Here is a 57671-nt window from a genome sequence, read left to right as displayed (position 1 = left end):
GTCCAGCGCACGGCTGTAGATGATATCGTAGATGTAAGTGATCAGCAGGTGATCGGCGAGATCGCCGGGTTCGCGGATCGGTGTCGACCGGGCCAGATAGTCCTCCGACGCGTAGACGCTCAGTGTGTAGTCGGTGAGCTTGGTGCAGATCAATTTCCCTTCGTCGGGACGCTCCAGCGTCACCACGATATCCGCTTCGCGCTTGGACAGTGAGAATGTGCGCGGCAAAGCCACGAGCTGGACGATCAGATCCGGATTGGCTGCGGCAAAGCCGCCAAGCCTGTCAGCCAGAAAATAATTGCCGAGCCCGTCCGGAGCGCCGATCCGCACCGTGCCCGCCACCTTGTCCGCGGCCGAGGTAAGCTGCGATCCGACCCGGAGCAATTCGGATTCCGCGCGCTCTGCCGCTGCAAGAAGAGCAACCCCTGATGGCGTCAGCGATGACCCGGTCGTCTGCCGGTTCAGGAGCTTTGTCTTGAGGTCTTTTTCCAGCGCAGTGAGTTGGCGCGCGACCGTTGCGTGGTTGAGCTTCAGCCGCTTGGCGGCGCCCAGAATCTGGCCGGTACGGGCGACTTCCAGGAAAATTCGAACTTTGTCCCAATCCATCGCCGGACTCTATTTGCTGCACATCGAAGCCGCAATACTGCGCGTTGTTCGGGGCAAGGAAGCGGCGCAAAGACCGTCGGGCATCAAAGGAGAGTTCGATGGCTTCGGAAATCAAACACTATATCGGCGGGCAACAGGTGGCGGGTCGCAGCGGCCGGACCTCGCCCGTTTTCAATCCAGCCACGGGTGAGCAGACCGCTCAGGTGGGTCTCGCCAGCACGTCCGAAGTCGGCGCCGCGATTGCTGCCGCAAGCGCGGCTGCCGAAAGCTGGGCCGATACGCCGTCACTGCGCCGCGCCCGCATTCTCAATAAATTCCTGCGTATCTGCGAAGATCGCATCGACGATCTGGCGGCGGTCATCACCTCCGAGCACGGCAAGACGCTGTCGGACGCCAAGGGCGAAATCCAGCGCGGCCTCGAAGTGGTCGAATTCGCCGTCGGCGCTCCGCAATTGCTGAAGGGCGAAGTCAGCGAGAATGTCGGCACGCGTGTCGACAGTTACGGCGTCCGTCAGGCGCTGGGCGTGGTCGCGGGCATCACGCCGTTCAACTTCCCGGTCATGGTGCCGATGTGGATGTTCCCGGTGGCGCTGGCCTGCGGCAACACCTTCGTGCTGAAGCCCTCCGAGCGCGATCCGTCGGCGTCGCTTCTGATTGCCGAATGGCTCGCCGAAGCTGGCCTGCCGGCCGGCGTGTTCAATGTCGTGCATGGCGACAAGGAAGCGGTTGACGCATTGCTGCATCATCCCGATGTCGCAGCTATCAGCTTCGTGGGCTCGACGCCGATCGCGCGCTACATCTATTCGACCGCGACCAGCACCGGCAAGCGTTGCCAGGCCCTTGGCGGAGCCAAGAACCACATGGTGGTGATGCCGGACGCCGACATCGACCAGGCGGTCGATGCGCTGATGGGCGCGGCCTATGGTTCAGCCGGCGAACGTTGCATGGCAATTTCGGTTGCCGTGCCGGTCGGTGAAAAGACCGCAGAAGCCCTGATCGCGAAGCTGGAGCCAAAGATCCGCGCGCTGAAGGTCGGCTCGGGCTTCAATGCCGAGTCCGAGATGGGTCCGCTGGTGACCCAGCAGCATCTCGACAAGGTGCGTGGCTATGTGGATTCCGGCGTCGAGCAGGGCGCCAAGCTGATCGTCGATGGCCGGGAATTCCGTTCCAACGAGGGCGGCTACTTCATTGGCGGCTCACTGTTCGACCACGTGACGCCGGACATGAAGATTTACAAAGAAGAAATCTTCGGACCCGTGCTCGCCGTCGTGCGTTCGCCGGATTATGCGTCTGCCGCGCGCATGATCAATGACAATGAATACGGTAACGGCACCGCCATCTTTACCCAGAACGGTGACGTCGCGCGTGAATTCGCCCATCGTATCCGCGTCGGAATGGTCGGCATCAACGTGCCGATCCCGGTGCCGGTGGCATTCCATTCTTTCGGTGGATGGAAGGCCTCGCTGTTCGGCGATCATTCGATGCACGGACCCGAAGGCGTCCGCTTCTATACCCGCCTCAAGACCGTCACCAGCCGCTGGCCAACCAGTATTGCGCAGGGGCCGGAATTCGTGATGCCAACAATGAAGTAGGTCGGAGCGTGGAGCGCGCGACTAACGCGTGCTCCACGAGCCCACCGGACTATTCCGCGCCCTTAGGCCGCGGCCGTCACACGCCAGATGACATCGCCCACATCGTCGGCCACCAGCAACGCGCCGTCCGGGGTGAGGGTGACGCCGACAGGGCGTCCATAGGACACTTTCTCGTCGGGCGCGAGGAAGCCCGACAGGATATCCCGCGGCGGTCCGGACGGCTTGCCGTTCACGAACGGGATGAAGACGACCTTGTAGCCGCTGAGCGTGCTGCGATTCCACGAGCCGTGCTGGCCGATGACCATGCCGTCCGGAAATCCCGGCAGCGTGCCCGCGGGTAGCCAGCACAATCCGAGCGATGCGGTATGGCCGCCCAGTGCGTAATCGGGCGTGATCGCGGTGGCGACCAGCGCCGGATCCTGCGGCACGCGGTCGTCGACTGTCTTGCCCCAGTAGCAATAGGGCCAGCCATAAAAGCCGCCATCGCGCACCGAGGTCAGATAATCCGGCGGCGTCTCGTCGCCGAGGCCGTCGCGCTCATTGACCACGGTCCACAGCGTGCCGGTCGTCGGTTCCCATGCGAGGCCGACGGGGTTGCGCAAGCCGGCGCCGAAGATGCGGCTCTTGCCACTGGCGATATCGAGCTCATAGACAGCCGCGCGGCCTTCTTCGACCTCCATGCCGCCTTCGGCGATATTGCTCAGCGAGCCGACGCCGATATAGAGCTTGCTGCCATCCGGGCTCGGCAGGATGCTCCGCGTCCAGTGACCGCCCGACTTGAAGTTGGTGAGTTTCTTGCCCGGCGCGGTGATGCTGTCTGCGCCCGCCACATAGGGGAAGGCCACGACGCCATCGACATTGCCGACATAGAATGTGTCGCCCAGCAGCGCCATGCCGAACGGCTGGTTCAGCCCCTCCATGAAGGTCTGACTCGTCTCGGCGACGCCGTCGCCGTCCCGGTCGCGGAGCAGCGTGATGCGGTTGGCGCTGGTGCCAAGCGCGGCGGCCCGTCGCATTGTGGCCTGCATCGCATAGCCGAACATGTTGCGTACCGGGCCTGCAACCTGCGTCGCCTCGGCGATGAGGACGTCGCCATTGGGCAGCACATTGATCCAGCGCGGATGTTTCAGGCCGCTCGCAAAGGCGTTGACCTTGAGCCCCGGCGCGACCACGGGCTTCTGCCCCGCGGCCCAGCCTTGGGCGGTCGGCATCTTCAATGTGGGGATGGCACCTTGCGGCTTTGCTTCCGGCACCATCGGCGCGCTGCCCCAGGCGGGCGCGTGCGGAGTACCCTGCAGGCGGCGCCACTGCAGCGCCGCGCCACCGATCACCGCGACGACGCGTGCAAATATTCCGGATAAGCTCATGTCATTCCCCCCATGCAAGTGCGCGCACACTATCCGACACCCACGCGGGTTAAAACCGCTGCGTGACGGCGTGCAGGGCATGCGTGCCCATCATCCATGGGGGATCGGCGCAGTTAGGAGAGACCGGTGTATGGACGCCTACGACGTCGCGATAGCCCGGTTGATGCAGTCGGCAAGTTCGTCAACTTCAAACGGCTTGTTGAGGACGCAGGGTTCGTCGCCCAGCCGCTGACGCACTTTCTGCTCGGAATTGGCAGTGATGAAAATGACCGGCGTCTCGTTCTTGTCCGAACGCATTTTTTCATAGAGGTCGATGCCGGTCAGGCCGGGCATTTCGACGTCGGTCACTACGCAGGACGTATCGAGGGCCAACGGCGACGTCAGAAACGCTTCGGCGGATTCGAAGCTGAGGACAGCGAAGCCCAGCGATCGCAGCAGGCTTTCAAGCGCGCGGCGAACCGACGAGGAATCGTCGATGATGGCAATGGCATGTTCAGAGTTCAACGTAATCTCCACACGGCGGCTTTGACAGCGACCCCAGTGTTGAGCCGTTTCGCTCGGAACACTGTCAAATAACGCGGTGCAGCGAAATTATACTGAGGTTTATCGGGAGGTACCGGGAGCTGGTTTCATACCGATGGCCTCGGCCATGCGCACCAGAGAGGCGAAGGATTTCGCATCCATCTTCTTCATCATCTTGCCGCGATGAATCTTAACCGTAATTTCGCTGAGGTTCAGCTTCGCCGCGATCTGCTTGTTCAGCAAGCCCGCGGTGGCCAGTTCCATGACCTCGCGTTCGCGTGAACTCAATGTGCCGAAACGCTCCTTGATATCGGCCAGTCCGTCGCGCTCCTGCCGCGCCTTACGATCGCGCTCCACGGCGCCGGCGACGGCATCGAGCATTTCCTGATCGCGAAACGGCTTGGCGAGAAAATCGACGGCTCCGGCCTTCATGGCGCGTACCGTCATAGGCACATCGGCATGCCCGGTCATGAAGACGATAGGCGTATTGCCGCCAAGGTCCGCTAGACGCTTCTGAAAATCGAGGCCGCTGACGATCGGCAGCCGGATATCGAGGACGAGGCAACTGGCCTTGGTGAGAATGTCGCTCTCAAGAAGCTCGACCGCCGAGGAGGCGAAGCTGACTTCATATCCAACCGAGCGCAGCAGACTGCCGACCGCGGTGCGGATGGCGGCTTCGTCGTCCACGACGACGACCAAAGGTGCTTCTGCGTCGTTAGGCAAGGTTGCCGGGTCCTTCTGCGGTGGCTGTCGGTATCATGAAATGAAAGGTGGTTCCACCACTCTCGTTTCGTTCCGCCCAGATGCGCCCGTGATGCGACTCGATGATGGATCGGGAGATCGAGAGGCCGATGCCCATCCCCTCGGCCTTTGTCGTGAAGAACGGCGCGAACAGGCGTTGCATATGGTCATCCGGGATGCCTGATCCCGAATCGCGCACTGAGACGAGAATTCCTCGTGCCGCGTCCGATGCCGACCACACTTTCAGCTCTTTCGTCGTACTCGCCTTCATGGCGTGGACGGCGTTATTGACGAGATTCATCAGTACCTGCTGAAGCTGTACTTCGTCGCCGGCGATGGTGGGCAGATCGGGTGTCAGGTCGAGGACTGCTGAAATCTGGTGCTGTGCCAGATCGCGCTGAACCATCGCCAGCACCTGCGTGACGATGGCATTGACGTCGACCCGGCCGCGCGCCAACTCGCCCTTCACGGCGAGCGACCTCAGCCGGTGAATGATGTCGCCGGCCCTGCGCCCCTCCTGCACGACTTCCTTGAGGCAGGCCGTGGTTTCGCCGATATCAGGCCGTTCCCGCGACAGCCAGCGCAAGGCCGCCTCTGCATTGGTCACCACGGCGGCAAGTGGCTGGTTGACCTCATGGCCGATCGATGCCGTCAGGGCACCCAAGGTCGCGATGCGCGACACGCGGGTGAGCTCTGCGATGCTCTGCTGGAGCGCTTGCTCGGCGGCTATCTTGGCGGTGACATCAAGCGAATTGATCAGGACGGAACGGGATCGATCGGTGGGGAAGGTTGCCGTGACGATGGTGGTGCGCAACTCGCCGTTGACGGCGCGGATGGCCGCTTCAGTCGTGAAAGAACTCTCTCCCGCAAGGAATGCGAGCAGGATTTCGCGAAAGGCAGCCAAAGTCTCCGGCTCAAGGGCCGCATCCCAGGACTGCTGAACGTTCCTCTGGTTGAGATCGCCGATCAATTGCTTCGCCGCGTCATTCGCGTCGATGGTCCGCACCAGAAACAGGCAATGCTTGAGGAAGCCCTCATTGGCGATGAGATAGTCGCGCAATCGGGGAATGCCTTGTTGCAGGATCGGCGCGCAGGCATTGGCCGCTTCCGTAAAGTCCTGCTCCCAGACGGCGACATTCGTGCTCTGAAAGATGTTGCGATAGCGCTCTTCGCTCTGCCGGAGCTTTGTGTCCGACATCCTGATCTGGACGCAGAGCACGGCCGCGATGGCAATGGCGAGCGCGCTGACGGCGCCGCGCAGCATGGCTCCCTCATTGGGGTCGTTCGCGTGGCCGATCAGATAGCCGAGGATTGTCAGGCCGATGCAACCGAGGGCGATCAGGATGATGCCCGTGACATTGGTGAAACGGAGCGCCATCAGCAGCACGACGATATAAAGCGCCGCGACGGCGATCTCAAATGTGCTGAAGGCGTCGAACGCGAAAATGCCTCCGGCGAGGATAGCTGTCGCAATGGCCATGGGCAGCTGTGAGGGGCGTTGCACCCGATCAGAATTGGTCATTTGAGCCGCAAAATAGGAAGCAGGGTATGCGTCCTGCAGGGAATGGTGAAGCCGTCCGAACTAGGTGGTGTCTCGCCCAGGATAAACCTTGGTATAGGGCGGGATTACCTTTGTTTCTTGAATCTTTATCCTCGTAGAATGGTTACCGCGGCCGGAATCTCTCATCCTTGGATCGTCGAAGTCATCGCGATGTCGATGGCATTCACCACCCAAAGGAGACCGATATGCTGCTCGATTCACAGTCCCAGAATTCTGACTCGTTTGCCGGTGTATTGTCTGACGCAAGCTCTACGACGGTCACCCAGCTCCTGCTAGATGCACGGCAGGCGATTGGATCGGATGTCGGTGCGGCTCTTCGCTGCATCAGGCAGGCCGCATCGCTGCTCGAGGCCCCCTCCCGACTGTCGCCTATCAGCCCCGCGAGGGGCGGCCTCGCACGCTGGCAGGCGGAGCGGATCAAGTGCCACATTGACTCAAATCTGGATGAAGCCATCCAAGTATCGGATCTCGCGAGTCTAGCTCGCCTGAGTTGCGGTTATTTCTCCAATGCGTTCAAGACCACGTTCGGACAGTCTCCCCATGCCTATATCGTCTCCCGCCGTCTGACGCGTGCGATGGAGCTGATGACATCCAGCAGCAAGTCGCTTTGCGAGATCGCCATCGATTGTGGTTTTTCCGATCAGGCCCACATGTGTCGCCAGTTTCGCCGCGCGACCGGGGCCAGTCCCAACGTCTGGCGCCGCGACAACATGATGATGTCCGCACTCGCAACACAGCAGTGATGCTCGCTCTGGAGTATTCGAAAACGGGCCACGGACGCCTGCATGATCGTCCTCGCCTTTGACGAATAGTCCGCATCGACGCTCCATCCGAAGATATCTCGCTACCTCAACCACGATGAAAGGATCGCTCAAATGTCTGCGCGCAAGACGATGATGAAATCGGCCCGGCGGTGGCTCCTGGTGCCCGCGTCCGTGGCTTTCGTGATGTTGACCTCCATGGTGGAGAGCTCGGCATCCGACAAGGCCTATCGCTGGATCGGAGATCCACGATTGGCGACCGATATCAGCGCAGCCCGCCGCGTGCAGCGACATGTCCATGCTCCCGCTCGCGTGACTATTCCTTCCGTTGCTCTGCCGGTGCGGTCGATGGATTCCTATGCGAGTGCGCCGACCAGCTATGGCTACGGCATCGGCGACAACTCCCGCAATCAGACGTGGTGAAGCGAAGCGCCCAGCCAGACCCGGTCGATCCTCGAAGCATGGTGGTCCGTGCACCCCGGGTTGCAGAAATGCCCTGTGGTCCCGCGGCCCCGAATGGATAGGTTCTCCCCCGAACATGGTTCAGTGACGTTTTCGAGCCTTCCGATCGGCCGGAGATGTTGCTGCATCGATGCAAGAGGAAGAATGACGATGTCGTCACTGGTTAAAGTCGCTGCGGTCCACGCTGCGCCGGTATTTCTCGATCGCGCGGCCACCACGGCGAAGGCGATTTCGATCATTCGCGAGGCTGCTGCCGCGGGCGCGCAGCTGATTGCCTTTCCTGAGACCTATATCCCGGCATTCCCGGTCTGGGCCGCCCTGTGGGCGCCGATCGAGAACCACGATCTTTTCGTGTTGATGGCCGAGCAGTCGGTCTCGATTGCGGGTCCGGAAATGACGGCGCTGCGCAACGAGGCACGGGCGCTCGGCGTGACTGTTTCGATGGGGATCAGCGAAAGCTCGCCGGTCAGCGTCGGCCTGATCTGGAACAGCAATATCCTGATTGGGCCGGATGGCAGCATTCTCAATCATCACCGCAAGCTGGTGCCGACCTTCTATGAGAAGCTGATCTGGGCTGCAGGCGATGGTGCGGGCCTCCGTGTCGCCGATACGCCCGTGGGCCGTGTCGGCAATCTCATCTGCGGCGAGAATACCAATCCGCTGGCCCGCTATGCGCTGATGGCGCAGGCCGAGCAGATTCACATTTCAAGCTGGCCGCCGATGTGGCCGACGCGTAAGCCGAGCAGTGGCGGCAATTTCAACAATGTTGCAGCCAATCGCATTCGTGCCAGCGCGCATTCGTTCGAGGCCAAGGCCTTCGGCATCGTCACCGCCGGTTATATGGACAAGGCAATGCGCGACTTCCTGATCGCGCGGGATCCCGACGTGGTCGATGTGATCGATCGCACGCAACGCGCCGCCAGCTTCTTCGTCGATCCCACCGGCGAAGTACTCGGCGATACGCTGCAGGATGAGGAAGGCATCGCCTATGCCGAGTTCGACCTGCGCCGCTGCATCGAGCCAAAGCAGTTTCACGACGTGGTCGGTTACTACAATCGTTTCGACGTGTTCGACCTGACGATCAACCGCAAACGTCTCGTGCCTGCGACTTTCGTCGAGCAGCTTGATGACGAGAACACCACTCCGGAGCCGGTCGAACGCGTGATCTAGCGCTTCGACTGGTTCAGTACCGCATGCGGCATCATTACGTGGATGCCCTTCTCAAGGTTGACGAGCTGGGTAACGCGGACATCTGCCGACAGGCTACAGAGGAAGTACGCCTCCTCCTTCGTGAGCGTTGTGCGCGCCACGATCATGGCGATCATCCGGCGCAGCGCCACGCGCGCAGCTTCGTCGAGATCAGAATCGAAGGCCATCGTGATCAGGTGATCTTTGGTTTCGGCATAGGGCGCCTCGAGCTGCGCATTCTTGACGAGGTCGATCTTGAAGGTGCCGGTGAGGCCGGTCTCGACTGCGGTGACGCAGACTTCGCCGTCGCCCTGCACGGCATGGCCGTCGCCGCATGAGAACAGTCCGCCCTCGTTCCAGACCGGCAGATACAGCACGCTGCCGGCGCCGAGTTCCTTGTTGTCCATGTTACCGCCGAAGTGAGACGGCATCGTTGAACTGGCGCGCCCCGCCGACGGCTTCGGTGCGACACCCATCACACCGAAGAACGGTTGTGCCTGCAATGTCGTTCCCCATGGGGTCTTCACTGCGCCGCTGGCACGGTCGAGGCCGATATGGATGCGGCGGAACGAATCAAAGTCGTCGGGCAGCGTTCCCATGCCAGGCTTGAACAGCATGTAGCCCCAGTCGTCCGCCAGCTGGACGTCGCGAATCTCGACACGCAGCGCGTCGCCCGGCATGGCGCCGCGGATGGCGACGGGCCCGGTGAGAATATGCGGTCCCAAGTCGCGCTTGACCTCCTCGCCAATGGCGAGCAGTTCGGGGCGGATCGTCATGCGATCGTCGGTTGGCAAATGCTCGGTGGCACCGCTCACGCTGGTGATCGTGACCGTCTCGCCGGGCTCAATGGTAGCGATTGGCTTCAGCGTGGCGTCGAAATAACCCCAATGAACGGTCGTCGGGCTCGGAAGCAATGTCTGCGTCATGGAATGTCCTGTGTTCAGCCGCCGGAGGCGAAACTGTCGCTGCGCACGGCCCAGCCGGTGACGCGCGCCTCGATCAGCGAGAACACAATATACAAACCGACGCCCAATGCAGCCAGAATGAACAGGCCGGCGAACACCAGCGGCACATCGAAGCTGGACGAGGCAATCATCATCAGGTTGCCGATGCCGCGATTCGACGCGACCGTCTCGGAGATTACCGTGCCTACGAATGCGAGTGTTGCGGCTACTTTCAACGAGGCGAAGAAATACGGCATCGTCCGCGGCAGGCCGACATTCCAAAGAATCTCCAGCTTGGTCGCGCGCAGCGTCTTCATGACGTCCTGCAATTCGGGCTCCGTCGCCGCAAGGCCGGTGGCGACGTTCACGACGATCGGAAAGATGCACATGATCATCGCGGTGAGGATTGCCGGCACGGTGCCCGCGCCGAACCACAGTACGAAGATCGGCACCACCGCGACTTTCGGGATTGACGAGAATCCCACCAGCATCGGATAGGCGACGTCATAGGCCAGCTTCGACGAGCCGATCAGCATGCCCAGCAGAATGCCGATCGCGATGCCGAAGCCGAACCCAACCATGGTTGTGTACAGCGTCTGCAGCGCATGCGGCCAGATCGCTGGGAAGCGCGTCCACAGCGTCGCAAGCACCTGGCTCGGCCGCGGCAGCACGATGTCCGAGACATGGAACATCAGGCACAGCACTTCCCACAACACGAAGAAGCCGATGATGCAGGCGGTGGACATGACCTGGCGGCGGACGCGTTCGCTCATGACACGATCTCCTGAACGGCGCGAGCCGCGACGATGCGCTGGCGCAGGCGCTGGGTCAGCGTGACGAAATCCGGTTCGAACGACACTTCGATGGTGCGCGGCCGCGCGAACGGCACCGCGCTATCATCGACGATGCGACCGGGCCGCGCCTGCATCACGCAGATGCGCGAGGCGAGATAGGCGGCTTCCTTGAGGTCGTGAGTGACCAGCAGCACCGTCGGACGCTTCTCGATCCACAGGTTCTGCATGATCTCCCACAATTCTTCGCGGGTGAACTGATCGAGCGCGCCGAACGGCTCGTCCAGCAGCAGCAGCGTGGGATCGTGGATCAGTGCGCGGCACAGCGAGGCACGCTGCTGCATGCCGCCGGATAGCTGCCAGGGAAACTTGTCGCCGAAGCCGCCGAGGCCGACCTGCGTCAGAGAGGCCTCGACGCGGTCGCGATATTCGGTCTTGCGCTTTGCGCTGAAGCTTTCCTTGAACGGTGGCACGATCTTGAGCGGCAACATTACGTTGTCGCGTATGTTCAGCCACGGCAGCAGCGTGGGGTTCTGGAACGCCATGCCGATCCGCGCCGCGCCCGCACCGATTTCGCGGCCGGCGACGAACACGTTACCCTGGGTCGCATCGAGCGTGCCCGCGACCAGTTTTAGGATTGTCGACTTGCCGCAGCCGGATGGGCCGACCAGTGCAACGAATTCGCCTTTGTCTATGCGTAGCGACGTCTCGGCCAGCGCGGTCACTGCGTTCTTCGCCGTGCCGAAGGTGACGCGCACCTTTTCGAGCTCGATCACATTGTCCGCAGCGCGGGGCTTTGGGTGGGCGAGCGGTGCGTTCATCGGGTCAGGCCTTCTGCACGGAGGTGATCGCGGCCGTTGTCGAGTCGGTGTTCACCGGCACCGCCGGCGGCATCTGCTGGATCGCATGCACCGATTGGCCGGTGCCGCGCGTATCCTCTTGCAAGATCCGGTCCCTCATCACGAAACGTCCACGCACGATAGTATGGACAGGCAATGCCGAGGCCTTCCGGCCATGCCATGGCGAGATTTTTGCTGTTGACTGGATCATGGCGTCGTCCACGGTCCATTCGCGCTTGAGATCGACGATGGCGATATCGGCGTCTGACCCCACCGTCAGCGTGCCCTTGCGTGGATACAGGCCCCAGATTTTAGCGGGGCTCTCGGCGCTCCAGCGCACGTAGTCGTTGATGGTGGCGCGGCCCTTGTTAATCTCGGTCAGCATCAGCGGCATCTGGGTCTCGACGCCGGGAAAGCCGCAGTCGACCGTCCAGATGTCCGGCCGGGTCTTCTCGTCCGGTGCATGTGGCGCATGGTCGGTGGCGATCATGTCGATCGTGCCATCCATCAGCGCGTTCCACAGCGGCTGCTGGTTGGGCTTCTCGCGCACCGGCGGATTGACGCGCACGACGCCGCCGAATTTTTCGTAATCTATCTCCGACAGCAGCAGATATTGCGGGCAGGTCTCGCCGGTAATATCGACGCCCCGCGCTTTGGCTTCGGCCAGCGGACGCAATTCGGCAGCCGATGAGATGTGCAGCACATGAATGCGCGCACCGGTCCATTCGGCGAGCGTCGCCGCCCGCTCGACGGCTTCGATCGCGACCACGGCGGGGCGAGCGGCGAGATGCGCGATCGGTTCGATGCGTCCGCTGGCACGCAGCCGTGCTTCGCGGCGCTCCATGATGGAATTGGTCTCGGCATGCAGCGAAATGCGCTTGCCGGTTGGGGCCACCACTTCGAAGGCTTCGAGCATCGCGCCGGTGGTCGGCGAGGGGATGCGGCCGAAAGTATTGCCCATATAGAGCTTGAAGCCTATCACACCGCCATCGATCAGCGCGTCGACATGTTCGATGCTGTCTTCGCCCAGCACCGCATAGAGCCCGTAGTCGACATAGGCCTTGGCAGAAGCGATCTTGTGTTTGTCGGCCAGTGCTTCCGCATTGTTGATGGTCGGCAGCGTGTTGGGCATGTCGAACACGGTGGTGACGCCGCCAAAGGCCGCCGCGGCAGTGCCGGTGGCAAAGTCTTCCTTCTGCGGATAGCCGGGATCGCGGAAATGCACGTGCACGTCGATGGCGCCGGGCAGAACATGAAGGCCCGTGGCGTCGAGTATCTGCGTCGCCGGTGGCATCGCCTCCGGCGCGCCAATAGCGTGGATCACGCCGTCCTTGATGGCGATGCTGGCTTTGTAGCTTGCATCGGGCGATACGATGGTGCCGCCATTGATGACCAGATCGACCTTGTCGCCCATGTTAGCCCCCTCGCTCACAGCATTGCCCAACCGCCATCGACCGGCAGGTCGACGCCGGTAATCTGGCGCGAGACGTCGCTGGCCAGAAACAAACAGGCATTGGCGACGTCGGCATCGACGGTGACGCGGCGCAGCGCGTAGTCCATGGCGTGGCGCTCGGCGGCTTCCTGTTCGGTGATGCCAAGCTTCAGCGCCATGTCGCGGCAGACCTTGTCGCGAAAGCGCGGGCCATCGACCATGCCAGGCGCCACGCAATTGACGTTGACGTTATGCGGGCCGACCTCGAGCGCGAAGCTCTTGGTGATGCCGCGCAGACCCCATTTCGAGGCCGAGTAGGCCATCCGGCCGGCGCGGCCGCGCATGCCGAAGGTGCCGCCAACGTTGACGATCTTGCCGTAGCGCTGATCGATCATGGTCGGCAACGCCGCGCGCATGGAATGGAAGCAACCGTTCATATTGAGCGTGACGATCTCGTCGAATTCCTCCGGCGTGGTCTGCACCCCCGTTTTGCCGATCGGGCCGGAGCCGCCGGCGACATTGACAAGAATGTCGATGCGCCCGCCGAACGCCGCCTTGGTCTTCTCCGCCGCGGCCTCGCATTGCTCGGACTTCGTGAGATCGCAGGGGATGACGATCACCTCGCCGCCCTTGGCTTTCACCTCGGCGGCAACCGGCTCGATCGCCGAGGTATCGCGGCCCAGCAGCGCCAGCTTGCAGCCTTGTTCGGCAAAGGCGTGGGTGATGGAGGCGCCCATACCCTTGGCGGGGCCTGTGATCATGACGACGCGATTTTCGAGGGAGAGTTTCATGATGTTATCTTTCTTGGGTCGTTTGCTTTGGCCCCTCCACGTCATTGCGAGCGAAGCGACGCGGCAATCCAGAAACCACGAGCGGAGGAAGACCGGATTGTTTAGCCTCGCTCGCAATGATGGATCAGAGGCGATGATGCTGAGGGGCCGGTTCGTCGTTACATCGCGGCCTTGATGGCCGTTGGGCGATCGGCCAGCGGCGGCATGAAGCGGCGGTCGAATACGTCGCCGACCTTCGGCGTGCGCGGCAGTTCCTTGGCGCTGACGAGGATATCGATCGCCTTGCTCATACGTTCGTCGCTGATGTCGCCATGGCCGATCCTTGAAATTTCCGGCGAAGTCATTTCGTCGGACAGCGTGGCTTCCAGGCGCGCGCGCTCAATCTCCGGCTTGATCAGTGGTTCGCGCTTCTGCACGGCCTCGATGGCGGCCTTCGGATCGGCCATCGCATCCTTGACCCCGCGGTTGAGCGCCTTAAGGAAGCTCTTCACGGCGTCGGGGTTTTCCTTGGCAAACTTGCGAGAGACAATGATGGCATTGGAATACAGATCCATGCCGTAGTCACCGAACTTGATGAAGCGAATCTCCTTTTCAGGATCGATGCCGATCAGCCTGGCGCTGAATCGGATGGTGGTGATGTAGCCGAACACGCCATCAACCTGATCCTTCATCAGCATCTGTTCGCGCAGGTTCGGCTGCATGTTGGTAACCTCGACCTTGGTGCAGTCGATCTTGGTCGCCGCGCAGAGCGCCGGGAATAGCTTCAGCGCGCCGTCATTGGCCGCGCCGCCGAGCTTTCGGCCAACGAAATCGGCCGGGGTCTTGATCGGGCTGTCCGCTTTCACCGCCACCGTGAAGGGCGGGCGGTTGTACATCTGGTAGACGCCGATCGGCGCTTCGTCTGGCTTCCTGGCGGCAAGTTCGATCAGCGCATTGATATCGCCGAACCCCATGTCATAGGCGCCGTTGGCGACCTGCGGCACCGCCGCGCCGGAGCCGTTACCTTGGTCGAAGGTGACGTCGAGGCCTTCCGCTTTGAAGTAGCCGCGATCCTGCGCCAGAAAGAACATGCCCTGCGGACCTTCATACTTCCAGTTCAGGACCATCTTGATCTTGGTGTCGGCCTGCGCGGCGACAAACGATCCGGCCGTCACGATCAGTGTCAGGGCAAGCGTCTGCAATCCACGAAATGCATGGCGTCCGGTCATCGGTGTGTTCCTGTTGAGAAGAGTGACACGATCGGCCGGTGGGGTGTTTCTGCCTGTGGCCGCCCTCAGGAGCAAAGTTAAACCTATCCGAGTGAACTTATCTGCTGCTATCTTTTTGCTTAAGTGGTGCAAAAAAGGCTTCACTCGGAATCGTCCAGATAATGCGTTGTTCGGGCCGGCGCTTGCAGAGCCGCGAGGCGTGCGTCAGCAGCATCCGCAAAAGCTCGCGGCAATCACGCCATCGAGCGCGGCGAGGGCCCCAGCCAGATTCTGGCCAGAGGGCATGCGGGCGCGCATCTGCGCCAGAACCTCCTGCCGCGCGGCTGTGAAGTCGATCCCGGTGACATGTCCGTCGCGCACGATCGTGTGGCCGGCGACGATCACCTCCCGGATATGGCGCGCGGTTGCCCGCGAGAACAGGAGATTGATCGGGTCGAGATCGCTGCGCAGCGCGTCGTCGTTGAGGGCGTTCCAGTCCAGCAGAAGCATGTCCGCATCGGCGCGGTCGCGCAGGCCGCCGTCGCTGGCGATATTGGTGACGGCGAAGCGGCCGTTGCTTACGCTCTCATGCAGCGCCCGGTGGCGGGTCACGACTTGATCAAAACCGCTGCCGGCATGAAGCAGATGTGACAATCGGAGCTCGCGCAGTGCATCGTTGTCGTCGTCGAATGCTTTGCTGTCGATGCCAAGGGCGACCCGGCATCCGGCGGTCCACATCCGGGTCATGGGGGCCAGGCCGGAATGCAGATGCAGGTTGGAGCTGGTATTGACCGAAATGACGACGCCCCGTTCGGCCAGGAGTTCGAGTTCATCGGGCCGGGCCCAGACGCAATGTGCCAGCGTCAGCCGCGGGGACAGCAGACCGATCTCGTCCAGCATGCGGACTATGCCGCCGGGATAATTGGCGTCGCACCACTGGCGTTGATACTTGGTCTCGAGCAAATGCATGTGGACGCGGCGGCCGGTGCGTGCCGAGGCTTCGGCGGTCGCCTGCAACAGCGCGTCGCTGCACCACTGCACGCCATTGGGACCATATTGCACATCGAATTTCGGGCCATCGGCGGCGGAGACAATCTCGTCCACTAGCATCATGTAATCGCGTGGCGACAGCGGCGGACGCGTGAAGCGCTGCGCGATCTCCGTTCTAACGTCCGGCGGCAGCGCTGCCAGCACGGGTTCCGAGGGACCGTAGACCAAAGGATTGCGATCTCTCATTGCCACGGCGAGGCCGGCGCGCACGCCGACATCGCGTGCCGCGCGCGATACCTCGGCCAGTTCGGTCGGCAGATCAGTGAAGCCCTGCACGCGGGTGTAATGGTTCATGACGATACCGGCGCCGCCCAGCGCGCTGCTAGCGAACGCGACGCAGGCCGCTACATAGGGATCGACCGCAGGAAACAATGCGAGATAGTGGATCCAGGACTCCAGCGGCTTGGCGTCGGCGCCGATGGAGCTGGTGCGGACCGCGCGGCCGTGGTCGTGGGCATTGACCAAGGCCGGCAGCGCCACGATCGGCTCTGCTGCTTCAGTTGTCCGCGCGATCGACTGGATCTTGCCGTCCTGCAGCGCTATCACCTGCGCGCCGGGCATCGGCCCATCCGGGCCAAGCACATGAGCGCAGGTGATGCGACGCTGTGTGTCGGTGGGGCGAGTCGTTGTCATTACGGCGCGATGGTCGGGGGCATCCGGTCGGACTTGGCCGGCAGGAACGTATTGTTGAACACCTCGTCGGGCTTCGGTGTGCGCGGCAGTTCGAACGAGGTAACGATGGTGGAGATCGCCGAACCCAAGCGCTTCTGATCGAGCTCGCCAAGGCCCAGATCCCCGACCTCTGGCGTGTTGATGAAGTTGTTGTAGACGTAGGTCAGGCGCCGCTTCTCGATATCCTTCTTGATCAGCGGTTCCTCGGTCGCGAGCAGGTCGATGGCGGCGTCCGGTGCCTGGACGGTTTCCTTGATCGAACGGTTAATGGCGCGCAGCAGACCTTTCACCGCCTCCGGATGTTCCTTCAGCAGCTTCTGCGACACCATTACGCCGTTGGAATAGAGGTCGAGGCCGGCGTCAGAATAAAAGTTCCAGCGGAAGTCTTTGTCGGGATCGACCTTGAGTGACACCAGGTTGAGATAGCTGGTGGCCGCGAACACCGCGATCGAATCCACCTGGCCCTGCAGCAGCATTTGTTCCTGCAAGGCCGGCGAAACCTGCAGAATGCTGATCTTGCTGTAATCGATGCCGTTCTGCTTGGCGAGCAGCGGCAGTAGTTTCAGCGACGCGCTGCCGGAAGGCGATGCAAGCTTGGATCCCTCGAGATTCTTGAGAGTTTTGATCGGTCCATCCGCCTTGCTGAGCAGCGCGAACGGCGTCTTGTTATAGATCATGTAGACCATCACCGGTGCATCGTCCGGCTTGGTGGCGGCGTTCTGAATGATGGCGTTGATATCGCCGAAGCCGGCATCATAAGCGCCCGACATGATCCGCGTGACGGTAGCCGCCGAGCCTTCGCCCTGATCGATCGTCACGTCGAGATTTTCATCTTTGAAGTACCCTTTGGCCTTCGCCCAGTAGTACCACGCATGCAGACCCTGGATTTTCCAGTCGAGGGTAAACTTGATCTTGGTTGGCCCGGCAGCCTGGGCGAGAGTGAGTGTTCCTGCGGCTACGCCCAAGGCTAATACAAGCGTCAGTAATCCACGAAGTGCCCGGCGTTCGGTCATCGATGCTTTCCTGTTGCGAAACGTGACGTGATTGGTCGGTGGGCGACGTCGCTCTCGCGACTATCTTCCTGTGTGAATCAGGATAGACCTATTCGAGTGGTCACATCTGCTGCTATCTTTTCCAGTGACCGGTGTAAAAAAGGCATCACTTGAAAGGCGAGGGTAATGAGGCATCTGCGGTTGCTGACCCATGTGGTCGAAGTGGCCCGCACCGGCTCGATCCGCCGCGCCGCGGAACTGCTCAACTTGACGCCTTCCGCGATGAACCGGCGCATCCAGGATCTCGAAGCCGAAATAGGCACGCCTTTGTTCGAGCGCCGGCCACGGGGCGTGAAGCTGACCACTGCCGGCGAGATGTTCGTGCGCTACGCGCGCAGCCAGATTGCCGATGCCGAGCGGATGAGATCGCAGGTCGAGGATCTCAGAGGTCTTCGGCGCGGTCCGATTCAGATCGCCTGCAGCCAGGCGCTGGCGCTGGATTTTCTGGCGCTCCGCGTCGCTGCGTTCCAGAAGAAGCATCCGAAGGTGGTCTTCGACCTCAAGGTGATGGATCACGAGCGCGCGCTGGCCGCGCTGGCGGCTTACGACGTCGATCTCGCTCTGGTGCATCGTCCGGCGATGTTGCCGTCACTGCGCGTCATCGCCAGCCTTCCCCAGCGTCTTGTTGTGATCACCCGCTCGGATCATCCGCTGGCAGCCAAGAAGATGCTGCGCCTCTCCGATTGTGTCGATTATCCTGCAGCCCTGCCGGATCGGACTTTGAGCGGCCGCCAGATTCTCGATGAGGTCACGACCCGGCGCGATCTGCGCCTCAACATGCTCGCGGAATCAAACTCCTTCGAGATGCTGCGCGGGCTGGTGTTCCGCTGCAACATGATCTCGTTCCAGATCGAGATCGGGGCCCCCACCGGGAACCTCGGCATGGGGCTGGTCGGCCGCCCGATCGATACCCGCGATGTGCCCACCGCCGATCTGGTGCTGTGCCAGCTGCGCGGTCGCACGCTACCGGTAGCTGCAGCGACTTTCGCGGAAATCTTGATGAAGAGCCTGAGCGAGATGCGGGGAGGCACTTAGCTCTTTTGCGGTGCAAAATATCCTTCCGTACCGGGCCCGGATGCCTTATTGGCAGGCCTCAATCCCTGTCCCGTGAGCCCGTAGTTCCCATGATCCGCCTCGACAATATCAGCAAGCAGAACGGTCATCAGATCGTCTTCATCGAAGCCGCCGGCGCTCTGCTGAAGGGCGAGAAGATCGGCCTAGTCGGCCCCAACGGCTCCGGCAAGACGACCCTGTTCCGCATGGTTACCGGCCGCGAGCTGCCTGACGAGGGGCAAGTGGTGGTCGAGCGCGGTGTCACCATCGGCTATTTCAGCCAGGATGTCGGCGAAATGGCGGGTCACAGCGCCGTCGCTGAGGTGATGGAGGGCGCCGGCCCGGTGAGCGTGGTCGCGACCGAGCTGAAGGAGCTGGAAACGGCGATGGCCGATCCGGACCAGGCCGACAATATGGACACGATCATCGAGCGTTACGGTGAAGTGCAGGCGCGATTCGAGGAACTCGATGGTTACGCGCTGGAAGGCCGGGCGCGCGAAGTGCTCGCCGGTCTCTCTTTCACCCAGGAGATGATGGAAGGCGACGTCGGCAAACTGTCCGGTGGCTGGAAGATGCGGGTCGCGCTGGCGCGCATTCTGTTGATGCGTCCCGACGTGATGCTGCTCGACGAACCGTCGAACCATCTCGATCTCGAAAGCCTGATCTGGCTTGAGGGCTTCCTTAAGGGTTACGAGGGCGCGCTGCTCATGACCTCGCATGACCGCGAATTCATGAACCGCATCGTCACCAAGATCATGGAGATCGATTCCGGATCACTGACCTCTTACTCGGGCGACTACGAATTCTACGAAGCGCAGCGCGCCATGAACGAGAAGCAGCAGCAGGCGCAGTTCGAGCGCCAGCAGGCGATGCTGTCGAAGGAAATCAAGTTCATCGAGCGCTTCAAGGCCCGCGCCTCGCACGCCGCGCAGGTGCAGAGTCGCGTCAAGAAGCTCGACAAGATCGAGCGCGTCGAGCCGCCGAAGCGCCGCGAGGTCGTGTCATTCGACTTCCTGCCGGCGCCGCGTTCGGGCGAAGACGTCGTCAGCCTGAAGAACATTCACAAGGCCTATGGCAGCCGTACCATCTATGAAGGGCTGGACTTCTCGGTGCGTCGTAAAGAACGCTGGGCGGTGATGGGTATCAACGGCGCCGGCAAGTCGACACTGTTGAAGCTCGTGACCGGCGCGGCCGAGCCGGACAACGGCAACGTCACCATCGGCGGCAGCGTCAAGCTCGGTTACTTCGCGCAGCACGCGATGGATCTGCTGGATGGCGAGCGCACGATCTTCCAGAATCTCGAAGACTCATTCCCGCAGGCCGGGCAGGGTACGCTGCGTGCGCTCGCCGGCTGCTTCGGCTTCTCCGGTGACGATGTCGAGAAGCGCTGCCGCGTGTTGTCAGGCGGCGAGAAGGCGCGTCTGGTGATGGCCAAGATGCTGTTCGATCCGCCGAATTTCCTGGTGCTCGACGAGCCGACCAACCATCTGGACATGGCCACCAAGGAAATGCTGATCAAGGCGCTCGGCGATTACGAAGGCACCATGCTGTTCGTGTCGCATGACCGCCACTTCCTCGCGGCGCTGTCGAACCGCGTGCTCGAACTGACCCCGGACGGCATCCAGCAATATGGCGGCGGCTATACTGAATATGTCGAACGTACCGGCCAGGAAGCGCCGGGTTTGCATCCGAATTAAGCGCGCCTGTTTCCTTCGCCCCGCCCGGCGAAGCGAAGCTTCGCTAGGCGGGAGAGGTTAAGCAAGTTCAGCCCGTCAGCGCGGACACCGAGACGCCGCGCTTCACCACGCTGCGCATCGCGAAGCTTGAATGCAGCCGCGCCACGCCGGGCATCCGCGAGAGGTGCTGCTTGTGGATGCGCTCATAGTCTTCCATGTCGCGCGCCTGCACATGGACGAGATAGTCGTCATTGCCCGACATCAGGTAGCACGACACGACATCCGGGCATTTGGCGATCTCGCGCTCGAAGGCGGACAGCGCATCCTCGCTCTGCTTGTCGAGCGTGATGTGGACGTGCACCGTCATCATGTAGCCGAGCTCGGATGCGTCGATCTCGGCGGCATAGCCCTTGATCACGCCCTTCTTTTCCAGGGCCGTGAGACGCCGGGTACAGGCGGTGGGTGACAGGCCGACTTTCTCTGCCAGTGCCATCTGGCTGATCCGGGCATCCCGGACAACCTCGCGAAGGATCTTCCGGTCGGTCGAATCGAGGTCGCTTGCCATGGTTCTCGCCAAAGTTTTGCAGGATTTCTCTACAAGTACGTAAATTTACGCCGATAATCACCATTCATGACCGTAGCAGCGGCCGGAATCGCCGTAAAGCGCCATGCGGAAGGTGAGATACTGCCGTTGCGATCATTCGTGGCGGGGGATGTGATGCTGGCACCTTGGACAGGCGGAACGGGCACGCGGCATGCGAGCGCGGTGCTGACCATCGATCTCGAAGCCATCTCACGCAATTACCGGCTATTGGCCGAGCGGGTCGGCCCCGGCGTCACCTGCGCCGGCGTAGTGAAGGCCGACGCCTATGGCCTCGGCGCTGATCGTGTCGCGCCGGCACTCTATCGGGCCGGCTGCCGCACCTTCTTCGTGGCGCATCTCGACGAAGGGCTGGATCTCCAGACCCATCTGGCCCGCGACGTTACGATCTACGTGCTCAACGGTCTGCCCTCGGGCAGCGAGCGTGACTGCGCGGAAGCCGGCATCATTCCGGTGCTCAATTCGCGCGAACAGCTTGAGGCCTGGTCCGATCAGGCGCGGCAACGCGGCCGGATTCTGCCCGCGGTCGTTCAGGTCGACAGCGGCATGTCGCGGTTGGGCATGTCGCCGCGCGAAGTCGCGGATCTCGACGACAAAGATGCCTCGGTTCTCGATATCCAGGTGGTGATGAGTCATCTCGCTTGCGCCGATACGCCGGAGCATCCGGCTAATGCGCATCAGCTGACGGCGTTTCAGATGCTGGCGAAGCGCTTCCCCGCCGCGCGAAAATCTCTCGCCAATTCATCGGGCATTTTTCTCGGCCGCACTTACCATCACGATCTCGTCCGCCCCGGCGCAGCGCTTTACGGCCTCAACCCGAATCCCGCGCAATGCAATCCGATGTTGCCGGTGGTGCGACTTACCGCGCAGGTGATCCAGACCCGCGAGATCGAAGCCGATGCCCATGTCGGCTATGGCTGGACTTTCCGTGCGACGCAGCCGACGCGACTGGCGACACTGGCCATTGGGTACGCCGACGGTTTGCACCGCGCCTTCTGCAATGGCGGCGCTGTTTATTTTCGCGGGCGGCGGCTGGCCGTTGCCGGGCGCGTCTCGATGGACTCGCTGACTATCGATCTCGGCGACTTGCCGCCTGGTATGTTGGCACGGGGATCGCAGGTGGAAATCATCGGCGGGCATCAGTCACTCGACGCGCTGGCCGCAACCGCGGGCACCATTGGCTATGAAATGCTGACCTCGTTGGGTCAGCGCTATGAGAGAATTTACTCGGATGAGATCGATGTGCGGTGGACCGCCCGGTCTGGAGGCTCGGTACGATGAAGGTTCTGGTTCTCGGCGCGGGCGTGATCGGCGTTACCACGTCCTATTATCTGGCCAAGGCAGGCCATGAGGTGACGGTGATCGACCGTCAGCCCGGTCCGGCGCTGGAAACCTCGTTCGGCAATGCGGGCGAAGTCTCGCCCGGTTACGCATCGCCCTGGGCTAGCCCCGGCGTGCCGAAGAAAGCGCTCGGCTGGATCATGGACAAATACGGCCCGCTGGTGGTGCGGCCGCAGGCCGATCCGCACCAGTGGCGCTGGATGCTGCAGATGCTGCGCAACTGCACGAGCGCACGCTACGCGCTGAACAAGTCACGCATGGTGGGCATCGCCGAATACAGCCGCGACCAGCTGCGCGCACTGCGCGCCGAGACCGGCATCACCTATGACGATCGCAGCCAGGGCACACTCCAACTGTTTCGCAAGCAGTCGCAGCTCGATGCAACCGGCGGCGATATCGATGTGCTCAAGCAGTATGGCGTGCCTTACGAGGTGCTCGATCGCGCCGGCTGCGTGAAATACGAACCGGGCCTCGCCGGTGTACAGGATCTGTTCGTTGGCGGCTTGCGTCTGCCTGAGGACGAAACGGGCGATTGTCATCTGTTCACGCAGCGGTTGGAGAAAATCTCGGCCGGGCTCGGCGTAAAGTTTGTTTATGAGACGACCATCAAGTCGGTGGATGTGACTGGCGGCCGTGTCGCACAGGTGACGACCGACAAGGGGGCATTCACCGCGGATAGTTACGTGATGGCGCTCGGCAGTTTCTCGCCGCTGTTGCTGCGCCCGCTTGGCATCGATGCGCCGGTGTATCCGGTGAAGGGCTATTCGCTCACCGTGCCGATCACCGATGAGAGCGTTGCGCCACAATCGACCATCATGGACGAAAGCTACAAAGTGGCAATCACGCGCCTTGGTGACCGCATCCGCGTCGGCGGCACCGCCGAAGTCGGCAATTATCATCCGGTGCCGACCGCGCCGCGCCGCATGCCGCTCGATAAATCGGTGACCGACCTGTTTCCGAAAGCCGGCGATCTCTCGCGCTCGACCTTCTGGAGCGGGTTGCGACCGATGACGCCGGATGGCCCGCCTATCGTCGGCCCCACGCATCTAGGCAATCTGCATCTCAATACGGGCCATGGTACGCTCGGCTGGACCATGGCTTGCGGCACCGCCCGCGTGCTTTCCGACCAGGTCTCCGGCAAGGCGCCGGAGCTGGACGTCAAGGATCTGGCGATCAGCCGCTATAATTGAAGCAGGTTCTCAGTCTGTCGTCCTCGCGAAAGCGGGGAGCCGTAGCCACGATCTGCGTGGTTGAAGCGGCAGAGCCGCCACGGCGGCGCTCCACTTATAGCTCAAGCCTGTATGGGTCCCCGCCTTCGCGGGGGCGACGCCGAATTTGTCGCACCTTTCGCATTGCGACGCTTCTAGCCGCATGCGTGCCATGCTCCGGGCCGCGCCCATTTACTTCCCCGCCATTTCCGTTTTCAGTTGCTGAAAACAATTGGGGGAAACATGAGCGATCAAACTGCGGCGTCCGATGTGATCGACGCCGACTACATCATCGTTGGTGCCGGCTCGGCCGGTTGCGTGCTCGCCAATCGCCTGTCGGCCTCCGGCAAATATTCGGTGCTGTTGCTGGAAGCCGGTCCAAAAGACCGCAATATCTGGATCCACATTCCGCTCGGCTATGGCAAGCTGTTCAAGGAAAAGACCGTCAACTGGATGTACCAGACCGAGCCCGAACCGGGTCTCGATGGACGCTCGGTGTTTCAGCCGCGCGGAAAAGTGCTCGGCGGCTCAAGCTCTATCAACGGACTGTTGTATGTGCGCGGTCAGCATGAAGATTACGATCGCTGGCGCCAGCTCGGCAATACTGGCTGGGGCTATGACGATGTGCTGCCCTATTTCAAGAAGGCGGAAAATCAGACGCGCGGGCCTAGCGATTATCACGGCGTCGGCGGCCCGCTGCCGGTGTCGGATTCGCGCTGCCCCGACCCGCTGTCGGAAGCTTTCATCGCTGCAGCTACCGAAACGGGCATTCCGGTGAACAACGACTTCAACGGCGCGACGCAGGAAGGGGCTGGCTGGTTCCAGACCACGACAAAGGGCGGCCGCCGCGCCTCGACTGCGCGGGCCTATCTGCGCCCGGCGCTGAAGCAGGGCAATGTTCGTGTCGAGACCGAAGCGCTGGCACAGCGCATCCTGTTCGAAGGCAAGCGTGCCGTCGGCATCGAGTTCAAGCAGCATGGCGTGGTGCGCAAGGCGCGCGCGCGCAAGGAGGTGCTGATTTCGAGCGGCGCCTATAACTCGCCGCAGCTGCTACAGCTCTCCGGTGTCGGTCCCGCCGATCTGCTCAAGGAGCATGGCATCGATGTGCTGCTAGATGCGCCGGGCGTCGGCAGTGATCTGCAGGATCACATGCAGGTTCGCATGGTCATGGAATGCCCGCAGAAGATCACGCTTAATGACTTCGTCAATCATCCCGTTCGCCGGGCGATGATGGGTCTGCAATACGCCGCGTTCCGCACGGGACCGCTGACCTATGCCGCCGGCACCACCGGCGCCTTCTTCAAGACCGATCCGCGCATGGCGTCGCCGGATATCCAGATCCACTTCCTGCCGTTCTCCACCGACAAGATGGGCGAGAAGCTGCATCCATTCTCAGGCTTCTCGGCTTCGGTCTGTCAGCTCCGGCCAGAAAGCCGCGGTTCGCTGCGCATCAAGAGCGCCGATCCCTCCGTGCCGCCGGCAATTCGCATCAACTATCTCGCGACCCAGACCGATCGCACCGCGAATGTCGAAGGCCTAAAAATCCTGCGCAAGATGCTCAACGCGCCGGCGATGAAGCCGTTCGTGACCAAGGAGGTCGAGCCCGGCCCCGGCACTGTGACCGACGAGCAATGGCTCGCTTATTGTCGCCAGCGCGGCAGCACCGTCTATCACCCGACCTCGACCTGCCGGATGGGCAACGATGCGAAGGCCGTTGTGGATCAGCGGCTGCGCGTGCGCGGGCTCGAAGGTCTGCGCGTAATCGATGCATCGATCATGCCGGATTTGATGTCGGGCAACACCAACGCGCCGGTGATCATGATCGCCGAAAAGGCGTCGGACATGATCCTAGAGGATGCGCGGTAGCGGGGAGAGGAATCACCCCGCCTTCTTCACCCACACCTTGTTGTCGTGAAACGCGGCCCCACCGTAAGGTGCCACGGCTTCGCCGCCGGTCAGCATGTTGATGCCGCGGCCGCCGATATGCGCCTTGTTGGGGTGCACCGATTCCGCAATCAACACACCGCGCCGCAGGCCGTCGAAGAAGCGCGCGGTCAGTGTCGTCTCGCCGCGCGTGTTACCGAGCGTGACGGCGTCGCCATCGGTGATTCCCAGCCGGGCGGCATCGACCGGATGCATCATCACGCTTGGTACGCCTTCGCGGGCCTGCGATGATGGTGTTTCGTTGAATGAGGTGTTGAGGAACGAGCGCGACGGGCTGGTCGCGAGCCGGAACGGATGCGCCTCATCGACCTGTTCGATTACCGCCCAGTGGTCGGGGAATGACGGCATCTCATCCCATGCGCCCATCAGCCCGGCATTGGGTATCGGCACTTTCGACCAGTCCGCCTTGAAATGGAATTTGCCGTCGGCATGGGCGAAGCCGTCAAGATAATGTGAGGTGCGGAAATCCGGCTGGATATCGCGCCATTTGTCGGCTTCCAGCCCTTCGATGCCGCCGCGGCCGCTGACTTGCAGCGTCTCGTCGATGATCTCGCGCGGATGCATGTCAAAAGCGCGGTGTTTCGCGCCGAGGCGGGTGGCGATGCCCTGCAGAACGTCGTGGTTCGAGCGGCATTCTTCCGGCGCGTCGATCAGCTTGGCGCCGACCGAGATGTGCTGGTTGCCGCCGGCATAATAGAGATCGTCATGCTCCATGAACATGGTCGCCGGCAGCACAATATCGGCCATCATGGCGGTCTCGGTCATGAACTGCTCGTGCACCGCGACGAACAGGTCTTCGCGGGCAAAACCCTGCCGTACCAAAGCCTGTTCCGGCGCCACCGTCATCGGATTGGTGTTCTGAATCAGCATCGCCTTCACCGGCGGGCCGTTATGCAAGGCCTCGGCATCGCCGGTGAGGATACGGCCGATCTTGGACTGATCGAGACGTCGGACCGAGGGGTCGAGCGTGTCGAGACCTTCGATCAGCGTTTTGTCGAATTTCCAGATCGCGGCATTGTTGAAGAAAGCGCCGCCGCCTTCATATTGCCAGGCGCCGGTAACGGTGGGTACGCACAGCGCTGCATGCATCTGCGACGCTCCGTTGCGACTGCGGGTGAAGCCATAGCCGAGGCGGAAATAGCTGCGTTTGTTTTCGCCGACGAGATGCGCGAAGGCTTCGATCTCCGCCGCCGGCACGCCTGATATCTCGGACGCCCATTCCGGCGTCCGGGTTGCCAGATGCGCCTCGAATTCCGGTGAAGCATCGGTGTATTTGGCCAGATAGTCGCGATCAGCCAGGTTGTCGCGAAACAGCACATGCATCACGCCTGCGGCGAAGGCGCCGTCGGTACCGGGGCGCAGCAGGATCTTGATGTCGGCCTGCTTCATGGTGTCGTTGTCGTAGATGTCGACGACGGCAAGCTTGGTGCCGCGTTCCTTGCGGGCGCGGGACACGTGGGTCATCACATTGACCTGCGTCGATACCGGATTGGTGCCCCAGATCACGATCAGGTCCGACTTCGCCATCTCGCGCGGATCGACGCCGGCGACCTTGCCGGTGCCGGCGGCAAAGCCGGCCCAGGCGATGGTCGAGCAGATCGTCGAATAGAAACGCGAATATTTCTTCACATTGGCAAGGCGATTGATGCCATCGCGCATCACCAGACCCATGGTGCCGGCATAGTAATAGGGAAACACCGACTCTGCGCCGAAGTCGCGCTCGGCCGCGTTGAACTTCGCTGCGATCTCGTCGAGCGCCTCGTCCCATGTAATGCGAGTGAAGCGCCCGGTGCCTTTCGGGCCGGTGCGGCGCATCGGATACATCAGCCGCTCGGGGTGATGGATGCGCTCGGCATAGCGCGCGACCTTCGCGCAGACCACGCCGGCGGTATAACTTTGCTCCTTGGAGCCGCGGACCCGGCCGATCGTGTTTCCGCCAATCACCTCGATATCGAGGGCGCAGGCGGAGGGGCAATCATGCGGGCAGGTGGAGTGCTTGATGTCGATCTTGGCTTGAACGTTCATGCAGCCAAGCTAGCCAAAAGTTTACTGGAGGAAAAGCCGTGGTTTTACGCATTCCCGCCCGACAACCGGGCAGGCCTCCAGTCCCTAGTCCTCTCGGCTATTTGCCCAGGGCGTCGCGTTGGGCGATCAGCCGGTCCAGTTCCTCATTCTGCTGAGCCAGCCGATCCGCGGTGCGCTCCTCGTTGCTCTCACCGGAAGCGGCGGCGGCCTGCTCGATCAACTGTCGGATATTGTCGCGAAGGATGGCGATGCGATCGTCGAGCTCGGCGGCTGAGAGGGTGGAATCCATGGGGCGATACTCCTGACCCGCTACGGGCCATACACAGCCTATAGCGCGCCAGAAGTGCTTTCTATTGAATAATCCGCAGCACTAACCTGCGCCAAACACCGGGTAGTCAGTATAGCCGGCCACATCGCCGCCGTAAAACGTCGCCCGGTTATAGGGTGTGAACGGCGCCTTCCGCTTGATACGCTCCGGCAGATCCGGATTGGCGATGAACGGGCGGCCGAAGGCGATGATATCGACATTGCCGGAAGCGACGGCCTCCTCGGCGGAGGTGCCGTCGAATCCTCCGGCGGTGACCAGCACGCCGCTCCACATCGGCCGGAACAGCTCATAGGCTTTAGGCACATTGTTATGAAACACTTCCGCGCGGCCGACGCCGCTGGCGCGCGGCTCGACGAAATGGAGGTAGGCGAGGCCGAGCTTGTCGAGCTCACGGACCACATAGCTGTAGAGCGGCATCGGATCGGCTTCGCCGGAGTCGTTCGAGACACCATAAGGCGACAGGCGGACGGCGACATGATCCGCGCTCCAGGCGCCGATGACCGCATAGGTCACTTCGAGCAGCAGGCGGGCGCGGTTCTCGATGGAGCCACCATATTGGTCGGTGCGCCGATTGCTGCGGGCCTGCAGAAATTGTTCGAGCAGATAGCCGTTGGCGCCGTGCACCTCGACGCCGTCGAAGCCGGCTTCCCGGGCATTGCGCGTGGCCTGTCGGTAGGCGTCGATGATGCCGGGAATCTCGCCGGTCTCCAGGGCGCGGGGCGTTTCGTAAGATACCGTCTCGCCTGAAGCCGTCCGCGTGGTAGCGTCGATCGCAATGGCTGACGGCGCGACCGGAAGCCCGCCGCCGGGCTGGAACGAGGAATGTGAGGCACGGCCGACATGCCACAGCTGCAGGAAGATAATGCCGCCTTTGGCATGCACGGCGTCGGTAACCTGACGCCAGCCGGCGATCTGCTCCTTCGTATAGATGCCCGGCGTGTTCGGGTTGCCTTGCCCTTCCTGCATGACCTGCGACGCCTCGGCGATGATCAATCCGCCGTCAGTCGCGCGCTGCGCGTAATATTCGGCATTGAGTGTCCATGCAGCGAGAGATGTCTTCTCGGCGCGCATGCGCGTCAGCGGCGCCATCGCGACGCGGTGACTCAATCGATACGGGCCGACTTGCAGCGGCTGGAACAGGGAAGAAGACGTCATCGGCGCTCCATTCAGAATATCAATCGGGCGATAGCGTTCGCGAGCGGTGTCGCGACATTCGTATCGTTCAATACAGCGTAGCCTCGGTCAATCAAAGTTGATGGCATCTATTCGCAGCAATGCAGCCTTTAATGCTACGAGACGGAATTAGGCCATATGGGCCGGAATGGTGAAGGACGGATCGCGATGGCGAAGAAACACGTTCAGGGCGTCGAAGACTATAAAGGTGCCGCCGCAGGTTGGGGTGCATTGAAAGCGGTAGCTGACGCGGTGCGCGGACAGATGGCGGTGGTCAACGAAACGCACGGCCTCCTGACGATGAACCAGCCGCACGGTTTCGATTGCCCGGGCTGCGCCTGGCCCGATCCAAAGCACACATCGTCGTTCGAGTTCTGCGAGAACGGTGCCAAGGCGGTGTCGTGGGAAGCAACGGCTAAGCGTACGACGCCAGAGTTCTTCGCCAAGCATACCGTGAGCGAACTCTGGGACTGGCGCGACCACGACCTCGAAAACGAGGGACGTCTCACCCATCCGATGGCCTATGACCGGGCTAGTGACAAGTATCTTCCAATCTCATGGGAAGATGCGATGGCGCGGATCGGTGCTGGCTTGCGCGCTTTGCCCGATCCGAACATGGCCGAGTTCTACACGTCGGGGCGCTGCTCTAACGAAGCAGCGTTCATGTATCAGTTGTTCGTGCGCGAATTCGGCACCAACAATTTCCCCGATTGCTCCAACATGTGTCACGAGGCCACCAGCGTCGGCCTTCCCGAATCCATTGGCGTCGGCAAGGGCACGGTGACGCTTGAGGATTTCGATCATGCGGACGCGGTGTTCTGTATCGGGCACAATCCCGGCACCAATCATCCGCGCATGCTGACCACGCTGCGCGAATGTGCCAAGCGCGGTGCTGCCATCGTCTCGATCAATCCGCTGCGTGAGCGCGGGCTGGAACGGTTTACCTCACCGCAGCACCCGGCAGAAATGTTGACGATGAGTTCAACGCAGATCTCATCGACCTATTACCAGGTCAAGGTCGGCGGCGACATTGCGGTGCTGAAGGGCATGATGAAGACCATCGTGGCGCTCGATGCCGCGAGCCTTGCCGAAGGCGGTCCCGGCGTGCTCGACCGAGCCTTCATCGCAGAACACACCGACGGCATCGAGGCGCTGCTCGCGGATCTCGACGCGACCTCATGGGAGGCGATCGAGAAATCGTCGGGCCTGCCGCGCGCCGATATCGAAAACCTCGGCAACATCTACGCCGGGGCCAAGAGCGTGATCATCAATTATGGCATGGGCATCACCCAGCATCGCCACGGCACCGGTAACGTGCAGCAGATCGCCAATCTTCTGATGCTGCGCGGAAACATCGGCCGTCCCGGTGCCGGAATCTCGCCGTTGCGCGGGCACTCGAACGTGCAGGGCGACCGCACCGTGGGGATCACTGAAGTACCCAACGCCGCACTGCTCGACGGTATCGAACGCACCTTCAACTTCAAGCCGCCGAGTGCGCATGGTCACGACGCCGTCGCGTCGGTGAAGGCGATCCGTGATGGACGTTCGAAGGCATTGGTCTGTCTTGGCGGCAATCTCGCGGTCGCGATGTCAGATCCCGAGGAGACCTATCCAGCGATGCGCAGCCTCGATCTTGTGGTGCATATCGCCACCAAGCTCAATCGCTCGCATCTTCTGATCGCGAAGGAGTCGATTATCCTGCCATGCCTTGGCCGCACCGAAATCGACGTGCAGGCGACGGGGCCGCAACTGGTGACGGTGGAAGATTCGATGTCGATGGTGCACGCCTCGCGTGGCGGCTTGAAGCCGGCGTCGGAGCACCTCAAGTCCGAAACAGCCATCGTCTCGGAGATGGCCATCGCGACTTTGCCGAGTACCAAGGTGAAGTGGCTGGACTACGTCGCCGACTACAGCAAGATCCGCGACGCCATCGAGTCGGTCTTTCCGGCCTTCGAGGATTACAATGCGCGGATCAAGAAGCCGGGTGGCTTCCGGCTGCGCAACACTGCCTCGGAGCGGGAATGGCTAACGCCGAGCAAGAAGGCGCAGTTCCTGGTCTTCTCCGGCCTCTATGAGGACGGCCCCGCCGAGACCGCGTTGACGCTGACAACGCTGCGCAGCCACGACCAGTACAACACCACGATCTACGGCATGAACGACCGCTATCGCGGCATCACCGGGCGGCGCGATGTGGTGTTCGTCAACGAGCAGGACCTCGCCCGCCGCGGGCTGAGCCACGGTGATCTGATCGACATCGTGCTGGACCGTCCGGACAGCGTGCCGCGCGCGTTGCGCCGGGTGACGGCGGTGGCTTACAACATCCCGCAAGGATCGGTGGCGGCCTATTATCCCGAGGCCAATGTGCTCGTGTCGCTCGACCAGCATGATGCGAAGTCGGGAACGCCGGCTTACAAATCGATCCCGATCCGGATCGAGGCATCTGCAGCTTAAGCTGCACCGCAGCATTGAGAGAGCATGACCGCCACGGCTTTCGTGGCGGTTGATGCGCGCCGTGTTTCCGCGTAGGCGAGCGCCATGACCAGTGCTGCCGACTCTTCTGCCTTTAAGCCCGTTGCCATCGATCCGCCCGTGAGCGTGGCCCTCGTGGCCGCCATGCTCATTCTGACCTGCGGGCATGTGCTGTCCAATATGCTGCGCACCACGCCTGCGGTCGCGATCGATGTGATGTCTACCGATCTCGGCATCACGCCCCAGACTCTGGCGGCGCTGACTTCGGCCTATCATTTTTTCTTCGCGCTCCTGCAGATTCCGGTCGGCGTCGCGCTGGATCGCTACAGCATTCGCACGGTGTCGCTCGTGTTGTTCGCCGGCACCGTCTGCGGCGCGACGATCGCGGCGCTATCGACTGGGCCGCTGTCGTTCTTCGTGTCGCAGGCGACCATCGGCATGGCGACATCAGGCATGTTGATGTGCCCGATGACGCTCGCAGCCAAGCGGCTGACACCTGCGCAGTTCGGTCTGTGGTCGGGCATCATCCTGTCATTCGGCAATGCGGGATTGCTGCTGTCGGCGAGCCCGCTTGCTTATGTGGTGGAACATTGGGGATGGCGCGCCGGTTTCTGGATTGCTGCGGCTGCGGCCATCGTCGTGGCGATGCTGATCTCGGTCATGGTGCCGGCCGCGCGCCCCGAAGGCCAGCCGCGCGCGCTTCTGGGCGAGATGATTTCGGTTTTGCAACTCGGCGTGTCGCGTGCGGTGCGCGGTATCGTCATCCTCGCTTTCGTGTCACTTGCGGTTCAGCTTGTGTTGCGTGGGCTTTGGGCCGGCCCCTGGCTGATGAATATCAAGGGATTGTCGCGGATAGAGGCCGGCAATGTCCTAGCGCTGTTTACGGTGGCGCTGGTGATCGGGCCGGCGCTGTCGGGCTTGCTTGATCGCAAGCTCGGTCATCGCCGCGCGCTGCTGTTTGTGGTCCATTTGTGCGCCGCCGCGCTGCTGCTCGTGATGGCGCTCGGTGCACCGGGCTATCCGTTGGCCACGCTTTTCGGCCTTCCAGTGATGCCCGTGGCAGTCGACACCGGCCTGCTTGTGGTTATCGGCCTTCTCGTTGCGATGCAGCCGCTCGTCTATGCGATGATCCGCCAGGTCGTTGCTGCCGAGAATATTGGCAAGGCGCTCTCTGCGGCGAACCTGTCGTTCTTCCTCGGCACTGCCGTAATGCAGTCCGCGACCAGTCCGATCGCTGCCGCCTGGGGATTGCCCGCAGTTTTAATCTCAATGGCGGTATTCCTGACCGTCTGTACCCTCATCTTCTTCGTCTTGACCCGTCCCGCAGTGCAGCGCGCATCTGCATAGCGGTACAGGCGTTGCTGCGTCGGCAAGTTGCTGGAATTGTCACGACTCCTGTGGTCTGATGCGCGGAGTGGCGCGATCAAGACGTCGCGCACGGCCTCGCATCTCGGGGCGCCTCACACAGGGAGGACGTGACTTGCCGTTTTTCGTTAAGGGAACCGATACGTCAGGGACTGTTTCACTCCGCCGCGACAACGCTGCCGGAGCTGTCAAGAAGGCCAGAGAGCTGCTCGATGACGGCAGTTGGGATGTTGAAATCATAGGTCCGGATGGGCTTCCGCATCCGATCGCCGAATTCGAGGCGATGTATCCCGCCAGTGCGGCGACGGCAATACATGCGACATAGCTGACGGGCAAGGGATGCAGTGACGGCGACCGATCTTGTTCTGCATCACTATCCGCGTTCGCCGTTTGCCGAGAAGGTGCGCATAGCCTTTGGATTGAAGGGCTTGCATTGGCACTCGGTGATCCAGCCGCGGATCGCGCCGAAGCCAGAGCTCGTGGCACTCACCGGAGGCTATCGCCGCATTCCGGTGTTACAGATCGGCGCCGACATCTATTGCGATACGCGCCGCATCCTCGCAGAGCTTGAGCGGCGCTTTCCCGAGCCGACGTTTTATCCGACGGGCACGCGTGGTCAGGCTGACGTGATTGCGGCCTGGGCCGATCGCGCACTGTTCGCCACTGCGCTTGGTCTTGTCTTCGGTCTGAACGGCGATCGTTTTCCGCCGGAGCTGCATGCTGATCGCGCCAGTTTCACATCAGGCAAGTTCGACGGCTGGGATAGCGTGAAGATGCGTGAGCAGCTTCCTGCATTGCGCGACCAGTTTCGCATTCATCTTGCCTGGCTCAGCGATTGGCTCGCGCATGGCGATGCGTTCCTGCTTAGCAAGGCGCCGTCGCTTGCCGATCTCGCCGTCTATCATCCACTCTGGTATGCGCGCAGCAATCTGGGCGAGAGCGAGGGTCTCGCCGGGCATCTGCGCCTCCTTGCGTGGATGGATCGGGTCGCCTCGCTTGGGCACGGAATGGTTGAAGATCTGTCGCCCGAGCATGCGTTGGAAATGGCGCGTCGCTGCCAGCCCGCGGCCGGATCGCATTCCATTGTTGCAGCTGATCAAAACGCGCCTTTCACGGAAGGCATGATGCTGTCCGTCACGCCGCTCGACTGGGGTTTCGATTCCGTCATCGGCGCGCTTGTTTCTGCGGACTATGACAGCATCGCTCTGCGTCGCGAGGATCCCGACATTGGCGCAACGGTTGTGCATTTTCCGCGTGCTGGTTTTGCGATTGGGCGACTATGAAAGCCCCGTCACGGATGCATGGCCCTCATTCGCGATTTCCGTACACCGCAATTTGACGCAGCTGCACAAACGCGGCTAAGTCCGAAAAACGCTGCCCGACTGCGATATGCAGACTCCCAATCTGCAACGCAGTGTTCGACACTCCAGCGCACAGCAACAGAACAAGAAAGCGCGTCGCAGCAGCGACGTCGCGAAACGGAGGATATGACATGACCATGACCCGCCGCACGTTTGGACTTGGTGCCTCTGCCGTTCTAGCAGGGCCGATCGCCGCGCCGTTCATTCGCGGTGCAGGCGCTGCTGAGCCGGCGATCCGCATCGGCATGGTTAATTCGATGAGCGGCGGTCTTGCGGCTTACGCGCAGGAAGGTCAGCCGGCTTTCGAATACATCATCAAGAAGATCAATGCCGAAGGTGGCATCAAGAGCAAGGGCGGTGCCAAGATCGAGTTGGTGCTGGCGGACGATACCAGCCAGCCCGCGCGCACCGCCGCCGAAGCGCGGCGCCTGATCACCGAGGAGAAGGTGCAGCTTCTGACCGGCACCATTCTCAGCGCGCAGATGCTGGCGCTGACACCGGTGGTCGACGAAGCCAAGATTCCGACGTTGTCGGTCTGGGCCGGTGGTTCCCAGTCGAACTACATGTTCACGCTGGGTTATCCCTATGATCGCGGCTATGCGCAGACCATGCATGATTTCGTCATCTCTTTGCGCGACGATTTCAAATTTCCGATCAAGACCGCCGTTATGGCCTACTCGAATTATGAGGCCGGCCAGCAGTCCAACAAATTCCTGGTCGAGAAACTGAAGGCCAGCGGCATCCAGATCATCGGTGAGGCCGCGCTCGATATTCGTGCGCAGGATCAGACCGCGGCAATGGTCCGCATCCGTTCGCTCAAGCCTGACGTCGTCGTCGGTCTCGTGACGCCGCGCGATGGCATCCTGCTGCATCAGGCGCGTTACAATCTGAACTATCACGGCAGCATCTTCTGCGGCGGTACCGGCGGCTATTCGGATCTGTCGCTGTGGAAGGATCTCGGCCCTGAAATCGGCAAGGCCGTACTGACGAGGAATCTGTTCGGCATGACCGGCTTCAGCGCTGGCGCCAAGATCGAGTCGATGCAGAAGATCGTCACGGAATTGCACGATGTAGCCAAGCTTGAGAAAATCGGCCAGGGCGCGGTGCAATACGCCCAGGCGGCGCGCGTGCTGCAGCAGGTGCTCGAGAATGCCAAATCACTGCAGAGCGATGCGCTGCTCGAGGCGTTGAAGAACGTCAACATCCCGGCAGGCGATCCGAACCTCTACATCGCGAAGCCGAAGGGCCTGCAATTCGCGGAAGATCGTTTGCTCAAGGACGGTTCTGCCATGTTCATCCAGTGGACTCCTGAGCAGGCTCAGCAGGTCGTATTCCCGAAGGAATTCGCCCAGGTGCCGCCGCGGCCGAAGTCCTGAGCGACTCTCTGTACTGAGGCTGAGCGCAACATAAAGAGTGGATGCTGTGGCATTTCTGGAAGTCTCCAACATCACCAGGCGGTTCGGCGGTCTGGTCGCGCTCAACGCGGTGAGCTTCGGCGTCGAGAAGGGCGAGATTCTCGGCATCATCGGCCCGAATGGCGCCGGCAAGACCACGCTGTTCGGTGTGATCTCCGGCTTCATTCCGCCGAGCACCGGCAATGTCATCTATGACGGCGAAAGCATCATCGGGGTGTCGCCGGACCGGCTGGTGCGCCGCGGATTGATGCGCTCGTTCCAGATCGTCCAGTCGTTTGCCGACATGACGGCGCTCGACGTCGTCACGACCGCAGCATTGACGCGCCGGCCGATGCGCGAGGCCATCGACTATGCGGCGCAGGCGCTGCTGCGCGTCGGTCTCGGCGGCAAGGAGCACAAGACACCGGCGACACTGTCGTTGCAGGACAAGAAGCTCTTGGAACTGGCGAAGTGCATCGCTACCGATCCGCGTTGCATCCTGCTCGACGAAGTGATGGCCGGCCTGACCATGGCCGAGACCGCCGCGCCGATCGCGATCATCGAGGAGCTCAACAAGCAGGGCGTCACCATCGTGATGGTCGAGCATGTGATGCCGGTCATCATGCGGCTGGCGCAGCGTATGGTGGTGATCAATTTCGGCGAGAAGATCGCGCAGGGCACGCCCGACGAGATCCTCAAGGATCAGCGCGTCGTCGATGCCTATTTCGGAGATCATCTCGATGCTTGAGATCGACAATCTGGTGGCGGGCTATGGCGGTGTGCCGGTGTTGCGCGACATCAATGCCAAGATAGCTGCCGGCGAGATCGTCGGCCTGCTCGGCGCCAACAATGCCGGCAAGACCACACTGATCAATTCGTTGTCCGGCATGGTCAAGCCGATATCCGGTCGTATTCTGTTTCTGGGCGAGGACATCAGCAAATTGACACCGCAGGCGCGTGTCGAGCTTGGCATCGTGCAGGTGCCGGAAGGCCGCCTGGTGTTTCCGGAGATGAGCATCCGCGAAAATCTTTTGCTCGGCGGCATCAATGCGCATGCGCGGAAGCATCGTCCGCAGCAGATGGAAAAGGTCATCGGCCTGTTTCCGCGGCTCGGCGAGCGGCTGACCCAGAGTGCTGGGTCACTATCAGGCGGCGAACAGCAGATGCTGGCGATCGGCCGCGGGCTGATGGCGGAAGCCAAATTGCTGATGCTGGATGAGCCGTCGCTGGGCCTGTCGCCGCTGTTCGTGCAGTATATTTTCGAGATCATCGACAAGTTGCATGCCGACGGACTGACGATCCTGCTCGTCGAGCAGAATCTGAATCTGACATTGCGCCATGCCGAGCGCTGCTACGTACTGGAGCGCGGGCAGGTGGCGGTCGAGGGGGATGCGGAGACCGTGAAGAACGATCCGCGCACCCGCAGCGCCTATCTTGGTCTGTGATCGGAGAGTGATGTGACCGAACTTTATCAGGCTCTTGCCCAAGGCCTTCTGATCGGCGCCACCTATGGCTTGCTGGCGCTGGGCATGGGTCTCGTCTACGGCGTCTCGGGCGTCGTCAACTTCTCGCATGGCGATTTCATCTCGCTCGGCATGTTCATGTGCCTCGCGCTGTACTCCGCCTTCGCCATGGACCCCTATGTGTCGATCATCATCACCGTGCCGCTGATGACCGCCATCGGCGCGCTAGTGTACATCTTCCTGATACGGCCGATGGTCGGGCATCAGTTCCTGATGGTGGTGCAGCTCACGCTGGGTCTCAGCCTGGTTCTGCAGAACGGCATCCTGATGGTGTTTGGCGGCGAGCCGGCACGAACGCCGTCCTTCGTCGAGTCCAAGCTGATCATTCTCGGTGACGTGGTGCTGCGGGTGCCGCATATCGTCGCCTTCGTCGTCTCCTTTGCGCTGGCCATCGGCCTCTATATCATGCTGCGCTCGACCGACTTCGGCCGCTCGATCCGCGCCGTGCATCAGAATGCCCACGCGGCGGCGCTGATGGGCATCAATGTCGGCCGCGTCCAGGTGCTCACTTTCGCGCTCGGCATCGGTATTCTCGCGCTGGCCGCCGCGCTGCTGCTGCCCGGCACGCCGATCCAGCCGACCCAGGGCCTGCGCTATACGGTGATCACGCTGCTAGTCGTGGTGCTCGGTGGCATGACCAATTTCGTCGGCATCATGCTCGGGGGGCTGATCATCGGTATCGCCGAGGCTTTCGGCACGATTTATCTCGACGGCCCGATCGGCCTGCTGCTGCCTTACATCATCTTCGTGGCGATCATGCTGTTTCTCCCGAAGGGCCTGACCTGGAGCTCGGCACGATGAGAGAGGAATTCTACAAGACGCTGTCATCGCCGATCTGGTGGGGCGCGCTGGTCATCGCGGCCATCATGCCTTTCGTTTTGTCGAGCTATTACGTCCACATCCTCACGCTGGCGCTGGTCTATGTGGCGCTGGCCTCGTCGTGGAACATCGTCGGCGGCATGGCCGGTCAGATATCGCTGGCGCACAGCCTGTTCATCGGCATCGGCTCGATGTTCTCGGCAGCATTGTTGCTCAAACTCGGCATCAACATGTGGTTCGGTCTGGTGATCTCGGCGTTGATCTCCGGGATACTCGGTGCTGTGATTGCATGGATCGACTTCCGCTTTCAGCTCGGCCATCTCTCGTTTGTGCTGATCACGCTGGCCTTTGCGGAAATGGGCAGCATCGTGGTCGAAGGCTGGGATTTCCTCGGCGGTGCGTCCGGGCTGCTGCTGCCGAAGGACACGGGCAATTTCCTGGCGTTCCAGTTTGGCGGTGGCCACGGCGCGTTCTGGATGATGCTGGGGCTGGCTGCGATTTGCGTGTTGGTCAATGTCGCGATTCTCAATTCGCCGCTTGGCTATTATCTGCGGACCATCCGCGACAATGAGAAGGCGGCGCAGGCGATCGGCGTCAACATCCTGCGCTACAAGATCACCGCCATGGTGATCTCTGCGATGCTCGCGTCCGTCGTCGGTACTGCCTATGTGCGCTATCTCACTTTTGCCGATCCCTATCTGCTGATTTCGCCCGTGATCACCATCGAGATCGTGCTGTTCGCAACGGTCGGCGGTCTGGGTCGTGCCTATGGTCCCGCGCTCGGCGCATTGCTGCTGGTGCCGCTTGGTGAAATCCTGCGCGGCAAGCTCGGCAGCACGCTGCCCGGCCTGCATTACTTCATCTACGGTATCGTCGTGATCTCTGTCATCCTGGTCACGCCGCGTGGGCTGTTGCCGCTGTTCGAGCGGCTCTGGGCGCGCTGGCGCGGCCCGGCGGTTGCCGGCAAGCCCTAAGCGGTTCGGGAATTTCCGGCGCTGGAACTTCGGTCATCCGTTGGCTGATGCCGTTTCCAACGATAGTCTCTCGCCGCGGTGGAGCATTGGCTCTGCCGGTTGGGAGTTGAAATCATGCGCTTCGACGCCATTATCATCGGGGCTGGGCAGGCCGGACCGTCGCTCGCGGGTCGACTCACATCCGCAGGCATGTCGGTCGCGATCATCGAGCGTCATCTGTTTGGTGGCACCTGCGTCAATACCGGCTGCAAGCCGACCAAGACGCTGGTCGCCAGCGCCTACGCCGCGCACCTCGCGCGCCGCGGCAGCGACTACGGCGTGATGATTGACGCGCCCGTGCGGATCGATATGGCCCGCGTGAAGGCGCGCGCCGACAAGGTGATCCACGACTCGCGCAATGGCGTCGAAGGCTGGTTACGCGGTATGGATAAATGCACGGTGATCAACGGTCATGCGCGCTTCGAATCCGCGGATACGGTCCGTGTTGGCGATGAGTTGCTGACGGCGCCAAAGATCTTTCTGAATGTCGGCGGTCGCGCCGTCGTGCCGGATATGCCGGGCATCAACGATGTAAATTATCTGACCAATACAGGGATACTGCAGCTCGATCGCGTGCCGAAACATCTGGTGGTGATCGGCGGCAGTTATATCGGACTCGAATTCGCACAGATGTATCGCCGTTTCGGCGCCGAAGTGACGGTGGTTGAAAAGGGAAAGCATCTGGTTTCGCGTGAGGACGTAGAAATTTCGGAAGCGATCCGCGACATCCTGCTCGCCGAAGGCATAAATATCCGCACCAATGCCGAATGCATCACCTTCAAGCCGCATCCTGATGGCGTGGCTGTCGGTGTCGACTGCACCGAAGGCGCGCCGGAGATCATCGGCAGCGATGTTCTGCTCGCGGTAGGACGCCGTCCGAATACCGACGATCTCGGTCTCGACAAGGCCGCCGTCGCTGTGGATGCCCGCGGCTACATCAAGGTCGATGACGGTCTCGCCACCAACGTGCCCGGTATTTTCGCGATGGGGGATTGCAACGGCCGCGGCGCCTTCACGCATACGGCCTATAACGACTTCGAAATTCTCGCCGCAAACCTGCTCGATGGCGCAAGTCGCCGCGTCAGCGATCGGCTTCCCGGCTACGCGCTGTTCATTGATCCGCCGCTTGGCCGCGTCGGCATGACGCTGACTCAGGCAAAGGCCACAGGAAGGAAATTGCTGATCGGCAACCGGCCGATGACCCATGTGGGCCGTGCCGTCGAGAAAGGCGAAACCGCCGGCATGATGCAGATTGTGGTCGATGCCGAGACGAAGAAGATTTTGGGAGCCGCCATTCTCGGCACGGGAGGTGACGAGGCGATCCATGGCATCCTCGACATCATGAATGCCGACGCCGATTATACCCGGTTGCAATGGGCGGTGCCGATCCATCCGACAGTGTCGGAACTGATCCCGACGCTGCTCAACGAGATGAAGTGATCGCCGCTCAGGCGGTCTGGAACTTGAGCACGGCCATCAGCGTCAACAACGTGGTTGCGCAGGATGCAGACACGATCGCCATATTGATCAGATTACGGGCCGCCATTGTCACGACTGCAGAAGCGGGGTGAGCCGCATCGGGCGCAGCCGTTTTCTTGCGCGGTACGGGTTTCTTTTTTGCTGCCATGATGTCCCCGAAGAGGAGGGCCAGACCGTTGACCGGCCTGACCCTGACGCCTTCCCTGCCGAGGTTCATCCCCGATCATGACGCGACCATCGCATGAATGGCCGGTGAACTGCTTAACGCGATTGGTAAATCGAATCTGACTGGATTCGATGGTTTATGAATTTCCTCGTTCTAGATTGTTCGCCCACCGTCCACGGGCAAGATCACACCGGTGAGGAATTCAGATTCCTCGCCCGCCAGATAAACGCAGGCATTGGCAATATCCGAGGGGCGTGACATGCGGCCGAGCGGGATCGTTCCGACGAACTTGGCGCGATTCTCTGGCGTATCCGGCACGCCCATGAAGGATTCCAGCAGCGCGGTTTCGCCAATCACCGGCGCGATGCAATTGACGCGGATGCCATCGGGTGCCAGTTCCACGGCCATCGATTTCGACATCAGGTTCACCGCGCCCTTGGTGGCGTTGTACCAGGTCAGGCCTGGGCGCGGCCGGACGCCGGCGGTGGAGCCGATATTGATGATGCGGCCGCTCTTCTGCTTCTTCATCACGGGCACGCAGGCATTGGTCATCAGGAAGATCGATTTCACATTGATGTCGAACGCCTTGTCGAATTCTTCTTCGGTCACCTCGAGTAAGGGCTTGTTGCGAAAGGTCCAGCCGGCATTGTTGACGACGACGTCGAGTTTGCCGAATTTCTCGACCGCGAGCTTCACCGAGGCATCGACATCGGCCTTGCTGGTGACGCTGCCGCCAAGGGCGATTGCGCTGTCGCCGATCTCGGCCGCAACCTTCTTCGCGCCATCGGCATTCAGATCGAGGATGATGACCTTGGCGCCTTCGCGTGCGTAAGACCGCGCGATCTCGGCGCCGAAGCCAGATGCGCCGCCGGTGACGATGGTGGATAGGCCTTGAAGTCGCATGTAATTTTCTCCCGGATTTCGCGCCTTGTCTGGCGCTTGACGATCAAGGTTAGAGCCGATGATGGCGACTGTGAAGTCGCCACGGCGAATGGCTGCTAAAGGAAGTGTGGCCTCTACAGGAAACGTCTTGCGTTGACTTCTTCGAGATCGAGTCCTTCCTCAATGGAATGCAGCACGCTGTCGTGGATCTCGCCGTCGTGGTGCATCTTGAGGAGCTCGGTACGACCTGCCTCGATGGCTGCCAGCACTGTCGTGAAATGGTCGATACGTTGCGACGACAGGGCTTCGGCTTCTTCCGCATATCGCGCTGCGGCGCCCTTGCGATAGGTATATTGCTCGAACAGGCGCGGATGGCGATGTGTGCCGTCATCATTGCGCGAGGCCTTCTCGACGGCAGAAAACTGCGCCGTTGCGACCCGCGCGCGCGCTTGCGCCTCGCTGAGCTTGGAGTGATGCGGTGTCCGGACGTCGCCCGTCTTTATCAGACGACGTACGATCGGTGCCAGCGTCGAGCCCTGGACGAGAACCGTCACCAGGATCACCGCGAAAGTGATCGCCAGGATAACGTCGCGGCCTGGAAATGCCTCAGGCAATGATAGAGCGGCGGCGAGACTGACCACGCCGCGCAATCCGGCCCAGCTCATGATGAACGGTACCGACCATGGTGGAGCAGGGTCGCGGGCGCGCAGCTTCGGCATCAGCATGCGCGGCAGATAGGTGCCGGGAAACATCCAGACGAAGCGGGCGAGGATCACCGCCGCGATAATTGCGGCTGTTGCCGGCAACAGCGCCACCAGCGCGTCGTAGCCGCCGAGGCGATACAACACGCCGCGCAACGACAGTCCAATCAGGATAAACACCAGCGATTCCAGCACGAACACCACGACGCTCCACGTCGCGGTGGAGCGGGTGCGTGTGGCGGCGCCGAAGAATTCGTGCTGCTTCCATCCCAGGATCATGCCGCAGGCGACGGTGGAAAGCACTCCGGAGACGTGGAGCTTTTCCGCGGCGATATAGGAGATCCAGGCGACCAGGAAGGTCCAGGCGATGGCGAGGTCGATCTCCTTGATGCGCTTGATTACCAAAATTGCGGCGAAGGCGAATACTATGCCGACGAGCAGGCCGCCGATCGCGACCGAGAAGAAGCTCAGAGTGGCGGCGCCGGCGCTGAACGAGCCGGTCAGCGCAGCAGCAACGGCGAAGCGCAACAGCACCAGGCCCGAGGCGTCGTTGACGAGGCTCTCGCCCTCCAGTAGCACGATGATGCGCGGTGGCAGCGGCACACTCTGCAGCACGGCCTTGGCGGCGACCGAATCCGGCGGCGAGACGATGGCGCCGAGCGCGAAACAGGCGGCCCAAGGCAGCGACGGCATCACCCAATGTGCGACCACGCCGACCACGAGGGTGGTAAAGAAGACCGCGCCGACGGCGAGCTGCAGGATGATGCGCAGATCGGCGCGAAAATCCCGCCAGGAGGTGAACCAGGCACTCGACATCAGCAGCGGCGGCAGAAACAGCACGAGCACCAGTTCAGGGTCGATCTCGACATCGGGGGTGCCGGGGATCAGCGCGAAACCGATACCCCCGAGGATCAATGCGGCCGCACGCGGAAGCTGAAAGCGCCGCGCGATCATGTCGAGCAACACGATGACGGCCATCAGCAGCAGGATGATTTCAAAGCGGGAAACGGCGGTCATGGGGGCCTGTCGGAATGCGGGGCGATGGTCGGAGGTCGATCCGGCGCAAGCCGTGATCTGATACCGTTATCTATCTTGCAAATGCCGCGCGGGGTGTACAGCGGGCTGACGATTTTGCAGCAGGCCAGCACCAAAAAGGGCGACCCGATAGGCCGCCCTTCGATGCCTTAATTATGCGTTTCAGATTACTCTGCGCTGCTGACCAGTCGCAGCGACACCCTGTGCTCCATCATGCTGCGATAGGCGGCAACGTAATCGAGGGCCATGCGCCGGGCGGTGAAGCGGGTTTCGAACTGCTTGCGGATCGCCGTACGGTCCATGCCGGCCAGACGCCCCACGGCCGCGACCGCGCTGGTCTCGTCCTCGACGATGAAGCCGGTCAGAGCCTCGTCGATGATCTCCGGCACCGAGCCGCGGTTATAGGCGATAACCGGTGTGCCGCAGGCCATGGATTCGATCATCACCAAGCCAAACGGCTCCGGCCAGTCGATCGGCAGCAGCAGGCCATAGGCACCGCTGAGGAATTCCGGCTTCTCCCGGTCACTGATCTCCCCGATATATTCGACCAGCGGATGATCCATCAGCGGGCGGACGATCTGCTCGTAATAGTCCTCATCCGCGCGGTCGATCTTGGCCGCGATCTTCAGCGGGATGCCCGCGCGGATGGCGATCTTGATCGCGCGGTCAACGCCCTTCTCCGGCGCGATACGTCCGAGCACGGCGAGGTAGCTCGGCGTGATGGGTTGCGGCGTCAGCAGCTTCTCGGGAAGGCCGTGATAAATCGTGCGCACGAAATTCGCCTGCGGTACCGGGCGCCGCTGCGCGTTCGAAATCGAAATTACGGGAATCTTGGAGAAGGTCGTGAAGGTCGGCTGATGTTCCGGTAGATCCAGGCGACCGTGCAGCGTTGTGAGAAATGGTGTGGGCTGACGGGAGAACAGCGAGAACGGATAGTAGTCGAGATGGAAATGAAGAACGTCGAATTCATCGTCGTCACATTTCTGCCTTACGCGCTCGAGCATTTCCATGTGGAGTGCGTTGGGATCGCGGACAGAGCCATCCAGCCGCAGCGCCTTCGGCCATCCGGCGTCGAGCTTGCCTGACGTTTGAGAGTCGCCGCTGGCAAAGAGCGTAACATCGTGCCCCTGCGCCACCAGCTCTTCGGTCAACCAGTGCACGACACGTTCCGTGCCTCCGTAGAGCTTCGGCGGAACGGCTTCTGTCAGCGGAGCAACTTGCGCGATGCGCATTTACATATCTCCCATGTTGGAAGTGATGAACAACTTCAATGACGACGTGTCGGTACCGGCATGCCTGAAGTTGGAACGTTCTCGCATCTGCGAGGTTCCTATGTGATCTGCGTAGTTCGTCCACACTGTGGTCTTGCTGATGCCATCACGCTCAATCACTTATTCTGCAGTGTTGATGATGCCGGAATGTTGCGCAGAGATGGCGAGAGCGTGGGAAATTCGGGATGGCATCATCTCCATCAGCCGGCGGGGACGCTGTCGGTCGAGATTCTTGTTCTCATTCAACGGGTTTTGGCAATCACATGGACAGTCTTTCCGGATACGCGTATCGCCCTTTCGCTTTCGTGATGCGCTACATCAGGATGCGTTCTGCATCGCATCTGATCATCCTGATATCCGTGCTTGCAGCCGTCGCCTGTTCGGTGGGCACGCAGTACGGAATTAAATTTTTAGTCGATGGCCTCTCATCGGGACCTTCGGGAACCGGTAATACCGTCTGGATCGCATTCGGTGTTCTGATTTCGCTGATCACGGCAGACATGTTCCTGTGGCGCGTGGCCAGCTGGACAGCGAGCTACACATTCGTTGGTGTCACCGGCGATCTCAGGCGCGATATCTTTCGCCATCTGACCGGACACGCACCGAGCTACTTCTCGGATCGGCTGCCCGGCATGCTGACCAGCCGTATCACGGCAACATCCAACGCGGTCTTCACGGTCGAAAACATGTTTGTTTGGAACGTGTTGCCGCCATGCGTCGCGACATTCGCGGCGATCCTGCTGATTGGAACCGTCAGCCTGCCGATGGCGGCGGGACTGACGGTCGTGGCGGGCGCCGTCGTCGTGATGATGTTCAAGATGGCCGCGGCCGGCAAGAAACTGCATGACGACTTCGCCAGCAAGGCGGCAGCCGTCGATGGCGAAATGGTCGATGTCATCAACAATATGCCGCTGGTTCGCGCATTCTGCGGATTGAGCTTCGAGCATGATCGCTTCGATGAAACGGTTGATCGCGAGCTGAACGCCCGTGGTCGTAGCCTGCGCTATCTTGAGCGTCTGCGCCTGACCCATGCGGCCATCACGGTCGCGCTGACGATTGGGCTGCTCGCTTGGGCGATCATGCTCTGGCAACGCGGCGGCGCCAGTACCGGCGACGTCGTTCTGATCTGTACGCTCGGTCTCTCGATTCTGCATGCGACGCGAGATCTTGCGGTGGCGCTCGTAGATGTCACGCAACATGTTGCGCGCCTGTCCGAGGCGCTGTCCACATTGCTGGTGCCGCATGAGCTTAGCGACCATCCCGAGGCCGAGCCGCTGGTGAAGTCAGGTGCGGCGATCGCCTTCAACAATATCTCGTTCCGTTACCCCGGCGGTCTGCAGGTGTTCGACAAGTTCACGTTGCGGCTCAATGCCGGGCAGCGCGTCGGCCTCGTCGGCCAGTCCGGCGGCGGTAAGTCGAGCCTGTTCGTGCTATTGCAGCGCTTCTACGATGTGCAGGATGGCAGCATCACCATCGATGGCCAGGATATTTCACGCGTGACTCAGCACAGCCTGCGTCACGCAATCTCCGTGGTACCGCAGGACATCTCACTGTTCCATCGCTCCATCATGGAGAATATCCGGTATGGACGTCCCGAAGCGACGGATGACGAGGTATTGCGTGCAGCCATTTCGGCGCGCTGCGATTTCGTCGAGACCCTGCCGGAAGGTCTTCACACCATGGTCGGGGACCGCGGCGTCAAACTGTCCGGCGGGCAGCGCCAGCGCATCGCCATTGCACGCGCCTTCCTGAAGGACGCGCCCATTCTACTGCTGGATGAGGCCACGGCGGCCCTCGACAGTGAATCCGAGGAGGCGATCCGCGAGGCGCTGGCGCGTCTGATGCGCGGTCGCACGGTAATCGCTATCGCGCATCGCCTCGCGACGCTGCGTAATTTCGATCGCGTAGTCATGTTGCAGAGCGGCAAGATTATCGAAGATGGTAAGCCGGACCATCTGATGCAGTCCCAGGGGCCGTATCGGGAGCTGGTGACGCAGGAGATGAGTCGTCTTGCGCAGCATGCAGCCTGACGACTCAGCTATTCTGTGCGAGCGCTGGGTCTGTCTCCGTGCTCGTCCTGATCCCACAACCGGCCGAGGTCTTTCATGCCTGTTGAAGCCGCTGCCACGTTGAACGCCATCGCTGACCAGAAGGCAGTCGAATCGCCGTTCTACATTCCGATGACGGGCCCTGCGTCGCGCCCGCGGCGAGCGCTCAAGCACGACGATACGTTCGTGGTGCTCGACAGCCATGGTGACATCGGAGCGTCCGCGGGCGGGCCGGATGGCCTGTTCAATGCCGATACGCGTTATCTCGCGCGGCTCGAACTGGCGCTGAACGATGTGCAGCCGCTCTTGCTCGGTTCGAATCTGCGCGATGACAACTCGTCGCTGACCGTCGACCTGACCAATCCGGATATCTATCGCAACGGCCGCCTCGTGCTGCAGAAAGATATGTTGCACATCGTGCGCACGTTCTTCCTGTGGCGTGGTGCGGCCTATCAGCGGATCGGCCTGCAAAATCACGGCGAACACCGCGCCAGTTTCGATCTGACGCTCACATTCGACAATGACTTTGCCGATCTGTTCGAGGTGCGCGGCGAAAAGCGCAAGCATCGCGGCATCGCCACGAGCCGCCTGATCGGACCGAGTGACGTTGCGCTGGAATACACCGGCCTCGACGGCAGGCCGCTCAGCACGATTGTGCATTTCGATCCGCGGCCGACACGGTTGGCGGCCAATACCGCGACCTATCACTTCGAGCTGAAACCGCAGCAAACGACGTCACTATTCGTTGCCGCCAGCTGCAATGCCGAGCTCGGCCACAAGCCTGTGCCGTTCTTTCGTGGGCTGCTCGCGCATCGCCGCGAGATGCGCAATTTCAGCAAGGGTGCGGCGACGATCGAGACCTCGAATGATATTTTCAACGAGGTGCTCTGCCAGGCGATGGCGGATCTCAACATCCTGATGACGAACACGCCGCAGGGCCGATATCCCTATGCCGGCATTCCTTGGTATTCGACCACATTCGGCCGCGATGGCCTGATTACGGCGCTGCAATTGCTGTGGATCGATCCACGTGTGGCGCGGGGCGTGCTCAAGCGACTCGCAGCGTTTCAGGCGAAGTCGGTCGATCCGCTGGCGGATGCGGAGCCCGGCAAGATCCTGCACGAAATGCGCGGCGGTGAGATGGCTGCCTTGCGTGAGGTTCCGTTTGCGCAATATTACGGCAGCGTGGATTCAACGCCACTCTTTGTGATGCTCGCGGGAATGTATATCGAGCGCACCGGCGATGATGAAACTCTGCGCGAGCTGTGGCCGGCCGTTGAGGCGGCCCTCGCATGGATCGACGGTCCGGGAGATCCCGACAAGGATGGCTTCGTTGAATATCAGCGCGCTACCGAACAGGGACTTCAGAACCAGGGCTGGAAAGATTCGTATGACGCCATCTTCCATGCCGATGGAAAGCTCGCTGAGGGCAATATCGCACTGGCGGAGGTGCAGGGCTATGTCTTCGCCGCCAAGCATCTGGCGTCGCGTCTCGCATTGCGCATGAGCCTGCCCGACAGGGCTCGGCAGCTCGAGGCCGAAGCCGAGCAACTTGCTGCGCGATTCGAGGAGGCTTTCTGGTGTGAGGAACTCGGCACCTATGCGCTTGCGCTAGACGGCAAGAAGATGCCTTGCGCGGTTCGCGCCTCCAATGCGGGCCAGTTGCTGTTCACAGGTATCGTCCGTGAAGATCGTGCGCGCATGGTCGCTGCCGACATGATGCGTCCGCATTTCTTTACCGGCTGGGGTATTCGCACCATTGCGCGCGGCGAGGCGCGCTACAATCCGATGTCTTATCATGACGGCTCGATCTGGCCGCACGACAACGCGCTGATCACACTCGGTCTGGCGCGTTTCGGTTTGAAGCATTCCGTAGAAGCGGTGTTCAAAGGCCTGTTCGACACCGCGAGTTATATGGACCTGCGACGGTTGCCAGAACTGTTCTGCGGCTTCCAGCGCGAAAAACGCCGCGGCCCGACTTTGTATCCGGTGGCTTGCGCGCCGCAAGCCTGGGCCAGCGCGACACCGTTCACGCTGCTCGAAGCGGCGCTTGGAATCGAGTTCGATGTCGCGCGCGGCGAGATTCGCTTTCGCAATCCGCGGCTGCCTGCCTTCCTGAAACAGGTCATTCTACGTGACCTCAGGCTCGGCGAATCCAGCGTCGATCTCTGTCTGCGCAAGCACGATGACGATGTGTCGCTGGAAGTGCTGCGAACCCGCGGCCAGATCCAGGTGTCGATCGTGCTGACGCATTGACGCGTCGTCTGGCGCTGGGTTCGCATCATCGGCGATACACGTGAGTGAGGGACTGTCTATGCCCGCAATTCGTATCATGGCCGGGTTGGCCATATCGTTGGCGTTGAATGCTGTGGCCGTGTGCCGCGCGGCGGACGCACCTGCGCCTCCACCCGCAGCATCGGAGAAATCCACTCCTGAAGCGCAGTCGTCAGCGCCGTCGCCCGCGCCCGATGCAACCGCCGTGCAGCCCGCAACGCCGCCGGTTGCGTCCGGGGCCGAGAAACAGCCAACGCCGCCTGCCCCGGAGGCGTCAAAACCCGACGCAGCTCCGCCTCCGCCTACCGCGCCTGTCGCCAAGCCGCCATCGGTTACGGTGATCGATGCCTTCGATGCCAAAGGCATTCTTGGCCGCGACGTGCGCAGTCCCGCCAGCGAGAACATGGGACGCATCGCTGACGTGATCGTCGATCGCGCAGGGCAGGTGCGCGGCGCGGTCATCGACTTCGGCGGGTTCCTCGGGGTCGGCTCGCGCAAGATTGTGGTCGATTGGGGGGCGCTGCATTTCTGGAACGTGGCCGACAAGACCGCCAGTATCACACTCGATCTCACGCGCGAACAGGTGCGTGCCGCGCCGGAATACAAGGACGATGCGCCTATCGTCGTGCTTGGCGCGTCCGGCACACTGACGCCATTGAGATTTCCGCCACTCACCATGCAGGAGCGATAATTGGCGGTTCATGCGACCACGCGCTCGACTAATCCTTCCCGCCCCGGCGTTGAGGCGGTGCCGGAGGTCGTTTGCGCGCCGGGAATCGCACCGGAGCCCGAACCGAACGCGCAGCAGCCGCAGCGGAGTCCTGAGCCGTCGAAGCAGAGCTTGCGCGGGCTCGATTGGTTCATCTTTTTCCTCGCCGACGTGCAGACGGGATTCGGTCCATTTGTTGCGGTGTATCTGACCACACAGAAATGGACGCAGGTCGAGATCGGATTCGTACTGTCGATCGGCGGCGTCGTCGCGCTGCTCGGCCAGATTCCCGGTGGCGCCATCATCGATGCGGCGCGCTCGACGCGGCTGGTCGCCGGCGCCGCGGTCGCGACGATCGGCGGCTGTGCGCTAGCCTATGCCGCGCTGCCGGTGTTTCCTGTCATCGTGACTGCGGCGACGTTGCATGCGATGGCGAGCTGCGTACTCGGCCCTGCGATTGCCGCGATCAGCCTCGGGCTGGTCGGGCCGATGCGGATTGGTGAACGGCTGGGGCGCAATGCGCGCTTCGCCTCGCTCGGCAATGGCGTTGCTGCCGCCGTCATGGGCACTTGCGGCTATCTGCTGTCCAGCCGGTCGGTATTCATCGTCACCTTCTTGCTGGCGCTGCCGGTGCTCTATGCGCTGTCGCGGATTCGACCTCAGGAGATCAACTCTGCGCAGGCCCATGGTGCCAGTATCAAAGAGGCCGAGAGCAATAAGCCGATCCGTTTTCGCGATCTGATCCGGCAGAAGCCGCTGTTGATTTTCGCCTGCGCTGTGCTGTTGCTGCAGCTCGCCAATGCCGCGATGCTGCCGTTGATGGCCGGCGTTGTCACGACGCGCTCGGCCGACTGGGCGCCGGCGCTGATCGCCTTTTGCATCGTCGTACCGCAGGCCATCGTTGCGGCGACCTCACCGACGGTCGGCCGAAAGGCGCAGCAATGGGGTCGCCGGCCGCTGCTGCTGATCGCCTTCGCCGCGCTCGTGATCCGCGGATTGCTCTTCGCCGTGGTCACCGATCCGTTTGCTCTGGTCGCCGTGCAGGTCTTCGACGGCGTCACGGCCGCCGTGTTCAGCGTGATGATCCCGCTGATCGTCGCCGACATCGCCTTTGGCAGCGGTCGCTTCAGCCTTGCGCAAGGCATTGTCGGTACCGCCACCGGCATAGGTGCCTCGCTTAGCACAGTGACCGCCGGCTTCGTCGCCGACAAGCTCGGCGCGCCGGTTGCCTTTGTCGGCCTGGCCTGTGTCGCCGGGCTTGGCTTGTTGCTGATCTGGCTGGTGATGCCGGAAACCCGCCGCGACCACGGTGAGGTTGAGAGCGGACCTTAGGGCGCGACGCTCTCGCCGAGGAAATTAACGGCGGCCGTGACGCCGCCCTTGCCGTGCGGAATGCCGAGCGCTTGCAGTCCCATTTCGATCACGCCGAGCGTGCCGAGGATCATCGGTGCGTTGACATGGCCCATATGGGCGATGCGGAATGCCTTGTCGTGCAGGTCGCCGATGCCCACACCGAGAATGACGCCGCATTTGTCGCGGCAATAGTCCAGCAGCGGAGCCGGGTTCGCCATCTTCACCGTCGTAACGGTGTTGCCGCGTTCTTTCGGCTCGGTGATATTGAAACTCAGCACGTTACCTTCGGCCCACACGGCGACGGCGCGGCGCACGGCTTCCGCCAGCAACCGGTGGCGCTGGAACACGTTGACGAGCTTTTCGTCGAACAGCATGTCGATGGCCTGACGCTGCGCAAACATCAGGTGCACCGGCGCGGTGCCCGAATGCTTCCGGTAGTGCTCGTCGCCGTCGCGCTCGGTCCAGTCCCAATAGGGCGTGCGCAGATTGGCAGTCTTGTGCACTTCGCGCGCGCGGTCATTCGCGGCGACATAGCCGAGGCCGGGCGGCGTCATCAGGCCTTTCTGCGAGCCGGACATGGCGACATCGATACCCCAAGCGTCCATCTCGAACGGCATGCAGCCGAGCGAAGCCACGGTGTCGACCATGAACAGCGCGGGATGGCCGGCTGCCTTGATCGCGTTGCCGATGGCTTCAATGTCGTTGAACGCGCCTGACGCCGTGTCGATCTGCACTGCAAGCACAGCTTTGATCTCGTGCTTGGTGTCTTGTCGCAAGGTTGCTTCAACCTCGGCAGGACGAATGGCGCGATTCCAATCGCCTTTCAGGCTCTGCACGTCGACGCCCATGGCGCGCGCAGCGTGGCCCCAGCCGACCGCGAAACGCCCGCTTTCCAGAACGAGAATCTTGTCGCCACGCGACAGCACATTGGTGAGCGTCGCTTCCCAGGCGCCATGCCCGTTGGCAATGTACATGTAGGTATTGCCGGTGGTGGCGAACAGCGTGCCGATATCGCGCAGCAGCCCGAATGTGAGCTGCACCATTTCTTTGGAATAGATATCCAGCGGCGGACGGTGCATCGCCCGTAACACTTCATCTGGCATTGTGGTGGGGCCGGGGATGGCGAGAAATTCACGACCTGCGCGAACGACCATTTTCAATCCTTGTTGGTATTTTTGGCTATGGTGCCATGGCGCAACGTGAAATCAAAGCGCGCGTGAGGTGGTTTGAATTTCACTGCTCAGTGGGTCAACGCATCACGCCCGATCACATTGGCGATGGCCTGGAATATCTGATCCTTGATCTCGGTCGCCGCCGGGCTCGGGATCGTCTCGGGAGGGCCGTCGTGTTTGGCACAGGCCACTACCAGCCGCAGGATCCAGACTTCGCCATCAGTGTAGTACAGGTCGCCGCCGCCATTGTGGCCGGCGACGGTTGGGCCGATTCCGGTGACCTGATACTTGGCTTCGACCATGCCGGCCTTTTCGAGATCGCTGGCGAGCGCCGCGCGTTCCAGGTCGATATCGGCGGCGATGTGATGCGTGATCGCACCGGTGTATGAGCTGACGCCGACGCTGCGATCGAAAGTCGCGTCGCCGAGCCACACCGGGCGATCTTCCTGCCCCTTGTCGAGTACCTTCCAGAGCCGGATATGGTGGCGATGATCGGCGCTGTTGCCGACCGGCTTCTCGAAAGCGAGATCCTCGCGGCGGCCGAGATAGACCAGCGGCGACACTGGCGCATCATGATAGGGCCGGTTGAGCAGGACGCTGCCGACGATTTCAAGGGACGAGCGCAGAGTGACGGGATCGGCGGGATACCAGCCGGCGGCATGCATCGCGCACAGCACATCCTTGTTGTCGCCGATCAGCCCGACATTGATGGGATCGCCCGGGATGCCCTGCGCGGTCATCGTCGTCATCGGTAGTCCGGCAAGGCTCTTCTGGTGCTCGTAATGGGTCCAGAGTTCCGGGAGCAGGAGATAGGCGATGCCGCCATAAATGACTAACGCAAGCAACGTCAGCCGCACCGCCCGGAACGTCCGGCTGCGGCGTTGTTTTTGCGTACTGAAATCCGTCTGCAGGTCAGCCAAGGTTCCGCTCGATCGAATCTGAGCGGGGAACCTGCCACGTCAAGGCCGCCATGTCATCGTCGGGTCTCACGGCATCCGGCGGCTTCGGCCTCTTCTTTAGAACAAAACCAGCGTGTTCCCTTGCTGATCCGCATACTGATCTTGGCGTACCAGCGGCTTTCGGGGGTGTGATAGATGCAGACGCCGGCCCGGTTGACGTTGCCTTTGATCCTGCAGGCAGGAGACGGCGCCACGTGGCCGGATGCCGAGGCCAGCAGGATCGGCAAGGCGTCCTCCGGCGGCTTGATCGAGCCCAGAATGGTGGTTTTCTTGTTGCGGACCCGCCAGTCCCAAGGCGCAAAGAACGCGCCGGCCCAAAGTCCGGCCTTGGCCTCACGCGCGGCTTTCTCGTCGGCATCGTAGACATGCGAGAACCGCACATAGGACAGGGCCCAGCCGCTCTTCACCATCCATTGGCTGATGTCCTCGCCATCCACCTCGCATCTGGCGACCGAGCGGCCGAAGCGATCGGTGCGTTGGACGTGGCAGGTCCAGCTCTTGTCGCCGACATGTGCAACAAGCGCTTCATGCGCTGCGACGCCGCAGGTCCAGCGCTCTCCATCGGCATTCAGGCATAATTGGTCGAGGCCCGGTGCATCCATGCCGGCGAGCCGGATGCGGGTCGCGCCGATGGTCATCTGGTCGCCATCGCGAATCTTCGGCACGCCGGTCACGTCGGCAGCCTGTGCCAGTACGGGAATGCTAAGCATTGCGATGGAAAGGTAGATGGTGCGGAACATGCGCATCGAACCGTTTGATTGCAAAATCATGACGACAATCCGGGGAGAGTGCGGGCATTTCGCCGCGCATGCCAGCGCGGTCGCCCCTTCATACCTTCAACTTCGCGCGATGAACTATGCGGCATGGCCGTTCATCATTCTCCGCCGCGCCAGCGCGAGACCCATCAGCACGAAAGCTGAGGTCACTTCGGGACCGCCGACGAGAATCCGTGTCGGCGTTTTCATCTTGTTCCATTCATAGGCCTTGAACGGACCTTTGCGGCCACCTTCGCCACGCGCGTCAATGATGCAACGCAGCGCAGGTGCGAAATACGCGAGCTCGCCGCCGAGATATCCGAGCGCGATCAGCGCAAGCGCCGCATCGAAGACGTTCATCTCTCGCGCAATCAACACGCCCTGCACGTAAGCGAGAACGCGCAGGCGAATGAATTCGAACGTGCCGTCGGTGTCGATGGCCTGTTGTGTTGCGGCCGGCAGTTCGCGGAAAGCCGCGTAGCAGCGGCCGAAATAGGCGCAGTAGAGTTCCGGCAGATAATAGATGTGCGATTTCGGATCAGCGAAGGCGCCGGATGCCACGAGGCGGCGCTGGAAGCCGATGATCCGCTGCAGTGTTTCCAGGCGTTTCGGCGTCTCCATCACCTTCCAGCGCGCCAGATTGCGGAACGATACTTCGAGAACGTCGAGATTGAGCGTTGGATCGAGATCGTTGCCATAGGGCCGTTCGCCCGCGAGATTGTCGATCCAGGTGACGATGGCGCCGTCATAGTCGATGTGATCGTTGATCGGCACGGTGACCATCGGCTCGTTGCTGCCGTTGCCGACCTGATAACCGGCATAGAAGTCGAGCAGGGGTTGATCGAGGATCGGATCGGTCGAGCCGGCCTGCGTGGCGGCGGAGAATGAGCAGGCGGTGGTGTCGCAGTCCGGCACATAGATGCCGAAGCCGAGGTCCTGCTTGATCTGCGCGAACAGCCGGCTGAAGCGCGGATGCGGCGGCGGCGCCAGCGCGGTGATGACGCTGACCGTCGTGCCGTCATGTGAGTGGACGTCCTCGCGGCTGGTGGTCAGGCAGAACTCCACCATGGCATCGATGGCGCGGCGCGAGGATGTCGTCTGGTCCGGCGACGGCAGTCCGGTTTCGCCGAAGCTCAGCAGCGCCTCGGTGAAGAAGGCGTCGTAATAGGCCGAGCGATGCCGGATCTGCACCGGCTCCCACATGGGTTCGGCAATCCCGGTCCATGGCGGGTTGATGAGCTGTCCGGCCGGCGAGCGTGCGATGAAGATGCGCGCGAGGGTGAACAACAGCGTCGAATTCTTGTAGCCGCGTGAATTCAGGCCCGTCAGGGCCATCAGGAAATCGCGGCCATGCATGTCGGGATCGCCGATCAGGTTGAATGCCGCGTAAGTGGGAATGAACCCGTTGCGGTCGAACGAACGCAAGAGATGCGCGCCGCAGGCCTTGATGACATCGTCGATCTCGCCCGGTGACGGTGTCTGCGCTGACGCCGTCACGGGCTTCGGCTCTGGATGGCTCAATGTGACCGTGTCGAGCAACTCGGCGATGGGCTGGCCGATGGCTTCCCAATCGGGGCTCTCATCGTCGCGCGCCGCTCTCAGGGCCTGCTGAACGGCTTTGAACCGGAAGGGATCGCGCAGCTCGGGCAGGCCGGCGCGGCAGAGTAACGGGCGGAGCGCGGCATTGCCGAGCGCGGTTTTGTAGAACTTGACGATATGGGCGTCGCCGCCGGTGTGCTTATGGAATAGGGGGTCGCAGAGGTCGTAGAGCGACGGGCCGTCCTTGCTGGCTGTCAGCGCGCGGTATGTGGCGCCGGCAAAATAAGACACAGTCATAAGGTTTCTTTCAGTGCGGCCCCTGCGCACGCTTCGGAAACCGCCCGCCACTGCTGCAGCGCAATCGCCTCCGACACCTGCAAGTCATTGAAAAATTGCACGAATCGGAAGGGATTACAATTACGTGAAGCGCGAGCTGGTTCAAGACCTTAGCTGGGTCGGTCAGTAACCCTGTCTTAAACCCCGGCCTTTACCGGTTGCCCGGGTGGCCCCGACGGGTTAACAACCAGTTTGCTGCGATGCCGCAAATTGAGCGCATTTAATACTCATTGGTTTGGCATCCCTTCAAACCTATTTCGGCGTTCGCGCGACCCACGGTTGCGCCTGAACGATGAGCAGGAATGACGTTATGAACGTACGGCAGTTTCGCGTATCCCGTCGCTCGATCACTGTGGCCGCAGCTTTTGTCGGCCTGGTGTCGCTGGTGCTTGGCGCCAATGCCGCGTTGAACAAGCGCTCGCTGGAAGCTGCGCAGGCCGCGACGGCGACTGGAAGCATCAATCCTGCAACGACGGCGTCACGCATCGCGCTGGTGATCGGCAACGGTCACTACCCCGACGCTGGTGCGCCGCTGAGCCAGCCCATCAACGATGCCCGCGCCATGACCAGCGCACTCCGCCGCGACGGTTTCGATGTCGACGTGGTGGAAGATGCGACCCGCGATGACATGACCCGCGCCGTCGAGCGCCTGAAGGCCAAGATCAAGCCTGAGTCCGTCGTGATGCTGTATTTCGGTGGCTATGGCGTTCAGGTCGGCCGCCAGAGCTACATGATCCCGGTCGATGCTGCTATCTGGAAAGAGCGGGACATCCGTCGCGATGGCATGAGCGTCGAGGCCGTTCTCGATATCATGAAGGAGCAGGGTGCCCAGGCCAAACTGGTCGTACTGGATGCGTCGCGCCGCAATCCCTATGAGCGCCGCTTCCGCGGCTATTCCCGTGGTCTCGCGCCGATCGACGTGCCGGAGAACGCGCTGATCCTGACCTCGGCGACGCCGGGCAAGGTCGCCGACGATGTGGACGGCCAGAACAGCCTGCTCGCAACCGAATTGCTGAAGAACATGAAGGCCAAGCCGGCGAGTGCCGAGTCTGTTTTCACCAACACCCGCGTTGCGGTTACCCGCGCGACCGCCGGTGAGCAGGTTCCTGCCGTGTCGTCGTCGCTCGTTGAGGACATCCTGCTCGGCGATAGCGCAACGGCCAAAGCCGGCAGCTAAGCTTTCCCCATCGCGTTTACTTGTTAGCGTCTGCGCTGGCCATCACCGGACGAACCGGATCGCCTTCTCGCAGCAATGCGCCCGCGCGCGCGACAATCACATCGCCATCGCTCAAACCTTCGCGTACCTCCACGCGTCCGCCTGACATCAGCCCGATCTCGACGCGCCGCGTCTCGATACGCTGCCGCCGGACCACCTGCACGACGGTGCCGCCGGCACTGTAGAGAACGGCGGTCAATGGCACTGCGACGCCGCAGCTTTCGCCAGTCTTGATGATGGCGCGCGCGTAGGAATTGCTCATCAGCCGCCGGCCCGAGTTGATCGAGACCACGACCTGGCCGAGCTGGCTGTTGGGCTCCACGGTGGAAGCCACGCGTTTCACCTTACCGTCCAACTCGCCGGTGCCGATCACCTTCACCTTGGCCGGCTGATCGATCTTGAGCTTCGGCAGATCGCGAGTCGGCACTTGGCCGATGAATTCAAACTCGCTACGCGCGATGATGCTGAAGAGCGCTTCGCCCTTGGCTGATGCAAGCGATCCGACCACCGCTGACGATGCGCTAACGAGGCCAGCGACCGTCGCCTGCACCTGCAATGAACCGCCTTCGGGCGGCGTCAGGCGCGCAAGAATCTGGCCTGCGGTGACGGTCTCGCCGGCATCGACCATCACTTCTGCAACCCTGAGACCCGGCCGATCCGGACGGATCGAGACTTCCTCGCGCGGGGTCAGAATGCCGGAGACTTCGACCGTGGCGGAGAAGCACGACTTCGCGGCGGTCAGCACGGTCACTGCTGCTCCCTTCGGGGCATCAGCAGGATCGTCGGCTGCCAGAGCCGGCTGTGTGAACACGCATAGCGACAGCGCGACCAGCAATCTGGCCCATGTGGTGGTTCGCTTGGAAAAGGCGACGGACTGGGTCATTGCATGTGCCTATTTGTGCGGGACGGTGGGTGGTTGACCGTT

The 57671-nt window shown here is 61.8% G+C and carries 51 protein-coding genes (2 of these 51 cut by a window edge); 24 read left to right on the top strand and 27 right to left on the bottom strand.

The annotated features are described in order from the left end of the window. Positions 1-606: the 5' portion of a LysR family transcriptional regulator gene (locus tag CIW50_RS00755; RefSeq protein WP_149529402.1), read on the bottom strand. 282 nt of this gene lie to the left of the window's left edge; the window shows 606 of its 888 coding nt (coding positions 1-606); the start codon lies at positions 604-606; its stop codon lies beyond the left edge, outside the window. Positions 607-704: 98 nt separating this feature from the next. Here CIW50_RS00755 and CIW50_RS00750 point away from each other — a divergent pair, with 98 nt between their 5' ends. Further along, positions 705-2198: a CoA-acylating methylmalonate-semialdehyde dehydrogenase gene (locus CIW50_RS00750; RefSeq protein ID WP_149529401.1), complete on the top strand. Its 1494-nt coding sequence runs from the start codon at positions 705-707 to the stop codon at positions 2196-2198. 62 nt (positions 2199-2260) lie between these two features. On the opposite strand, the gene CIW50_RS00745 is transcribed toward CIW50_RS00750, so the two are convergent. The 4 genes from CIW50_RS00745 to CIW50_RS00730 form a co-directional block, all read right to left on the bottom strand. Continuing rightward, positions 2261-3565 (bottom strand): PQQ-dependent sugar dehydrogenase, encoded by a 1305-nt coding sequence (locus CIW50_RS00745; protein WP_149529400.1) that lies wholly within the window; start codon positions 3563-3565, stop codon positions 2261-2263. A 138-nt stretch (positions 3566-3703) separates the two neighbouring features. Beyond that, positions 3704-4069, bottom strand: a complete 366-nt coding sequence (locus tag CIW50_RS00740) for a response regulator transcription factor (RefSeq protein WP_172980180.1) — start codon at positions 4067-4069, stop codon at positions 3704-3706. A gap of 99 nt (positions 4070-4168) precedes the next feature. Further along, entirely contained in the window at positions 4169-4810 is a 642-nt protein-coding gene (locus CIW50_RS00735) for a response regulator transcription factor (protein WP_149529398.1), read from the bottom strand. Next, a complete protein-coding gene (locus tag CIW50_RS00730; protein ID WP_172980179.1) occupies positions 4803-6308 on the bottom strand; it encodes a sensor histidine kinase in 1506 nt (501 codons plus the stop codon). Before CIW50_RS00730 ends, CIW50_RS00735 begins: the two co-directional genes overlap by 8 nt. Before the next feature lie 266 nt (positions 6309-6574). Here CIW50_RS00730 and CIW50_RS00725 point away from each other — a divergent pair, with 266 nt between their 5' ends. From CIW50_RS00725 to CIW50_RS00715, 3 genes are all read left to right on the top strand, one after another. Continuing rightward, complete coding sequence (locus CIW50_RS00725) at positions 6575-7132, top strand: helix-turn-helix domain-containing protein (protein WP_149529396.1); 558 nt, start codon at positions 6575-6577, stop codon at positions 7130-7132. A 132-nt stretch (positions 7133-7264) separates the two neighbouring features. Next, positions 7265-7573, top strand: a complete 309-nt coding sequence (locus CIW50_RS00720) for a hypothetical protein (RefSeq protein WP_149529395.1) — start codon at positions 7265-7267, stop codon at positions 7571-7573. A 189-nt stretch (positions 7574-7762) separates the two neighbouring features. Continuing rightward, positions 7763-8782, top strand: a complete 1020-nt coding sequence (locus CIW50_RS00715; protein WP_149529394.1) for a carbon-nitrogen hydrolase family protein — start codon at positions 7763-7765, stop codon at positions 8780-8782. On the opposite strand, the gene CIW50_RS00710 is transcribed toward CIW50_RS00715, so the two are convergent. The 8 genes from CIW50_RS00710 to CIW50_RS00675 form a co-directional block, all read right to left on the bottom strand. Next, positions 8779-9726, bottom strand: coding sequence for an acetamidase/formamidase family protein (locus tag CIW50_RS00710; RefSeq protein WP_149529393.1), 948 nt, complete (start codon positions 9724-9726; stop codon positions 8779-8781). The two genes, CIW50_RS00715 and CIW50_RS00710, sit on opposite strands and share 4 nt — an antisense overlap. A 14-nt stretch (positions 9727-9740) precedes the next feature. Beyond that, positions 9741-10517: an ABC transporter permease gene (locus tag CIW50_RS00705; protein ID WP_149529392.1), complete on the bottom strand. Its 777-nt coding sequence runs from the start codon at positions 10515-10517 to the stop codon at positions 9741-9743. Continuing rightward, positions 10514-11356 carry an ABC transporter ATP-binding protein gene (locus tag CIW50_RS00700; RefSeq protein ID WP_149529391.1) on the bottom strand — a complete coding sequence of 281 codons (843 nt, stop codon included), beginning with the start codon at positions 11354-11356 and terminating at the stop codon, positions 10514-10516. The genes CIW50_RS00705 and CIW50_RS00700 overlap by 4 nt, the downstream gene beginning before the upstream one ends. Before the next feature lie 4 nt (positions 11357-11360). Continuing rightward, on the bottom strand, positions 11361-12788 hold the full coding sequence (allB, locus tag CIW50_RS00695; protein WP_149529390.1) for an allantoinase AllB: 1428 nt from the start codon (positions 12786-12788) through the stop codon (positions 11361-11363). A 14-nt stretch (positions 12789-12802) separates the two neighbouring features. After that, a complete protein-coding gene (locus CIW50_RS00690; protein ID WP_149529389.1) occupies positions 12803-13597 on the bottom strand; it encodes an SDR family NAD(P)-dependent oxidoreductase in 795 nt (264 codons plus the stop codon). A gap of 158 nt (positions 13598-13755) precedes the next feature. Then, entirely contained in the window at positions 13756-14805 is a 1050-nt protein-coding gene (locus CIW50_RS00685; RefSeq protein ID WP_149529388.1) for an ABC transporter substrate-binding protein, read from the bottom strand. A 204-nt stretch (positions 14806-15009) separates the two neighbouring features. Further along, complete coding sequence (locus CIW50_RS00680; protein ID WP_149529387.1) at positions 15010-16467, bottom strand: amidohydrolase family protein; 1458 nt, start codon at positions 16465-16467, stop codon at positions 15010-15012. After that, positions 16467-17519: an ABC transporter substrate-binding protein gene (locus CIW50_RS00675; protein ID WP_149529386.1), complete on the bottom strand. Its 1053-nt coding sequence runs from the start codon at positions 17517-17519 to the stop codon at positions 16467-16469. Before CIW50_RS00675 ends, CIW50_RS00680 begins: the two co-directional genes overlap by 1 nt. 165 nt (positions 17520-17684) lie before the next feature. Here CIW50_RS00675 and CIW50_RS00670 point away from each other — a divergent pair, with 165 nt between their 5' ends. Beyond that, positions 17685-18593, top strand: a complete 909-nt coding sequence (locus tag CIW50_RS00670; protein ID WP_149529385.1) for a LysR family transcriptional regulator — start codon at positions 17685-17687, stop codon at positions 18591-18593. A gap of 89 nt (positions 18594-18682) precedes the next feature. Next, positions 18683-20308: an ABC-F family ATP-binding cassette domain-containing protein gene (locus CIW50_RS00665; protein WP_149529384.1), complete on the top strand. Its 1626-nt coding sequence runs from the start codon at positions 18683-18685 to the stop codon at positions 20306-20308. 67 nt (positions 20309-20375) lie between these two features. Here CIW50_RS00665 and CIW50_RS00660 read toward each other — a convergent pair whose 3' ends face one another. Then, complete coding sequence (locus tag CIW50_RS00660) at positions 20376-20852, bottom strand: Lrp/AsnC family transcriptional regulator (protein ID WP_068737711.1); 477 nt, start codon at positions 20850-20852, stop codon at positions 20376-20378. Between the two features lie 66 nt (positions 20853-20918). Between CIW50_RS00660 and alr the strand changes: the two genes are divergently transcribed. The 3 genes from alr to CIW50_RS00645 all read left to right on the top strand — a co-directional run bounded on the left by alr (position 20919) and on the right by CIW50_RS00645 (position 25303). Continuing rightward, positions 20919-22169 (top strand): alanine racemase, encoded by a 1251-nt coding sequence (gene alr / locus CIW50_RS00655; RefSeq protein ID WP_349636731.1) that lies wholly within the window; start codon positions 20919-20921, stop codon positions 22167-22169. Then, a complete protein-coding gene (locus tag CIW50_RS00650) occupies positions 22166-23419 on the top strand; it encodes a D-amino acid dehydrogenase (protein WP_149529383.1) in 1254 nt (417 codons plus the stop codon). Before alr ends, CIW50_RS00650 begins: the two co-directional genes overlap by 4 nt. 261 nt (positions 23420-23680) lie before the next feature. Beyond that, a complete protein-coding gene (locus tag CIW50_RS00645) occupies positions 23681-25303 on the top strand; it encodes a GMC family oxidoreductase (RefSeq protein WP_149529382.1) in 1623 nt (540 codons plus the stop codon). 12 nt (positions 25304-25315) lie between these two features. Here CIW50_RS00645 and CIW50_RS00640 read toward each other — a convergent pair whose 3' ends face one another. From CIW50_RS00640 to CIW50_RS00630, 3 genes are all read right to left on the bottom strand, one after another. Then, the gene (locus CIW50_RS00640) at positions 25316-27406 is read right to left on the bottom strand and encodes a molybdopterin-containing oxidoreductase family protein (protein WP_149529381.1); all 2091 of its coding nucleotides are present in this window, start codon (positions 27404-27406) and stop codon (positions 25316-25318) included. A gap of 97 nt (positions 27407-27503) precedes the next feature. Further along, the gene (locus CIW50_RS00635) at positions 27504-27695 is read right to left on the bottom strand and encodes a hypothetical protein (RefSeq protein WP_149529380.1); all 192 of its coding nucleotides are present in this window, start codon (positions 27693-27695) and stop codon (positions 27504-27506) included. An 81-nt stretch (positions 27696-27776) separates the two neighbouring features. Beyond that, entirely contained in the window at positions 27777-28889 is a 1113-nt protein-coding gene (locus tag CIW50_RS00630) for an alkene reductase (RefSeq protein WP_149529379.1), read from the bottom strand. A gap of 186 nt (positions 28890-29075) precedes the next feature. Here CIW50_RS00630 and CIW50_RS00625 point away from each other — a divergent pair, with 186 nt between their 5' ends. From CIW50_RS00625 to CIW50_RS00580, 10 genes are all read left to right on the top strand, one after another. Then, positions 29076-31358 (top strand): FdhF/YdeP family oxidoreductase, encoded by a 2283-nt coding sequence (locus CIW50_RS00625; protein WP_149529378.1) that lies wholly within the window; start codon positions 29076-29078, stop codon positions 31356-31358. 84 nt (positions 31359-31442) lie between these two features. Further along, positions 31443-32723 (top strand): MFS transporter, encoded by a 1281-nt coding sequence (locus tag CIW50_RS00620; protein WP_149529377.1) that lies wholly within the window; start codon positions 31443-31445, stop codon positions 32721-32723. Between the two features lie 133 nt (positions 32724-32856). Then, a complete protein-coding gene (locus CIW50_RS00615; protein WP_149529376.1) occupies positions 32857-33066 on the top strand; it encodes a hypothetical protein in 210 nt (69 codons plus the stop codon). Positions 33067-33085: 19 nt separating this feature from the next. Further along, a complete protein-coding gene (locus CIW50_RS00610; RefSeq protein WP_149529375.1) occupies positions 33086-34024 on the top strand; it encodes a glutathione S-transferase family protein in 939 nt (312 codons plus the stop codon). Between the two features lie 209 nt (positions 34025-34233). Then, complete coding sequence (locus CIW50_RS00605; protein ID WP_149529374.1) at positions 34234-35478, top strand: ABC transporter substrate-binding protein; 1245 nt, start codon at positions 34234-34236, stop codon at positions 35476-35478. 46 nt (positions 35479-35524) lie between these two features. Beyond that, entirely contained in the window at positions 35525-36244 is a 720-nt protein-coding gene (locus tag CIW50_RS00600) for an ABC transporter ATP-binding protein (protein WP_149529373.1), read from the top strand. After that, a complete protein-coding gene (locus CIW50_RS00595) occupies positions 36237-36941 on the top strand; it encodes an ABC transporter ATP-binding protein (RefSeq protein ID WP_149529372.1) in 705 nt (234 codons plus the stop codon). The genes CIW50_RS00600 and CIW50_RS00595 overlap by 8 nt, the downstream gene beginning before the upstream one ends. A gap of 12 nt (positions 36942-36953) precedes the next feature. After that, a complete protein-coding gene (locus CIW50_RS00590; protein ID WP_068737690.1) occupies positions 36954-37820 on the top strand; it encodes a branched-chain amino acid ABC transporter permease in 867 nt (288 codons plus the stop codon). After that, positions 37817-38812: a branched-chain amino acid ABC transporter permease gene (locus tag CIW50_RS00585; protein WP_149529371.1), complete on the top strand. Its 996-nt coding sequence runs from the start codon at positions 37817-37819 to the stop codon at positions 38810-38812. Before CIW50_RS00590 ends, CIW50_RS00585 begins: the two co-directional genes overlap by 4 nt. Positions 38813-38926: 114 nt before the next feature. Further along, on the top strand, positions 38927-40291 hold the full coding sequence (locus CIW50_RS00580) for an FAD-containing oxidoreductase (protein WP_149529370.1): 1365 nt from the start codon (positions 38927-38929) through the stop codon (positions 40289-40291). Between the two features lie 7 nt (positions 40292-40298). On the opposite strand, the gene CIW50_RS00575 is transcribed toward CIW50_RS00580, so the two are convergent. The 4 genes from CIW50_RS00575 to CIW50_RS00560 all read right to left on the bottom strand — a co-directional run bounded on the left by CIW50_RS00575 (position 40299) and on the right by CIW50_RS00560 (position 44346). Beyond that, positions 40299-40547: a hypothetical protein gene (locus CIW50_RS00575; protein WP_149529369.1), complete on the bottom strand. Its 249-nt coding sequence runs from the start codon at positions 40545-40547 to the stop codon at positions 40299-40301. Positions 40548-40649: 102 nt separating this feature from the next. Next, positions 40650-41399, bottom strand: coding sequence for a glucose 1-dehydrogenase (locus tag CIW50_RS00570; protein WP_149529368.1), 750 nt, complete (start codon positions 41397-41399; stop codon positions 40650-40652). 113 nt (positions 41400-41512) lie between these two features. Continuing rightward, positions 41513-43096 (bottom strand): Na+/H+ antiporter, encoded by a 1584-nt coding sequence (locus CIW50_RS00565; protein ID WP_149529367.1) that lies wholly within the window; start codon positions 43094-43096, stop codon positions 41513-41515. Positions 43097-43281: 185 nt separating this feature from the next. After that, positions 43282-44346, bottom strand: coding sequence for a glycosyltransferase family 4 protein (locus tag CIW50_RS00560; RefSeq protein ID WP_149529366.1), 1065 nt, complete (start codon positions 44344-44346; stop codon positions 43282-43284). A 302-nt stretch (positions 44347-44648) separates the two neighbouring features. On the opposite strand from CIW50_RS00560, the gene CIW50_RS00555 reads away from it, so the two are divergent. The 4 genes from CIW50_RS00555 to CIW50_RS00540 all read left to right on the top strand — a co-directional run bounded on the left by CIW50_RS00555 (position 44649) and on the right by CIW50_RS00540 (position 50748). Further along, positions 44649-46415, top strand: a complete 1767-nt coding sequence (locus CIW50_RS00555) for an ABC transporter ATP-binding protein (protein ID WP_149529365.1) — start codon at positions 44649-44651, stop codon at positions 46413-46415. A gap of 75 nt (positions 46416-46490) precedes the next feature. Further along, positions 46491-48689 (top strand): amylo-alpha-1,6-glucosidase, encoded by a 2199-nt coding sequence (locus CIW50_RS00550; protein ID WP_149529364.1) that lies wholly within the window; start codon positions 46491-46493, stop codon positions 48687-48689. Between the two features lie 58 nt (positions 48690-48747). Further along, complete coding sequence (locus tag CIW50_RS00545; protein ID WP_502707339.1) at positions 48748-49398, top strand: PRC-barrel domain-containing protein; 651 nt, start codon at positions 48748-48750, stop codon at positions 49396-49398. 84 nt (positions 49399-49482) lie between these two features. Then, positions 49483-50748 (top strand): MFS transporter, encoded by a 1266-nt coding sequence (locus tag CIW50_RS00540; RefSeq protein WP_246664156.1) that lies wholly within the window; start codon positions 49483-49485, stop codon positions 50746-50748. Here CIW50_RS00540 and CIW50_RS00535 read toward each other — a convergent pair. The 4 genes from CIW50_RS00535 to CIW50_RS00520 form a co-directional block, all read right to left on the bottom strand. After that, positions 50745-51923, bottom strand: coding sequence for a pyridoxal-phosphate-dependent aminotransferase family protein (locus CIW50_RS00535; protein ID WP_149529363.1), 1179 nt, complete (start codon positions 51921-51923; stop codon positions 50745-50747). The genes CIW50_RS00540 and CIW50_RS00535 overlap by 4 nt on opposite strands. A gap of 86 nt (positions 51924-52009) precedes the next feature. After that, complete coding sequence (locus CIW50_RS00530; protein WP_502707338.1) at positions 52010-52861, bottom strand: LssY C-terminal domain-containing protein; 852 nt, start codon at positions 52859-52861, stop codon at positions 52010-52012. A gap of 53 nt (positions 52862-52914) precedes the next feature. After that, positions 52915-53640, bottom strand: coding sequence for a thermonuclease family protein (locus tag CIW50_RS00525; RefSeq protein ID WP_149530338.1), 726 nt, complete (start codon positions 53638-53640; stop codon positions 52915-52917). Between the two features lie 114 nt (positions 53641-53754). Beyond that, positions 53755-55491, bottom strand: coding sequence for a hypothetical protein (locus tag CIW50_RS00520; RefSeq protein ID WP_149529362.1), 1737 nt, complete (start codon positions 55489-55491; stop codon positions 53755-53757). Between the two features lie 349 nt (positions 55492-55840). Here CIW50_RS00520 and CIW50_RS00515 point away from each other — a divergent pair, with 349 nt between their 5' ends. Continuing rightward, complete coding sequence (locus CIW50_RS00515) at positions 55841-56707, top strand: caspase family protein (RefSeq protein WP_149529361.1); 867 nt, start codon at positions 55841-55843, stop codon at positions 56705-56707. Positions 56708-56723: 16 nt separating this feature from the next. Here the strand turns inward: CIW50_RS00515 and CIW50_RS00510 are convergent, their stop codons facing one another. Together CIW50_RS00510 and CIW50_RS00505 are read right to left on the bottom strand one after the other, a co-directional pair. Next, complete coding sequence (locus tag CIW50_RS00510; RefSeq protein ID WP_149529360.1) at positions 56724-57629, bottom strand: efflux RND transporter periplasmic adaptor subunit; 906 nt, start codon at positions 57627-57629, stop codon at positions 56724-56726. Positions 57630-57638: 9 nt separating this feature from the next. After that, positions 57639-57671: the end of an efflux RND transporter permease subunit gene (locus CIW50_RS00505; RefSeq protein ID WP_149529359.1), read on the bottom strand. The gene runs 3078 nt beyond the window's last position; 33 of the gene's 3111 nt are visible here — the last part of the coding sequence; its start codon lies off the right edge, out of view — the gene reads right to left on this strand; it ends in the stop codon at positions 57639-57641.

The organism is Tardiphaga sp. P9-11, from assembly GCF_008329525.1.
Lineage (GTDB): Bacteria > Pseudomonadota > Alphaproteobacteria > Rhizobiales > Xanthobacteraceae > Tardiphaga.
Note: the sequence above shows the minus strand (reverse complement) of the source record. Positions and strands in the feature narration are given on the sequence as shown.

Excerpts from the sequence above, each read along its gene's own strand:
- CIW50_RS00750 (WP_149529401.1), top strand. The coding sequence starts at position 705 with ATGGCTTCGGAAATCAAACACTATATCGGCGGGCAACAGGTGGCGGGT.
- CIW50_RS00745 (WP_149529400.1), bottom strand. The coding sequence starts at position 3,565 with ATGAGCTTATCCGGAATATTTGCACGCGTCGTCGCGGTGATCGGTGGC.
- CIW50_RS00730 (WP_172980179.1), bottom strand. The coding sequence starts at position 6,308 with ATGGCCATTGCGACAGCTATCCTCGCCGGAGGCATTTTCGCGTTCGAC.
- CIW50_RS00725 (WP_149529396.1), top strand. The coding sequence starts at position 6,575 with ATGCTGCTCGATTCACAGTCCCAGAATTCTGACTCGTTTGCCGGTGTA.
- CIW50_RS00720 (WP_149529395.1), top strand. The coding sequence starts at position 7,265 with ATGTCTGCGCGCAAGACGATGATGAAATCGGCCCGGCGGTGGCTCCTG.
- CIW50_RS00715 (WP_149529394.1), top strand. The coding sequence starts at position 7,763 with ATGTCGTCACTGGTTAAAGTCGCTGCGGTCCACGCTGCGCCGGTATTT.
- CIW50_RS00710 (WP_149529393.1), bottom strand. The coding sequence starts at position 9,726 with ATGACGCAGACATTGCTTCCGAGCCCGACGACCGTTCATTGGGGTTAT.
- CIW50_RS00705 (WP_149529392.1), bottom strand. The coding sequence starts at position 10,517 with ATGAGCGAACGCGTCCGCCGCCAGGTCATGTCCACCGCCTGCATCATC.
- CIW50_RS00700 (WP_149529391.1), bottom strand. The coding sequence starts at position 11,356 with ATGAACGCACCGCTCGCCCACCCAAAGCCCCGCGCTGCGGACAATGTG.
- allB (WP_149529390.1), bottom strand. The coding sequence starts at position 12,788 with ATGGGCGACAAGGTCGATCTGGTCATCAATGGCGGCACCATCGTATCG.
- CIW50_RS00690 (WP_149529389.1), bottom strand. The coding sequence starts at position 13,597 with ATGAAACTCTCCCTCGAAAATCGCGTCGTCATGATCACAGGCCCCGCC.
- CIW50_RS00685 (WP_149529388.1), bottom strand. The coding sequence starts at position 14,805 with ATGACCGGACGCCATGCATTTCGTGGATTGCAGACGCTTGCCCTGACA.
- CIW50_RS00680 (WP_149529387.1), bottom strand. The coding sequence starts at position 16,467 with ATGACAACGACTCGCCCCACCGACACACAGCGTCGCATCACCTGCGCT.
- CIW50_RS00675 (WP_149529386.1), bottom strand. The coding sequence starts at position 17,519 with ATGACCGAACGCCGGGCACTTCGTGGATTACTGACGCTTGTATTAGCC.
- CIW50_RS00670 (WP_149529385.1), top strand. The coding sequence starts at position 17,685 with ATGAGGCATCTGCGGTTGCTGACCCATGTGGTCGAAGTGGCCCGCACC.
- CIW50_RS00665 (WP_149529384.1), top strand. The coding sequence starts at position 18,683 with ATGATCCGCCTCGACAATATCAGCAAGCAGAACGGTCATCAGATCGTC.
- CIW50_RS00660 (WP_068737711.1), bottom strand. The coding sequence starts at position 20,852 with ATGGCAAGCGACCTCGATTCGACCGACCGGAAGATCCTTCGCGAGGTT.
- alr (WP_349636731.1), top strand. The coding sequence starts at position 20,919 with ATGACCGTAGCAGCGGCCGGAATCGCCGTAAAGCGCCATGCGGAAGGT.
- CIW50_RS00650 (WP_149529383.1), top strand. The coding sequence starts at position 22,166 with ATGAAGGTTCTGGTTCTCGGCGCGGGCGTGATCGGCGTTACCACGTCC.
- CIW50_RS00645 (WP_149529382.1), top strand. The coding sequence starts at position 23,681 with ATGAGCGATCAAACTGCGGCGTCCGATGTGATCGACGCCGACTACATC.
- CIW50_RS00640 (WP_149529381.1), bottom strand. The coding sequence starts at position 27,406 with ATGAACGTTCAAGCCAAGATCGACATCAAGCACTCCACCTGCCCGCAT.
- CIW50_RS00635 (WP_149529380.1), bottom strand. The coding sequence starts at position 27,695 with ATGGATTCCACCCTCTCAGCCGCCGAGCTCGACGATCGCATCGCCATC.
- CIW50_RS00630 (WP_149529379.1), bottom strand. The coding sequence starts at position 28,889 with ATGACGTCTTCTTCCCTGTTCCAGCCGCTGCAAGTCGGCCCGTATCGA.
- CIW50_RS00625 (WP_149529378.1), top strand. The coding sequence starts at position 29,076 with ATGGCGAAGAAACACGTTCAGGGCGTCGAAGACTATAAAGGTGCCGCC.
- CIW50_RS00620 (WP_149529377.1), top strand. The coding sequence starts at position 31,443 with ATGACCAGTGCTGCCGACTCTTCTGCCTTTAAGCCCGTTGCCATCGAT.
- CIW50_RS00605 (WP_149529374.1), top strand. The coding sequence starts at position 34,234 with ATGACCATGACCCGCCGCACGTTTGGACTTGGTGCCTCTGCCGTTCTA.
- CIW50_RS00595 (WP_149529372.1), top strand. The coding sequence starts at position 36,237 with ATGCTTGAGATCGACAATCTGGTGGCGGGCTATGGCGGTGTGCCGGTG.
- CIW50_RS00585 (WP_149529371.1), top strand. The coding sequence starts at position 37,817 with ATGAGAGAGGAATTCTACAAGACGCTGTCATCGCCGATCTGGTGGGGC.
- CIW50_RS00580 (WP_149529370.1), top strand. The coding sequence starts at position 38,927 with ATGCGCTTCGACGCCATTATCATCGGGGCTGGGCAGGCCGGACCGTCG.
- CIW50_RS00575 (WP_149529369.1), bottom strand. The coding sequence starts at position 40,547 with ATGAACCTCGGCAGGGAAGGCGTCAGGGTCAGGCCGGTCAACGGTCTG.
- CIW50_RS00570 (WP_149529368.1), bottom strand. The coding sequence starts at position 41,399 with ATGCGACTTCAAGGCCTATCCACCATCGTCACCGGCGGCGCATCTGGC.
- CIW50_RS00565 (WP_149529367.1), bottom strand. The coding sequence starts at position 43,096 with ATGACCGCCGTTTCCCGCTTTGAAATCATCCTGCTGCTGATGGCCGTC.
- CIW50_RS00560 (WP_149529366.1), bottom strand. The coding sequence starts at position 44,346 with ATGCGCATCGCGCAAGTTGCTCCGCTGACAGAAGCCGTTCCGCCGAAG.
- CIW50_RS00555 (WP_149529365.1), top strand. The coding sequence starts at position 44,649 with ATGGACAGTCTTTCCGGATACGCGTATCGCCCTTTCGCTTTCGTGATG.
- CIW50_RS00550 (WP_149529364.1), top strand. The coding sequence starts at position 46,491 with ATGCCTGTTGAAGCCGCTGCCACGTTGAACGCCATCGCTGACCAGAAG.
- CIW50_RS00545 (WP_502707339.1), top strand. The coding sequence starts at position 48,748 with ATGCCCGCAATTCGTATCATGGCCGGGTTGGCCATATCGTTGGCGTTG.
- CIW50_RS00535 (WP_149529363.1), bottom strand. The coding sequence starts at position 51,923 with ATGGTCGTTCGCGCAGGTCGTGAATTTCTCGCCATCCCCGGCCCCACC.
- CIW50_RS00525 (WP_149530338.1), bottom strand. The coding sequence starts at position 53,640 with ATGTTCCGCACCATCTACCTTTCCATCGCAATGCTTAGCATTCCCGTA.
- CIW50_RS00520 (WP_149529362.1), bottom strand. The coding sequence starts at position 55,491 with ATGACTGTGTCTTATTTTGCCGGCGCCACATACCGCGCGCTGACAGCC.
- CIW50_RS00515 (WP_149529361.1), top strand. The coding sequence starts at position 55,841 with ATGAACGTACGGCAGTTTCGCGTATCCCGTCGCTCGATCACTGTGGCC.
- CIW50_RS00510 (WP_149529360.1), bottom strand. The coding sequence starts at position 57,629 with ATGACCCAGTCCGTCGCCTTTTCCAAGCGAACCACCACATGGGCCAGA.